This window comes from Gordonia sp. IITR100 (genome assembly GCF_002009645.1).
In the GTDB taxonomy this organism is placed as follows: domain Bacteria; phylum Actinomycetota; class Actinomycetes; order Mycobacteriales; family Mycobacteriaceae; genus Gordonia; species Gordonia hongkongensis.
This window is the reverse complement of sequence record NZ_MVKV01000007.1, coordinates 1-57,671: the sequence shown is the minus strand read 5'-3', so window position 1 is coordinate 57,671 and position 57,671 is coordinate 1. Positions and strand designations below refer to the sequence as shown.

Here is a 57,671-nt window from a genome sequence, read left to right as displayed (position 1 = left end):
CCAAGGCGCTGGACAAGATGGTCGACGCCGCCGCCGACTCCGCGGGCGGCCGCGCGGTCACGGTCGGCATCCAGCACTGTCAGAGCCCGGACGTGGCCGAGGAACTGCGCGCGGCCGTCCACGCCAGGCTGCGGGTGGTGACCTCCGAGCTGACCGTCGATCTCGGTCCCATCCTCGGCACCCACGTCGGCCCCGGCGCGGTGGGCGTCGTGATCGCCGCGCACCTCGAACCGATCGAGGGTCTCGGCGAGTCGTAGAGGTCGGGCCCCCGGGCTCGGCGTCATCCACAGCTCGCGGTGATCGTCCACAGATCGCGGGCTCCGCGGTTCGCGTGCGGAGCAGCGGCGGCTGTGCGACCTAGCGTGTGGCGTCATGAGCGCATCAGGACGGCGGAACCCGCTGGACCGGCTGGCGCCGGTGGCCGATCTGCCGGGCCGACGGGATGGTACGGCAGGCATCGACCCCGAGTCGCCGCCGCTCGCGCCGGACATCGACGACCCGCTCGGCCCCGTCGAGGAACCCGAGCATCCCGGGTGGGGGATCGGCGGGATGCCGACGTGGCTCGACACGACGGCGCGAACCCAGCGTCGACGGTCGGACGCCGACGGCGGCGACAGCGTCGGGGGCGACGGTGCCGAGGATGACGATGACTTCGACGACGATCCCATCCCTCGGCGGCGCTTCGCGGTCGCGCCACCGGCGGCTCTCGCGCTGATCGCGGTCGGTGTCGTCGTCTGTGCCGTCGCGGCCTTCGGACTGTTCCGCGGGTCGGAGTCGGCGCCGGTCGTGGATTTCGGTGCGGTGGCCGGTACCTCGTCGATGTCGGACCCGTCGACGCCGCCGGCCGTGCCGACCGAATCGACCCCGGCGCAGATGGTGGTCAGTGTCGTCGGTTTGGTGCACGCGCCGGGTCTGGTGCAACTCACGCCCGGGGCGCGGGTCGCCGACGCGATCGACCGGGCGGGGGGCGCGCGCAAGAACGCGGATCTGCTGTCGCTGAACCTCGCGCAGGTCCTCCGGGACGGCGATCAGATCCTCGTCGGCTACGCGGGCGGGCAGGGCGAGATGTCGCTGCGCAGTGCCGTCGTCGGGGCCTCGGGCGCGCCACCCGCACCCGCGGGTGCACCCCCGGCAGATGCAAGTGCTCCCGCCGGCGGTTCGGGTGGTCCGCCGGCCACCGGCGGACTCGTGAACCTCAACACCGCCACCGAGGCCGACCTCGACGAGTTGCCCGGGGTGGGGCCGGTGACCGCGAAGGCCATCCTGTCGTGGCGGGAACGCAACGGGCGCTTCAGCTCCGTGGACCAGCTGGCCGAGGTCGACGGGATCGGTCCGGCACGCCTGGCCAGACTGCGCGATCTCGTGACGGTCTGACGGGTGGACTACCGCCTGCTGGTACCTGCGGTGGCGGTGTGGGCGGTGACGGCGTTCGGGCTGGTGATGCCGCCCGGTTACACGCTCGGGCTGGCGATCTGTTCGGGCGCGGTGGCCTCGGTCGGCACACTGGTCTGTGCCGGCGGCCGGTTGGGATGGGACGCGGTCGGTTTGATCATCGTCGTGGCCGGACTCGCCGCGGTGTGCGCGACCTCGTTGGCTATCCGGCAGGAGGTCCGCTCCGATCACCCGCTGGCCGCGTCGACCGGGAAGTCGACGGTCGTGCTGACCGTGCGTGGTGATCCGGTGGTCGTCGGGCCGTCGTCGGCCGGACGCGTCCGTCTGCGCGTCGACGTGGAACAGGTTGGTTCGCATCGTGTTCCGACGGCTGCCGCCGACGTGATGGGCGATCTCCGGGAGTGGTCGGGACTGTTGCCTGGGCAGCGGGTGGTCACGGTCGCGCGGGTGCGGCCTCCGCCCGAGCGCTCGCTTCTGCTGGCGACCCTGACTGCGCAGCAGCCCCGGGTCGTCGGCTCGCCGCCCGCCCACCAGCAGGTGGCCGGTGCGATCCGGGAACGGTTGCAGGTGTTGGCCGCGCGGGCGCTCGACGAGGATGCGGCCGGACTCCTGCCCGGCCTCGTGCTCGGCGACGAGAGCTCCCTCGACGACGGCCTGCGGGACGATTTCCGCGACGCCGGCCTGAGCCATCTGACCGCGGTGAGCGGCAGCAATTTCGCGATCGTCTGCGGGGCAGCGCTTCTCGTGGTTCGTAGTGTGGGTGTGCCACCGCGGGCGGCCGCGGTCGTCGGGCTGGTGGTGATCCTGGCATTCGTGGTGCTCGTCCGGCCGTCGCCGAGTGTGGTGCGTGCCGCGTTGATGGGAGCGGTGGGTGTGTTGGCGCTCTTCGCCTCTCGTCGGGCGCAGGCGTTCCCGGCGCTCGGTGCGGCGGTCGTCGGCGGACTCCTGTGGTGGCCCGAGCTGGCGCTGCAACCGGGGTTCGCCTTGTCGGTGGCAGCCACCGCCGCCATCGTGCTGTGGGCTCCACGACTCCGTGACCGGTTGCGCGAGTGGCGTTGTCCGCCGGGTGTCGCCGAGGTGTTCGCGATGGCGGTCACCGCGCAGGTGGTGACGGCGCCGATCGTGGTCGTGGTGACCGGCACGTTCTCGGTGGTAGGGATCGTCGCGAATCTCCTGGTCGCCCCGGTGGTCGCGGTGATCAGCGTGGTCGGCACCCTCGCCGCACTCATCGGCGCGATCGGTCCGCCCGACGGTGTCGGCGCGCTCGTGGGTGAACTACTGGTGCGCGCCCTCGCCCCCGAACTGTGGTGGATGGTCGCGTGCGCGCGCACCCTCGGCGGTGTGGGCTGGGCGAGTGTGGAGGTGCCCTCGCCGTTCGGATGAGGCTGCCCGCGGTCAGACCTCGCGATCGGCCAGTGCGCCTGCGGTGCGGTTCCACACCATGTAGCCGACGCCGACAGCGGCGAACCAGACCGCCCCGACGACGAGCGCGATCCGACCGTCGCGATCGAAGAACAGCAGGACGAAGACGAGAGCGAGGAAGGCGAGTGCGAGCCAGGTGGTGACCGGGGCGCCGGGGACCCGGTAGTCCGAGCGCGGCAGTTCACCGCGCGCGACCTTGCGGCGGTAGGCCATCTGGCACAGCAGGATCGTCGACCAGATGACGATGATCCCGACCGTCGACACCGCGGTGATGTAGGCGAAGGCGTGTGCGGGATCGATGACGTTCACCACCACGCCGATCGCCATGACGGCGGCACTCAGCGTGATGCCGACGGCCGGGACCTTGCGGTTCGAGAGTCGGGTCAGCTGCCGCGGGGCGTCGCCGGTGTGGGCGAGGGAGCGCAGCATGCGCCCGGTCGAGTAGATGCCCGAGTTGCACGACGAGAGGGCAGCGGTGAGCAAGATGAAGTTGACGATGCCCGCGGCGCCGGGGACGCCGATGTAGGAGAAGACCGAGACGAAGGGGCTCTCGCCGGCCTGGAAGTCCGTCCAGCTGCGGACCGAGAGGATCACCAGCAGCGAGCCGACATAGAAGATCCCGATGCGGAACGGAACGGTGTTGATCGCCTTGCGCAGCGTGACACGCGGGTTCTGCGCCTCGCCCGCGGTCACGCCGACGAGCTCGACGCCGACATAGGCGAACATGACGATCTGCAGGCTCAGCATCGCGTTGCTGAAGCCGGTCGCGAAGAAGCCGCCGTCGTTCCAGAGATTCGTCACCGACGGACCGGTCTCGGGCCCCAGCCCGGCGATCGGGAGCAGCACACCGATGCCGACGACGATCATTCCGAGGATGGCGGTGACCTTGATGGCGGAGAACCAGAACTCCGCGCGTCCGAACACCCCGACGGAGATCAGGTTCGCGCCGAACAGCACGATGAGCGCGATGAGGGCGGTGACCCACACCGGCACCGAGGGCCACCAGTAGTTGATGTACTTGCCCGCCACGGTGATCTCGGCCATGCACGTCGTCGTCCACACGGCCCAATAGGTCCACCCCTGGCTGAAACCGGCGAACCGTCCGAGGAACTCGTCGGCGTACTCGCTGATGCCGCCGGAGATCGGCCGGTAGATGAGGAGTTCGCCGAGAGCGCGCATGACGATGAAGATCGCGAGGCCGGCGAGCGCGTACGCCAGGATGAGTGCCGGCCCCGCCTTCTCGATCGCGCCACCCGCGCCGTAGAAGAGGCCGGTGCCGATCGCGCCGCCGATGGCGATCATCTGCACGGTGCGGGCGGTGAGCCCGCGTTGGTATCCCTCGTCGGTGTCGGCACCCGTGTCGGTGCCGGGATGCTCGACAGTCAGCGGGCAACTCCTGGAATGTCGGTGGGCCGATGGCAGAAGCTCACCGTAACGGCCCGCGATCGACCGGATTCACTCGCCCACAGGACCCGTCCACTTTGTCGTATTCGGTTGGCCGGGCGGCGGTCCGGTGATCGTGTCGGCGCCGTCTGGCACCATTGTCGCCGTGACCGATCGCCTGCACCTGCTGCTCGGAGACGACGACTTCCTCACCGGCCGGGTGATCTCGGCCGTGGTCGACGCCGCGTCGAAAGCGGCGGGCACCCCGGTGCCGGTGACCCGGGTACGTGCCGGCGACGTGAGCGAACACGAACTCGCGGAGCTGCTCAGTCCGTCGCTTTTCGCCGAAGAGCGGATCGTTGTCGTCGAGGCCGCCGCCGACGCGGGCAAGGAGCCGGCCGCGCTCATCGCCGCGACCGCGTCGTCGCTGCCCGAGGGCATCACGCTGATGGTGATCCATCACGGCGGGGGCCGGGCGAAGTCGATGGTCCCCGCGTTGAAGAAGGCCGGGGCCGTTGAACACGAGACGACCGCCCCGAAGTGGCCGTCGGAGCGGATGACGTTCGTGCGCAACGAGTTCCGATCGTTGGGCGTGAAGGTAGGCGCCGATGTCGTCGAGCAGGTGGTCGAAGGCGTCGGATCGGAACTGCGCGAGCTGGCCGCCGCGTGTGCGCAACTCGTGGCCGACACCGGCGGCAAGGTCGATCGCGACACCGTGCGCCTGTACTACCAGGGCCGTCCCGAGGTGACCGGATTCGAGGTGGCCGACCGGGCGGTGACGGGCGACCGTGCCGGCGCGCTGGAATCCCTGGCCTGGGCGCTGCACCACGGCGTGCCGCGGGTGCTGCTGGCCGACGCCCTCGCCGAGGCCGTCCACGCCATCGCTCGCATCCGGCCCATGGGGTCGATCAACCACTTCGATGCGGCCCGCGAACTCGGCATGCCACCTAACCGGGTCAAGAACGTGCAGGCGAAGGCCAAGGCGTGGGATGCGGAGTCGATCGCGCGGGCGGTCGGCGTGGTCGCCGCGCTCAACGCGGATGTGAAGGGGCAGGCCGCCGACCCCGACTACAGCCTCACCCACGCCGTCGCCACGGTCGCCGACCTCCGGCCGGACGGGCGTCGGCGGAGCTGATCGTCGGGGCCGGACTTCAGTTGGGGCGCGAGAGTGGCTTCGACTCGGCGCCTCGCTCCGCTCGGGGCCGGCTCAACCAGCGGGGGAAGCGTACCGGCTCTACCAGCGGTAGGGCGCCAGACAGAAACGTCGATCACCCCGGCAACCGCGTGGATGCTGCCGGGGTGATCGAGGTTTGAAGATGTGGTGACGGATCAACCGTCGGGCCGACCGGGGGCGGCGTCAGATCAGAGCTTGTTGACCGCGAGGGCGATGGCCGACTTCTTGTTGGCGGCCTGGTTGGCGTGGATGACGCCCTTGCTGGCAGCCTTGTCGAGCTTGCGGCTGGCGGTCTGGCCGAGCTCGGCGGCCTTCGCCTTGTCGCCGGACTCGACAGCCTCACGGAAGCTGCGGATCGCGGTACGAAGGGCCGACTTCACCGACTGGTTGCGCTGGCGGTTCGCTTCATTGGTGCGATTGCGCTTGATCTGAGACTTGATGTTTGCCACGCGGGTTACCTCTGTCGTTGCTGGTGGATATGTCTGTCTGTTCGGGTCGGGCGGTCGGCCCTGGGGGCTGAACTCGCACCGGGCGGTGTCGGCGCGTGAAGCATCTCCACGGCGTCACCGCAACAGCGCACAACACTACCAGCCGGGGTCAGCCCGCCAAAATCCATGCGTCGGGAACGGCGGGCCGCCGCGTCGGCCAATAAGAATCATCGTGAACTTATGTCTACGGTGGACCCATCATGTCCGTCGTTTACGTACACATCGGCCTTCCCAAGACCGGGACCACACACCTCCAGGATCGCCTCTGGCGAAACCGCGACCTGGCCTTGCAGTCCTCCGGGCTGCTGTACCCGGGCAACGTGATCTCCGATCACTTCCATGCCGCGGTGCATCTGCAGCCGGAGCGATACCTCGACTGGGTCGATCCCGCCTTCGCCGGCACCTGGCCGACGCTCCTCGGACAGATCCGGGCCTGGCCGCAGATCTCGTTGCTGTCGCACGAGCTGTACAGCACCGCGACCGTCGACCAGATCGAACGGCTGATGGCCGACCTGTCCTTCGCCGACGAGGTCCACGTGATCGCGACCGTCCGCGACCTCGGCCGCCAGCTCCCGTCCGTGTGGCAGGAGAACGTGAAGAACCAGCGCCGGGCGTCGTTCGACGAGTTCGTGGATTCGGTGGCCTTCGCTTCCGAGGGGCGCCGGACCGGCGGTCCCGTCGTCGTCAGCACCCCCGCTGACGATGCCCCGGCCGACGAGGTCGACGAGGAGCCGTTCTGGGAGTTCCAGGACTACGTCGGCATCCTGGAACGCTGGTCGCGTGCCGTTGGACCCGAGCGTGTCCACATCGTCACGGTGCCGCCCCGCGGGGCAGCGTCGGGCGACACGCTCTGGGATCGGTTCCTGCGCGTGATGAACATCGATCCGGTCCCGCTGCGGATCCCGGTCCCCAGCCTGAACAGTTCGCTGTCCGCGCCGCAGGCCGAGTTCCTGCGCGGCCTCAACCGCCGCCTGCAGCCGGACGTCATCGAGTGGCGCCGATACGAGCGGATCATCAAGGGGCAGGTGATCGGGGAGATCCTGTTCGAGGCCCCGTCCGGCCCGCCCCAGGGACTCTCGGACAAGAGCCGGGAGTGGGCGGCGGGGGAGTCCCGGCGGATGGTCGCGGCGGTCCGCGACGCCGGCTACAACGTCGTCGGTGACCTCGACGATCTGGTGGTGTCGCCCGAACATGACGCCGGCGACGTACCGCCGCCGTCGGACGGCGAGGTGCTCGACGTCGCGCTCGACACGATCGCGGCGATGGTGCTCGCGGCGCCCTTGCCCAAGGTCGGACCCCGTGCGCGGACGCGGGCGGCGAATGTGGTGCGCAGGGTCAAGCGGCGGGTGATCGCCGCGCGCCGATCATCCTGATCGGTGGCCCCGGAACGGCGGTGCGGCTTCGTCGATGACACGGCCGGTCGACGTCCTGCCGATTTCGGCATTCTGTAGCACCATGGCAGTTTATGACCCCCGCATCGACAAGTGCGCCAGCCAAGAAGGCGGCGCGTAAGTCCGCAGCCGCGAAAGCGGCGTCGTCCACCTCGTCGGGACGGACGGCCTCCGCCAAGTCCGGTTCGACCAAGGGTTCCGGTTCCGGCAGCCGGTCGGCGAAGGGCGCCGGCGACGCAACCACCGGGGAGAATTTCACCGGCAACTTCGGCGGGTACGCAAAAGGCCCGTACGGCAAGGCATATGACGAAATGTTCGATGCCGCCGGCGAGGTGCGGACACCGTACCGCGGTATCTACAAGGCGATGGCCGACGAGGATCAGTCCGACCTCGTGGAGGCGCGTGTGGAGGCCCTCGGGCGTGCCTATCTCGACCAGGGTGTGACGTTCTCGCTGTCCGGCAAGGAACGCCCCTTCCCGTTGGATGTTGTGCCACGGGTGATCTCGGCGGCGGAGTGGAACAAGCTCGAGGCGGGTATCACCCAGCGCGTACAGGCGCTGGAACTCTTCCTCGACGACATCTACGGCGAGCAGGAGATCCTGCGCGACGGGGTGTTGCCCAAGCGACTCGTCCACTCCTGTGAGCACTTCCATCGACAGGCGGCGAACATCCGGCCGCCCAACGGCGTTCGCATCCACGTCGCGGGTATCGATCTGATCCGCGACGAGAACGGTGATTTCCGGGTCCTCGAGGACAATCTGCGGTCGCCGTCGGGCGTCTCCTATGTGCTCGAGAACCGGCGCGCGATGGCCCGCGTCTTCCCGGATCTGTTCTCCAAACACAAGGTGCGTGCGGTCGCCGACTACCCGAGCCACCTCCTGCGCGCCCTGCGCGCGTCGGCGGCGTTCAACGAGGCCGACCCGAACATCGTCGTGCTCACCCCGGGCGTGGCCAACTCGGCCTACTTCGAGCACTCGCTCCTCGCGCGTCTGATGGGCGTCGAGCTGGTCGAGGGCCGTGACCTGTTCTGCCGCGACAACGTCGTGTACATGCGCACGACCGAGGGGGAGCAGCGAGTCGACGTCATCTACCGCCGCATCGACGACGACTTCCTGGATCCCATGCAGTTCCGGCCGGATTCGATGCTCGGCGTGGCGGGGCTGCTGAACGCCGCACGCGCGGGCAACGTGGTGATCTCCAGTGCGGTCGGCAACGGCGTCGGCGACGACAAGCTGATCTACACCTACGTGCCGGAGATCATCCAGTACTACCTCGGCGAGAAGCCGAGTCTCCAGAACGTGGACACCCTGCGCTGCTGGCTGCCCGACGAATGCGAGGAGGTGCTCGACCGCATCGACGAACTCGTCGTCAAACCCGTTGAGGGATCGGGCGGTTACGGCATCGTCTTCGGCCCCGACGCGACCGGCGCCGAATTGGACGCACTGGCACGCAAGGTCCGCAACGATCCGCGCGGGTGGATCGCGCAGCCGGTCGTGCAGCTGTCGACGGTACCGACGAAGATCGGTGACGACATCCGACCGCGCCACGTCGACCTGCGTCCGTTCGCGGTCAACGACGGTGAATCCGTGTGGGTCCTACCCGGCGGACTGACAAGGGTGGCGCTGCCGGAGGGATCGCTCGTCGTCAACTCGAGCCAGGGCGGCGGTTCCAAGGACACCTGGGTGCTGGCCTCGCGCACCTCCGAGGGGGACCGGGAGTTGTCGGGCGCGAAGGTCGTGACGACGAGCGGTGTCGCCGCCGCCCGGCCGGCGGAGAGCGCCCCCGACCCGGTGCACACGCAGACTCAACAGCAACAGCAGGGTTCGATGATGCAGCAGATGGGCTCCATGATGCAGCAGTTGGGTGGGACGCAGCAGATGGGTGGCATGACGCCGCAACCGAATCCGACGGCCGCGTCCGGCGGCATGACCCAGCAACAGGGTGGTGATGTCCGATGATGCTGGCGCGGAACGCCGAATCGCTCTACTGGATCGGCAGATACGTCGAGCGCGCCGACGACATGGCGCGCATCCTCGATGTCGCGATCCACCAGATCCTCGAGGACACCACGGTCGACGTCGACCGGCAGGCACGCCTGATCATCCAGGTGCTCGGGCTCACCGCGCCGGAGGACGACGACGAGCTCGACGTCTGGTCCCTGACCGAACGCGTCGCCTACGACGCCGACGCGGTGGGGTCGATCGTCGACCTGATCCGGGCGGCGCGGGAAAACGCCCGGGGCGCACGCGAAGTCACGTCCAGCGAGTTGTGGGAATGCCTCAACACCACCTACAACGGACTCGACGGCGCCGAACGGCGCTCGCGTCGCCTCGGTCCCCACGAGTTCTTGTCGTACGTGAAGAACCGGGCGGCGATGTTCGCGGGCCTCGCCGACGCCACCCTCAGCCACGACGACGGCTACCGGTATCTGCTGCTGGGTCGGTCGGTGGAGCGGGTCGACATGACCATCCGGATGTTGCTGTCCCGCGCCGGAGATCGGACGACGTCGCCGGCCTGGGTGAACGTCCTCGTGTCCGCCGGCGGGCACGACACCTTCCTGCGGACCTACCGCGGTGTGTTGGACGCCGAGAACATCGTCGAGTTCATGCTTCTCGACCGGCTGTTCCCACGGTCCATCTTCCACGCCCTCAGCGTCGCCGAGCGCAATCTGGGCCAGCTCGAGAGTGGGCCGAGCCGGGTCGGGGCCCAGGCCGAGGCGCAGTTGCTGCTGGGCCGCGCGCGCAGTTCGCTCGAGTTCCTCGAGCCCGGGAAGTTGCTCGACGATCTGCAGGACCGGCTCGTCGACCTGCAGGACACCTGCCGCGCGGTCAACGAGGCGGTCACGAAGCAGTATTTCCATGTGTCGCCCTATGTCTCGTGGGCCGACGCCCGCGTCAGCGACGGGCATGTCATCGAGGAGAGTGAGCTGTGAGCTGGCGTCTGCGTGTTGTCCATTCCACGGGTTTCGCCTACCACAGTCCGGTCACCTCGTCGTACAACGAAGCCCGGCTCACCCCGCGCAGCGACGCCCGCCAGAACGTGATCGTCAACCGGGTCGAGACGGTCCCGGCGACGAGGTCCTACCGGTACACCGACTACTGGGGTACCGCGGTCACCGCCTTCGATCTGCACGCGCCGCACAACGAACTCGAGGTCTCGGGGCTGTCGGTCGTCGAAACCGAGGCCGGACAACGTCCCGACGAGGAGGATCAGGTCTCGTGGGACGACGTGAACAGCGATCACGTCATCGACCGGTATGACGAGATGCTTTCTTACACACCGTATGTCGCCCGCAACCGGTCACTGCTGTCGACCGCGAAGAAGGTGACCAAGGGGCTCACCCCCGAGGAGGCGGTCGAGGCGGTGTGTCGCTTCATCCACACCGAGATGGAGTACGTCCCCGGCACGACGGGCGTGCACACCACCGCGGTCGACGCGTGGACCGACCGCAAGGGCGTGTGTCAGGACTACGCGCACCTCACCCTGCTGATGCTCCGCGGGCTGGGCATCCCCGCCCGGTACGTGTCGGGGTATCTCCATCCCGAACCCGACGCCGAGATCGACAAGACGGTGCAGGGTCAGAGTCACGCCTGGATCGAGGCGTGGACGGGCGGCTGGTGGGGCTACGACCCGACCAACGACACCCCGATCACCGAGCAGCATGTGTCGGTGGGCGTGGGTCGTGACTACGCCGATGTGTCGCCGCTGAAGGGTATCTACACCGGCGGCGGCGCGACCGACCTCGACGTCATCGTCGAGATCACCCGGCTCGCCTAGGGTTTCGTCCTCCGGGTCACCGCCAGCCGTAGTGCCCGCGGAGTTCCTGGGCGACGGCGTCGAACGTCGTGCGGTCGAGGATCGCGCCTTCCCGGCGGATGCCGTCGTCGTCGACGACGAGTACACGGTCGAGGCGCACGAAGCTCGGCCGGCCCTGGGAATCCCATGCGCCCGACCCGACGGGAAGCCAGTTGCCGTCGTCCCGGTGGTCCTTGCTCGACAGCATGAGCCCGAGCACGGTGTCGGACCGGTCGGCCCGGGCGTCCCGGCCGACGACCAGGACCGGCCGGTCCTTTCCCTGGTTCGGGTCGTCCTCGTAGGCGACCCAGGTCCACACGATCTCGCCGGGGTCGGCGTCGCCGTCGAGGTCGGGGGAATAGCTGATGGTGCGGGCGAGATCGGTTGTCGGCCGAAGTGCGGGCCGGGCGTCGCGACTGGTCATCGTCAGGAGTCCTCTCCGGAGATGTGGGGTAGCAGGAAGTCCTCGATCGCGTCCGCGGTGAGGGCTGCGGTGGGTTTCCTCTTCGGGTTGAGGTCGTGTCCGACCTTCTCGAGTTCGACGATGTGTGTCGGCGCGTCGATGAGGCCGATCGCGCGGGTCATCTCGTCGGTGGTGCCGAACGGGTCGGTGCTCCCGTGGACCACGAGGGTGGGGACGGTGATCGACGGCAGGTGTTCGGTGCGCAGTCGGTCGGGCTTGCCCGGCGGATGCAGCGGATACGACGTCAGCAGCAGGCCGTCGGCCAGAGTTGTTCCGTCCTCGGCGACGGCCATCGAGGACTGTCGCCCGCCATAGGAGTGGCCACCCACGATCAACGGCCCGTCGGACTCGGCGCGCAGCGTTGCGCACGCGGCACGGATGCCGTCCCGGTCGGCGGCGGCGGTGGACGGGCTGGGCGGGCCCTTGGGCCGGCGCCGTCGATACGGCAGGTCGATCCGGGCGACGACGAACCCGCGGTCGCACAGTTCCTCGGCCAGGGCACGCAGGATCACGGCCTCGCGGTTGCCGCCTGCGCCGTGGGCGAGGACGAGCGTGGCACGTGCCGGGATCCCCGGGCGGTGTACCTCGGCGGCGACGTCGTCGGACTCGATGGTGGTGACGGTGGACGCGGACACGGCTGCCACCGTAGCGCCTTCGGAGGTGCTCGCGGACTTCTCCGATCCCTGAGGAGGCCCGGAGCCTGCGGAGGGCCGTCTCCCCGATCCCTGAGGAGGCCCGGAGCCTGCGGAGGGCCGTCTCCCCGATCCCTGAGGAGGCCCGGAGCCTGCGGAGGGCCGTCTCCCCGATCCCTGAGGAGGCCCGGAGCCTGCGGAGGGCCGTCTCCCCGATCCCTGAGGAGGCCCGGAGCCTGCGGAGGGCCGTCTCCCCGATCCCTGAGGAGGCCCGGAGCCTGCGGAGGGCCGTCTCGAAGGGTGCGACGTGGCCGGACGCGCCACGCGGGGTGCTCATGAGAAACTGGAGGACAACCCGTATCCGTACCCGTTCTCTACCGAAGTTCTCGTTCGAGGAGTAGTTCCATTCCCACCTTCGCCGACACCACCTTCACCGATCCGGCACGTATCCGGAACTTCTGCATCATCGCCCACATCGACCACGGCAAGTCGACGCTGGCAGACCGGATGCTGCAGCTCACCGGCGTCGTCGAAGAGCGGCAGATGCGGGCGCAGTACCTCGATCGAATGGACATCGAGCGCGAGCGCGGCATCACCATCAAGGCGCAGAACGTCCGTCTGCCCTGGACGGTGAAGTCGGCGGAGGGCGACGAGGACTACGTCCTGCACCTCATCGACACCCCCGGGCACGTCGACTTCACCTACGAGGTGTCCCGCGCTCTGGAGGCGTGCGAGGGAGCTGTCCTGCTCGTCGACGCCGCGCAGGGCATCGAGGCCCAGACCCTCGCCAACCTGTATCTGGCGATGGAGAACGACCTCACCATCATCCCGGTGCTGAACAAGATCGACCTGCCCGCGGCCGACCCCGAGCGCTACGCTGCCGAACTCGCGCACATCGTGGGTTGCGAGCCGGAAGACGTGCTACGTGTGTCGGGCAAGACCGGCGTCGGGGTCACCGAGCTGCTCGACGAGGTCATCCGGAAGGTGCCGGCCCCGGTGGGCGACTCCGACGCCCCGGCGCGCGCGATGATCTTCGACTCGGTGTACGACACCTATCGCGGCGTGGTCACCTACGTCCGCGTCGTCGACGGCAAGATCGTGCCGCGGGAGAAGATCCTGATGATGTCGACCGGCACGACGCACGAGCTGCTCGAGGTGGGCATCGTGTCCCCGGAACCGAAGCCGACCACGGGGCTGGGTGTCGGCGAGGTCGGCTACCTCATCACCGGCGTGAAGGACGTCCGCCAGTCGAAGGTCGGCGACACCGTCACCACCGCCCGCCGGGGTGCCGAGCAGGCGCTGACGGGGTACCGCGAGCCGCGCCCGATGGTCTACTCGGGGCTGTACCCGCTCGACGGCTCCGACTACCCGGTCCTGCGTGAGGCGCTCGAGAAGCTGCAACTCAATGACGCCGCCCTGACCTTCGAGCCGGAGACCTCGGTCGCGCTCGGCTTCGGGTTCCGCTGCGGCTTCCTCGGCCTGCTGCACATGGAGATCACCCGCGAGCGTCTCGAGCGCGAATTCAACCTCGATCTGATCTCGACCGCCCCCAACGTCGTGTACCGGGTGGTGATGGAAGACGGTTCGGAACATGTGGTGACCAACCCGTCGGACTGGCCGGAAGGCAAGACCCGGCACATCTACGAACCCATCGTGAAGACCACGGTCATCGCGCCGAGCGAGTTCATCGGCGCCATCATGGAGCTGTGCCAGTCGCGTCGAGGCGAGCTCGGCGGGATGGACTACCTGTCGGAGACGCGCGTGGAACTGCGGTACACGCTGCCCATGGCCGAGATCATCTTCGACTTCTTCGACGCCTTGAAGTCGCGGACGCGCGGCTACGCCAGCCTCGACTACGAGGAGGCGGGCGAGCAGGAAGCCGACCTGGTGAAGGTCGACATCCTGCTCCAGGGCGAAGCCGTCGACGCGTTCAGTGCAATCGTCCACAAGGACGCCGCGTATGCCTACGGCAACCGGATGGCGATCAAGCTCAAGGAGCTCATCCCGCGTCAGCAGTTCGAGGTCCCGGTGCAGGCCGCCGTCGGCTCGAAGATCATTGCGCGCGAGAACATCCGAGCCATCCGTAAGGACGTGCTCGCGAAGTGCTACGGCGGCGACATCAGCCGTAAGCGCAAACTGCTCGAGAAGCAGAAAGAGGGCAAGAAGCGGATGAAGACCATCGGCCGCGTCGAGGTCCCGCAAGAGGCCTTCGTGGCCGCGCTCTCCACCGACGCGGTGGGTGACAAGCCGAAGGGGAAGTGATGGGCGACGGGCAGACCGGGAGTGGGGAGACGATGACCGCAGCACAGGGCACCAATCCGGTACTGGCGCAAAGCGGCCTGCCCTACGATCTCCCCGACTTCGCATCGATCTCCGACGATGACTTCCTGCCGGCGTTCACCGAGGCCATGGCGTCGCATGTGGCCGAGGTGGAGGCGATTGCGGCCGATCCCGCGGCGCCCACCTTCGCCAACACGATCGAAGCCCTGGAGCTGTCGGGGCGCGACCTGGCCCGGGCGTCGGGGATCTTCTTCAACCTCGTCGGGCCCGACACGAACCCCAGACGCAACGAGATCTCCCAGGAGCTGTCGACGCTCCTGACCGATCACGCGAACACGATCGCAATGAATCCGGTTCTCTTCGAACGGATCTCCGACCTCCACTCGCGCGCCGACGAACTCCATCTCACCGAAGCTCAGCGCCGGCTGCTCGACAAGCGGTACCGGGAATCGGTCCGCGCCGGAGCCGGACTCGACCCCGACGCACAGGGTGAGATGCGAAAGATCGCTTCCCGCCTGGCCTATCTCACGACGACGTTCTCCCAGAAGATCCTCGACGACACCAACGACTCAGCGGTGCTCGTCGACGATGCCGCCGAACTGGACGGTCTGTCGGCCGGACAGATCGCCGCCGCCCGCCGTGCCGCCGGCGAGGCCGGGCACGACAGCGGATACCTCCTCACGCTCGAACTGCCGACTAGTCAGTCGGTGCTCACCGAATTGACGAATGCCGATGTGCGCCGGCGGGTGTTCGACGCGTCGGTGGGGCGGTGCGCCCGAGGCAACGAACACGACACCCGGGAACTGGTCCTCGAGATCGTCCGCCTGCGGGCACGCCGAGCAGAGATGCTCGGCTACCGGGACCACGCCGAATACGTGATCGCCGAGCAGACGGCGCCGCACCCGGGGGCCGTCGACGACATGCTGCGCGAGCTCAACTCCTCGGCCATGCGTGCCGGTGGCCGCGAACTCACCCGGCTCACCGAGTTCGCAGGTGACGCGCCGCTCGGCCCCGCCGATCTCACCTTCTGGCTCGATCGGGAGAAGCGGTCGCGCTCGGCGGTGCCGCTCGACGACTTCGCGGACTACTGCGAACTGGACGCGGTGCTGACCCGGGGTGTCTTCTTCGCCGCGAACAAGCTGTACGGCCTGACCTTTCGGGAGATCACCGATCTCCCGCTGTACCACCCGGATGTGCGCGCCTGGGAGGTACGCGACGACGCGGGCGTCGGTATCGGGCTCTTCCTCGGCGACTTCTTCGCCCGGCCGTCGAAACGCGGCGGGGCGTGGATGAACAACATCGTCGACCAGTCGTCGGTCCTGCACACCCAGCCGATCATCGTGAACGTGCTGAACCTGACCAAACCCGATGCCGGACAACCGTGTCTGCTCACGATGGATCAGCTCACCACGCTCTTCCACGAGTTCGGGCACGCCCTGCACGGATTGCTGTCGTCGGTCGACTACCCGTCGCAATCCGGGACGTCGGTACCGCGGGACTTCGTCGAGTTCCCGTCGCAGGTGAACGAGATGTGGGCGCTGCACCCGGACGTGCTGGCGAACTACGCCCGGCATCACGAGACCGGAGAGCCGATCCCGGCCGAGCTCGCCGATGCGGCGCGGGAGTCGGCGGGAGCCGAGTCCGCGCACGGCACCATCGAATACCTCGCCGCATCCTCGCTGGACCTGGCCTGGCACCGGTTGTCGGTGGCGGAGGCCGAGGCGGTGGCCGACGTCGAGGCCTTCGAGGCGCAGGCGCTCACCGACGCGGGATTGCACACCGAGCTGATCCCGCCGCGCTACCGGAGCTCGTACTTCAACCACATCTTCGGTGGCGGCTACTCCGCCGGCTACTACAGCTACATCTGGTCGGAGGTGCTCGACGCAGAGACCGAGCAGTGGTTCCTCGCCGAGGGCGGGTTGCGTCGTGAGAACGGCCGCCGGTTCGCCGACGCCACTCTCTCCCGCGGAGACAGCGTGGATCCGCTTGTCGCACACCAGGGCCTGATCGGTCGCCGGCCGCGTATCGAACCGCTGCTGCGGCGCCGGGGGCTCGCGGCCTGATCGGGTCCCGGTCATGACGACGACGCGCACCCCGCGCCGGGACCTGTCGGCGTTCGCGGTGCTGAGCATCGTGACCGCGATCGTCGTGATCGGTCTCAAGCTGATCGCGTGGCGGGTCACCGGCTCGGTCGGTCTGCTTTCCGACGCGCTGGAGTCCACCGTCAACCTCGTTGCGGCGATCGGTGCGTTCGTCGCGCTGCGGGTGGCGGCGAAGCCGCCGGACCGTAGCCACAACTTCGGGCACACCAAGGCGGAGTACCTCTCGGCGGTGTTCGAGGGGGTGATGATCGTCGTCGCGGCGGTCGTCATCGTCGCGACGGCCGTCGACCGCCTGCTCCACCCGGAGGAACTGGACGAAGTCGGCATGGGACTGGCGATCTCGGTGGGCGCGACGGTGGTCAACGCGGTCGTCGGCTGGGTGCTCGTCCGCGCCGGTCGACGTCATCGGTCGCTGACCCTCGAGGCCGACGGCAAACATCTCATGACCGACGTGTGGACGACGGCCGGCGTGGTGGTCGGTGTGTTCCTGGTCGCCGTGACCGGCTGGCTGCCGCTCGACCCGCTGATCGCCATCGCGGTGGCTGCCAACATCCTCGTCGTGGGCGGACGGCTGGTCTGGCGATCCGGTGCGGGACTGATGGACTCGGCGCTGCCCGACGACCTGCGCGCCGCGATCGACGCCGTCCTCGCGCGTCACCGCGCCGACCGGATCGACTTCCACGACGTCCGCACGCGGGAGGCCGGCCATGAACGGTTCGTCCAGTTGCACATGCTCGTCCCCGGTGACTGGTCGGTGCAGCGCGCGCACGACCTGGCCGAGACGATCGAGGACGAACTCCGCGCCGCGGTCGACGATCTCACCGTGACCCTGCACGTCGAACCGATCAACGACCCACGCGCCTACGAGGACTGGCGGCTGGACTGAGCGCGTTTCGGCTCGTCGCGCTCAGTGATTCGCCGGCTGGAAGGTGGCCTGGTGGGCGGCTTCCTCGGCGCGGATCACATGCATCACCGCGTTGATGAGGGCGAGGTGGGTGAACGCCTGCGGGAAGTTGCCGAGGTGCTGTCCGGTCTTGGCGTCGATCTCCTCGGCGTACAGCTTGAGCGGGCTCGAGTAGGACAGCAGTCGTTCACACAGCGTCTTCGCCCGCGGCAGTTCGCCGATCTCGACGAGGGCCGACACCAGCCAGAACGAGCAGATGGTGAACGTACCCTCTTCGCCGCTGAGACCGTCGTCGGTCTCCTCGACCCGGTAGCGGAGCACCAGTTCGTTCTCGGTGAGTTCGTCGGCGATCGCGAGAACCGTTGCGCGCACCCGGGGGTCGTCCGGCGGCAGGAACCGCAGCAGCGGGACGAGCAGCAACGAGGCATCGAGCGCGTCGTCGCCGTAACGCTGGGTGAACACCCCGCGCTCGTTGACCCCGTGCGCCAGGACGTCGGCCCTGATCTCCTCCGCGATCGCCGCCCATTCGCGCGCGTGCGCCTGCTCGCCGTGCATCGTCGCGAGGCGTGACCCGCGGTCGAGCGCGACCCAGCACATCACCTTCGACGACGTGAAATGCTGCGGCTCCCCACGCACCTCCCAGATGCCGCGGTCGGGGTCCTTCCAGTGCTTGATCGCTTCTTCGACCTGGGCCTTCAACACGGGCCACAGCGTCTCCGGCACCGCCTCGTGCGACTTGATGTTGAGGTACACCGAGTCGAGCATCGTGCCCCAGATGTCGTGCTGTGCCTGGTTGTACGCGCCGTTGCCGATACGGACCGGCCGGGCGCCGTCGTAGCCGGAGAGATGGGTCAGCTCTTCCTCTTCCAAGGTGCGCTCGCCGCCGACGCCGTACATCACCTGCAGCGGATGACGTTCCCCGTTGGTGATGCCCGAGACATCGGCGATGAAGGAGAAGAAGTCGTCGGCCTCGCGGTCGAGACCGAGCGTGTACAGACCCCACAGGGCGAAGGTCGAGTCACGCACCCACGCATAGCGGTAGTCCCAGTTGCGTTCGCCCTGAGGTGTTTCCGGCAGCGACGTGGTCGCGGCGGCGAGCAGTGCACCGGTCGGGGAGTAGGTGAGTCCCTTCAGCGTGAGGGCCGAACGCTGCAGATGCGAGCGCCACGGATGATCGGGGAAGCTGCCGATGTTGATCCACTGCCGCCACGACTCGCTTGTCGCCCACATCTTCTGGGCGGCTTCCTCGAAGTTCTGCGGCGCCGGCTGCCGGGACCAGCTGAGTGCGACGAAGCGGTTGTCGCCTTCGACGAGCCGGGTACGCGCCCGCGCTTCGCGACCCTCCAGACCCAGCCGGAGGTCCGTGGTGAGTTTCAGGGTGGGCGTGTCGGCATCGGTGTCCTTGGCGGTCGCGATCGCCTCGCCGTAGGCCGGTCCCGAGTACTCCCACTTCGTCGTCCCGCGGTGGTAGTCGAAGGCGGGTTCGCAACTCATGTGCAGTTCGACGGTGCCGGACACGCAGCGCACGGTGCGCAGCAGGATGTGCTCGGCGTCCCAGTCGGTGGGCGTCCGGCGGTGCGTCTTCGAGCGACGTTCGTTGTCGTGCCACGGACCCATGACCAGTGCGTCACGGACGATGATCCAACCGGTGTCGGTCTGCCAGGTGGTCTCGACCATCAGGCTGCCGGGCAGGTAGCGCCGATCCACCGGGACGTTCACGCCGTAGGGCGCCAGTCGGAAGTGGCCGGCACTACGGTCGAGGATGGCGCCGAAGACGCTCGGGGAATCGGGCCGGGGTATGCACATCCACTCGACGGAGCCGTTGCGCGCGATGAGACAGTTGGTCTCGGTGTCAGACAGGAACGCGTAGTCGCCGATCGGCGGGAAGGCGCTCGTGTGCGACGGTGCCGGGGGAGCCGCCGGGGAGACGTCGGCGTCGGCCGCGGTCCCGGATGCCCGCGGCGGCACGGTCGGCAGGGACGTTACGGTGGAGTCATCTGCGACAGACATGAGTTCCATCATTGCGACGGGTTCTCGCCGACGCCACTCGGCTCCCGTGAGCGAGACAGTGGCGGTGATCACGGACTCGGAGCGACGCAGATGCCGCGGACGGGTGTACGGCTCCCCGCGGGAACGGATGCACGGATGACGGGGTGATGAGGTGTCGGCGTTCTTCGACTGGTGGGACAGCGTGGAGGAGTGGCTCACGGGCCTGTCCTTCGTGCCCCAGTTGCTGGTGACCGTCGCCGTCGTGATCCCGGTGGCGATCCTCATCGCCTACGTGCTCAGTCTGCTGGTCGACGCCGCCGCCACGCTGGTCGACCGACGCCGCTTCGCCGACGACGACGGGACCGGATTATGAAGAAGATACTGCGTTCGCCGGTCACCTTCGCGCTGCTCGCGCTGCTGGTCCTGGTCATCATTGCCTGGCTTGTCACGGGCTGAGCGTCCCGAGCTGGTCGTCGCCGGTTGATCGGTGGGTTCGGCGACCCTTCGTGACGGCCCTCCGCAGGCTCCGGGCCTCCTCAGGGAGCGGGTGGTGTTCCGGCCCTCCGCAGGCTCCGGGCCTCCTCAGGGAGCGGGTGGTGTTCCGGCCCTCCGCAAGCTCTGGGCGCTCCTCAGGGAGCAATGGCTATGTCGTTCTTTCGGATCAGGGAGCGGGAGGAGCGGACGGCTCAGTGTCCGGCGGGCACCACTCGTTGATCCGCCGCCGTGCGGTAGAGCGACCCGATCGCCTCGATGACGTCCGGATGGGTGCCGAGGGGACCGGCGACGAGGGTGTCGTCGACCAGGGCGTCGAGCGCCGACTCGACTCGCTCGGTGAGCAGTCCGGCCGACAGGAAGTACGGACTCACCGCGATACGTCGGGCACCGCCGGCGCGGAGTCGGCGCACCGCCGAGACGACGGCGCGGTTGTGCGGCCCCAGCTTGGTCGCGAAGACCACCTCGACCGGACGGTGGAGCCGTGTCGAGAGTTCGATCGCCCGTAGGCGCACCGAACGATCGGCAGCCGGGTCGGAGGAACCGACCGCGGACAGGATCACACCGTCGTGGGGGCCGAGGCCGGCCTCGATCAGACGGTCCGCCAGTGCCCCGGCCAACGACCGGGTCCCCATGACGTCGGTCTGCCGGGCGGTCGGACGTCGCGACGCGATGATCGACGGTAGGTCGATCTTGTGGTGGTACCCCGCCGACAGCAGCATCGGTACGACGACGGGACCGTGGTGCGGCGAATCCGACCCGCCCAGCTGTCCGAGGACGTCGCCCACGAGTGGCTCGTCGAGGTCGAGATAGGAAAGCACCACCTCGACACCGGGCAGGCTCGACGCGACGGCGTTCCGCACACGGCGCGCGGTCGCGCCGAAGCGCGGATCGCGACTGCCGTGTGCGGCGAGGACGAGAGTCGGTGTCACACCAACTCTTTGAGATGGAGCGGCGCCAAAGCGTCGCCCACGAGGCCCGCGGCCAGCGTGTTCCCGCCCTGCGGGTCGATGACCAGGAAGCTGCCCGACTCCCGGTTGACCTGGTAGTCGTCGGCCGGGATCGGCTCGGCGGTCTGCACCGAGATCCGCACGATCTGGTTGAGCTCCACCGATTCCGGAGCCTCCACCAGGGCGAGGTTCTGCTCGTCGAACAGCGCGTCGAGGGCGCCGACGATCGCCTGGGTGGTCTTGGTGCCGTGCTTGAGGAGCAGGCGAGCGCCCGGGCGCAGCGGCTTCTCGGCGAGCCAACAGACCGTTGCGCTGAACTGCTGCAACGGTTCCGGGGCGTCAGCGGCGGCGGCGATGAGGTCGCCGCGCGAGATGTCGACGTCGTCTGCCAGCAGAATCGTGACACTGCGTCCGGTGTGCGCGGTGGGCAATTCGCCGTCGGCGGTGTCGATCTGGCTGACGGTGGTCCGCTGCCCCGACGGCAGGACGACCACCTCGTCGCCGACGGAGACCCGGCCGGCGGCGATCTGACCCGCGTAACCGCGGTAGTCGGGGTGTTCCGGCGTGCGGGGACGGATGACGTACTGGACCGGGAACCGCAGGCCGACGTCGTTGCGCTCCACCAGATTGGGCACGGTCTCGAGATGCTCGATGAGTGTCGGCCCGTCGTAGAAGGCGGTGGTCTCCGAGCGGTGGGCCACGTTGTCGCCGTGCAGCGCCGACACCGGGATCGCGGTGACCTGCTCGTCGGACCAGCCCAGCGACCGGGTGAGTTCGGCGAACTCAGCGGAGATCTCGGCGAACACCGACGCCTGATCGGTCACGAGGTCGATCTTGTTGACCGCGAGCACCAGCTGGGGCACGCCGAGCAGGGCCATCACCGCGGCGTGGCGGCGGGTCTGGGCGACGACGCCGGTGCGGGCGTCGACGAGCAGGATCACCAGCTGCGCAGTCGACGCACCCGACACCGTGTTGCGGGTGTACTGGACGTGCCCGGGGGTGTCGGCGAGCACGAACGAGCGCGCGGGAGTGGCGAAGTAGCGGTAGGCGACATCGATGGTGATGCCCTGTTCGCGCTCGGCCCGCAGCCCGTCGACGAGCAGCGACAGGTCCGGGGTGTCGAGACCGCGGTCCACCGACGCCTTCGTGACCGCGTCGATCTGGTCGGCCAGAACGGATTTCGTGTCGTACAGCAGGCGGCCCACCAGCGTCGACTTACCGTCGTCGACGCTGCCCGCGGTCGCGATGCGGAGGAGATCAGGAGCGTGCTTCATCAGAAATATCCTTCGCGCTTACGGTCTTCCATGGCGGCCTCGGAGACCCGGTCGTCGCCACGGGTGGCGCCACGCTCGGTCAGCCGCGACGCGGCGACCTCGGCGAGCACGGCCTCGTTGTCCGTGGCGTCGGACAAGACCGCGCCGGTCGAGGAGCCGTCGCCGACGGTGCGGTAGCGCACCGAGAGTCGCTGCACCTCTTCGCCTTCGCGGGGACCGCCCCAGACTCCCGAGGTCATCCACATGCCGTCGCGCTGGTAGACCTCGCGCTCGTGGGCGTAGTAGATCGACGGGAGGAGCACCTGTTCGCGAGCGATGTAGCGCCAGATGTCGAGCTCGGTCCAGTTCGACAGCGGGAACACCCGCACGTGCTCGCCCGGGGCGTGGCGGCCGTTGTAGAGGTTCCACAGCTCGGGGCGCTGTCGCTTCGGGTCCCACTGGCCGAAGGCGTTGCGCAGCGAGAAGATCCGCTCCTTGGCGCGCGACCGCTCCTCGTCGCGGCGACCGCCGCCGAACACCGCGTCGAAACGGTTCTCGGTGATCGCGTCGAGCAGGGGGATGGTCTGCAGCGGGTTGCGGACCCCGTCGGGGCGCTCGGTGAGCCGGCCGTCGGCGAGGTAGTCCTCCACCTTGGCCACGTGCAGCCGCAGGTTGTGCCGTTCCACGACCTGGTCACGGAACTCGAGGACCTCGGGCAGGTTGTGCCCGGTGTCGACGTGCAGCAGCGAGAAGGGCAGGGGCGCAGGCCAGAACGCCTTGAGCGCGACGTGCAGGAGCACGGTGGAGTCCTTGCCGCCGGAGAACAGGATCACCGGCCGCTCGAACTCTCCCGCGACCTCGCGGAAGATGTGGATCGCCTCGGACTCCAGGGCGTCGAGTGTGGTGAACTCGTCGGCCTCCGCGGCGGCGCCGCTCGTCTGGGCAGCGGCCACGCCGGGCGTCGCCGGAACGGACGGTGTTTCGGTCACGGTCATGCGTGCAGCCCACATTCTGTCTTGGCGCGACCGGCCCAGCGGCCGCTGCGCGGATCGGATCCGGGTTCGGGTTTGGCGGTGCACGGTGCGCACCCGATCGAGGGATATCCCTCGTCGACGAGCGGATTCACCAGCACGCCGTTGGTGTCGATGTAGTCCTGCATCGTCTCGTCGGACCAGGCCGCGATCGGATTGATCTTGACCAGTCCGAAGCCCTCGTCGAAGGAGATGAGCGGCGCGTTGGCCCGAGTCGGTGCCTCCACACGACGGATGCCCGTGATCCACGCGTCGTACCCGGCGAGCCCGGCCTTGAGCGGCACGACCTTCCGCAGTCGGCAGCATTCGCCCGGGTCGCGGGCGAAGAGGTTGCGGCCCAACAGTTCGTCCTGCTCGGCGACGCTGTGCTCGGGGGTCAGGTTCACCATCTCCACGCCCGGTCGAGCGAAGCGAGGGGCAGAATGGTTATAGACCTGCTCGACGGCGTCGCGGGTGCCGATGGTCTCGGCGAAGTGGTACCCGGTGTCGAGGAAGAGCACCTTGACCGGGTCGCCGTCGAGCAACTCACGGTCGATGTTCTTCACGGCGAGGTCGACCAGGGCCGCGTCCTGCATGTTCGACGCGACGACGAAGTTGGTGCCGAAGGTCTGCGCGGTCCAGCGGATCAATTCCTCCGGGGTGGCGTCGGAACCGAGGTCCGCAGCACCCTTCTCGGCGATGTCCCGCAGCTGGTCCTCGCTGAAGCGCCGGCCCGTACGGGTGGTGGTCTCGATGGTCATCGCAGCGCCTCCTCATCGGCACGAACGGCCCACTGCGCGAACCGTTCACCCTCTTCGCGTTGGTCGACGAAGTTGCGGACCACGCGCTCGATGTAGTCGCCCAGTTCGGTACCCAGCACCTTGTGCTGGCGCAACTTGCGACCGAAACCCGAGTCCAGGCCCAGGCTGCCGCCGAGGTGGACCTGGAAGCCGTCGGTCTGATTGCCGTCGGCGTCCTCGACGAGCTGTCCCTTGAAGCCGATGTCGGCGATCTGCGACCGTCCGCAGGAGTTGGGGCAGCCGTTGATGTTCACCGTGATCGGCACGTCGAGCTTCGAGTTGATGTCCGCGAGCCGCTCGTCCAGTTCCGGGGCGAGGACCTGTGAACGCTTGCGGGTCTCGGTGAACGACAGCTTGCAGAACTCGATGCCGCTGCACGCCAGCAGGTTCCGACGCCACCGGGTCGGCCGGCCGTGCAGGCCGAGCGGCTTGAGCTCGTCGATCAGCCACTCGACCTTGTCGTCGGGGACGTCGAGAACGATCAGCTTCTGGTACGGGGTGAAGCGCACACGGTCGGAACCGGCCGCGGCGACCGCGTCGGCCGCTTTGGTCAGGATCGTGCCAGAGACGCGACCGGCGATGGGGGAGAAGCCGACCGCGTTGAGGCCGTTGCGCAGCTTCTGCACACCGATGTGGTCGATCGGGCGCTCGGGCTTCTCCGGCGCCGGGCCGTCGATCAGCTTGCGCCCCAGGTATTCGTCCTCGAGCACCTGGCGGAACTTCTCGATGCCCCAGTCCTTGATGAGGAACTTCAGCCGCGCCTTGGCGCGCAGACGCCGGTACCCGTAGTCGCGGAAGATCGAGACCACGGCCTCCCAGACGTCGGGCACCTCGTCGAGCGGCACCCAGGCGCCGACGCGCTGGGCGAGCATCGGGTTGGTGGACAGTCCGCCGCCGACCCAGAGGTCGAGTCCGGGGCCGTGCTCGGGATGCACGACGCCGACGAACGCGACGTCGTTGATCTCGTGGACCACGTCCTGCTGGCCCGAGATCGCGGTCTTGAACTTGCGCGGCAGGTTCGAGTACTTCGGGTCGCCGATGTAGCGGCGGACGATTTCGTCGATGGCCGGGGTGGGGTCGAGGACCTCGTCGAGGGACTCGCCGGCGAGCGGCGAACCCAGCACGACGCGGGGGCAGTCGCCGCAGGCCTCGGTGGTCTGCAGCCCCACGCCCTCGAGGCGCTCCCAGATGGTCGGGACGTCCTCGATGCGGATCCAGTGGTACTGGACGTTCTCCCGGTCGGAGAGGTCGGCGGTGTCGCGGGCGAACTCGGTGGAGATCTCACCGAGGGTGCGCAGCTGAGCGACGTTGAGCGCACCGCCGTCGCAGCGCACCCGCATCATGAAGTGGCTGTCCTCGAGGATGTCGATGTTCTCGTCGCCGGTCCAGGTGCCGTCGTAACCCTCGGCGCGCTGGGTGTAGAGACCCCACCAGCGCATCCGGCCGCGCAGGTCCTGTTTGTCGATCGAGTCGAAACCCTGCTTGGAATAGATGTTCTCGATGCGCGCACGCACGTTGAGCGGGTTGTCGTCCTTCTTGACCTGCTCGTTGGGGTTCAGCGGCTCGCGATAACCGAGCTTCCACTGACCCTCGGCGCGGCGCTTGGTCGGACGGGCCTTGCGGGCCGGGCGCGCGGGCTTCGCGGCGACCGGCTCTGCAGCGGCAGCGTCGTTCGGTGCACCCGGACCGGAAGCGGCGGGGGCGTCGGTGGTGGACGTCATGAACTCTCCTGTGCCGGCGCACAGGGCCGGCGTTCGTTGCACGAGTTACGGGCTGAAACGTGCCGGCATCCCCAGGGAATCGGGGACAAATCGGGGCCGAGACGTCGCTAGATGCGACAGAAAGCGCTGTTGACGCGCTTGAGATCAATGTGGCGGCGAGCTGCGAGCCACACCCCGGGGAAAATCACGCGGTCCATAGTGCCACGCTCCCTATCGGCTCGTCTACTTGGGGTTATTTTCCATCATGATGATGGAAACCGGGCCGGCCTCCACACCTGCCTGCGCCGCACAACGCCGTCGAGGACCGTGCTGTTCCCGATCGGGGCGACGATTTCCTCCCACGCCGCCGCGATCGGCATCATGGAACGGTGAACGTCGACACCACCACCATCGCAGCCGACCTGGTCGCCGCTGCGTGCCGCGACGTCGACGCGGACGTGCCTCTCGCGCTGTACCTGCACGTCCCGTTCTGCGCGACCCGGTGTGGGTACTGCGATTTCAACACCTATACGGCGGGCGAACTCGGTTCGTCGTCGTCACCGGAATCGTGGCAGCACGCGGTCGCCCGCGAGCTCGAGGCGGCATCGCGGATGCTGGCCCCCACCCGGCCGGTCTCGACGATCTTCGTCGGCGGGGGCACGCCGTCGCTGCTCGGCGGCGACGGCCTCACACGACTCCTCGACGCCGTCCGGGTCCACTTCGACCTGTCCGACGACGTCGAGATCACCACCGAGTCGAATCCGGAGTCGACTTCGCCGGAGTTCTTCGACGACCTCCGGTCCGCCGGTTTCACCCGCATCTCGCTCGGCATGCAGTCGGCCGCCGCACACGTGCTCAGGCTGCTCGATCGCACGCACACCCCGGGTCGGGCGGTTGCGGCCGCCAGGGAGGCACGAGCGGCCGGGTTCGACCACGTCAACCTCGACCTGATCTACGGCACGCCCGGCGAGACCGACGCCGACCTGCACGCCACCGTCGACGCGGTGCTCGACGCCGGGGTCGACCACGTGTCGGCCTACGCGCTGATCGTCGAGGACGGCACCGCGCTCGCCCGCCGCATCCGGCGCGGGGAGATGCCCGCACCCGACGACGACGTCCTCGCCGACCGCTACCAGATCCTCGACCGCCGTCTGCGTGCGGACGGACTCGACTGGTACGAGGTGTCGAACTGGGCCCGCGGCGAGAAGTCGGTGTGTCGTCACAACATCGCCTACTGGCACAGCCACGACTGGTGGGGCATCGGTCCGGGGGCGCATTGCCACGTCGCGGGCGTGCGCTGGCTGAACGCCAAACATCCTGCGCGCTACGCGAAGTCGCTGGCGGACGGGGTCTTGCCCATCGCATCGGCAGAACAGCTGACCCCCGAGGACCGGCACCTCGAGGCCGTCATGCTGACCACCCGGTGCCGCACCGGACTGCCGCGCGATCTCCTCGACGACGCCGAGACCGCGCATGCCGAACAACTCCGTGCCGACGGACTGCTCACCGCGGCCGACGACGCCTACGTGCTCACCGACGCGGGTCGGTTGCTGGCCGACGGCGTGATCCGCCGCGTGCTCTGGGGCTGACGCGGGGCCGGTTGTCGGCCTACCAGCTCTGATCGGGGCGAGGCGGACTCGTCCAGCCCGTCGATCGCGCCCCGCGCCGATGCGCACCGGGGCCGTCGGGCGTGGTCGGGGGCCGGCGCGCCGGGATCTCGGCGGTGTCCTCGAGTTGCTCGTCGAGGGGTTTGGCCGCATCGGACAGGTCCAGGGCGTCGAGGTCGAGGGTGCGCGCGTGGATGATGTGCCGGTTGCGCAGCGCCGACCGCACCGCGCGATGCAGTCCGTCCTCGAGGTAGAGCTCGCCCTCCCACCGCACGACGTGGGCGAACAGGTCGCCGTAGAAGGTGGAGTCCTCGCTGAGGAGCTTGTCCAGGGCGAGGACCTTCGTGATCGGCGTCAGCTGGTCGAGCCGGAGTTGCCGCGGCGGGATCTTGGCCCAGCCACGCGTCGACAGCCCGTGGTCGGGATAGGGCTTGCCCTCCCGCACCCCCTTGAAGATCATGCGAACTCCTCCGACGCCCGTGCCTCGACGATTGCTGATCTGCGACGACGCGTCGACGGTCAGTGCGCGACACCGCGCCGTGGCACGGTGATCGCGATCCCATTTCGTACTATGGAACGCACCCAACTGTATGGCAGGGACCCGAGTCAGGAGGTGTGCCGCGTGTCTACCACCGATGATCGTCGCTTCGAGATCTTGCGTGCGATCGTGACCGACTACGTCGACACGCAGGAACCGATCGGTTCGAAAGCGCTCGTGGAGCGACACCAGCTGGGGGTGTCGAGTGCCACCGTCCGCAACGACATGGCGGTCCTGGAGGCAGAGGGATACATCACCCAGCCGCACACCAGCTCCGGCCGGGTGCCCACCGACAAGGGCTACCGGATGTTCGTCGACCGGATCAGCGAGATCAAGCCGCTGTCGGCCGCCGAGCGCCGGGCGATCCTCTCGGTGCTCGACTCCGGCGTCGACCTCGACGACGTGCTCCGGCGCTCGGTGCGGCTCCTCGCCCAGCTGACGAGACAGGTCGCGGTCATCCAGTACCCGGTCTTGTCGGCGGCGACCGTGCGTCACCTCGAGGTCGTCACCCTGTCTCCGTCGCGCCTGCTGCTGGTCGTCATCGTCGACAACGGCCGGGTCGAACAGCGCATGGTGGCGCTGAGCGAAGACCACGATGAGGACGAGATCGCCCGGTTGCGCGATCTGTTCTCGGCCGCACTGCACGGCAAACGGCTCGAAGCCGCGTCGGCCGCGGTCGCCGAGCTCGCCAACTCCGCGCCCGAGGATCTGCGCGGTGCGGTGCTCAACATCGCCACCGTGCTGGTGGAGACCCTCGTCGAACGCGGTGACGACCGGCTGGTGCTGGGCGGCACGTCGAACCTCGCGCGGTCGGCGGCCGACTTCACCCCCGTCGTCGGCGGGATGGACACCGTTCTCGAAGCCCTCGAGGAGCAGGTGGTGGTGCTCAAGATCTTGGCGACGACCCAGGACATGGGCCAGGTCACGGTGCAGATCGGCGAGGAGACCCGGACCGAGAACCTGCGTGGGACCTCGGTCGTGTCGACAGGGTACGGTGCTTCGGGAACCGTGTTCGGCGGCGTCGGTGTGCTCGGCCCCACACGGATGGACTATCCGGGAACCATCGCCTCGGTGGCGGCCGTTGCCAAGTACATCGGCGAGGTGCTCGCCGAACGATGATCGCTGTTTCTCCATGATCGCTGTCGGGCACACCGCAGCGTCGACGGCGGCCGCTCGCGACACCGAGCCGGGACGACGACGGGGACGGCCGGTCCACCCGCGCGTCGCGCGATCGTGAGAGCACCCGCCGCCAGGCACCAACTGAGACCGAAGGATCACTACAACCGTGGCACGTGACTACTACGCAATCCTGGGAGTGGCGAAGACCGCCAGTGATCAGGAGCTCAAGCGCGCCTACCGCAAGAAGGCGCGGGAGCTGCACCCCGACGTCAACCCGGGTAAGGAAGACGAGTTCAAAGAGGTCAGCACCGCCTACGAGGTGCTGACCGATCCGGAGAAGCGTCGCATCGTCGACGCCGGCGGTGATCCGCTGGCCGGCGCCGGTGCGGGCGGCTTCGGCGGTTTCGGTGGCGGCGGCGGGGGATTCGGCGACGTCTTCGAGGCGTTCTTCGGCAACGGCGGTGCCTTCGGCGGCGCTGGCGGGGGCTTCGGCTCGGGCCGCGGACCCAAGTCCCGTGTCCAGCCGGGTGAGCCGGCACTGGTGAACGTGACCCTGGATCTCGCCGAGTGCGCCAAGGGGGTCGCCAAGGAGATCACCGTCGACACCGCGATCCTCTGCGACGTGTGTACCGGCTCGGGAACCAACGGCGACAGCAAGCCGGTCACCTGCGACATCTGCAAGGGCGCCGGGGAGATCCAGTCGGTGCAGCGCTCCTTCCTCGGGCAGGTCATGACCGTGCGCGAGTGCCCGACCTGCCACGGCGTCGGCGAGGTCATCCCCGACCCCTGCCACAAGTGCGGCGGCGACGGACGCTACCGCTCGCGACGCACGATGACCGTGCGCATCCCGGCCGGAATCGAGAACGGCATGCGGGTTCGCCTCACCGGTCAGGGTGAGGTGGGTCTCGGCGGCGGCCCCGCCGGCGATCTCTACGTCGAGGTCTCCGAACGGCCGCACGAGGTGTTCCTGCGTGACAAGGACGACCTGCACTGCACCGTCAAGGTCCCGATGGCCGACGCCGCGCTCGGTGCCGAGTTCGAGGTGGAGACGATTCTCGGCGATCCGGTCACCGTGACGGTCGCACCCGGCACGCAGCCGGGGCAGATCGTGAAGCTGCGCGGGCAGGGCATGCCGCATGTCAGCTCCGGTGTGCGCGGCACCATGCACGTCCACCTCGACGTCGTCGTACCGACCAGACTGGATGCGGCGCAGACCGAAGCACTGAAGAAGTACCGCAAGATCGCCGCCGACGAGATCGAGGTCGTCAACACCTCGGCGGCCGCGGCGCCCGGCGGTCTCTTCTCGCGGCTGCGCAACGCGTTCGCCGGGAAGTAGGCACCTGGTGTCCGCGGCGGCGATCTCCCGGCGGATGTGCGCGTTCGGGACGGCGGGTGCGCGGTGAGTCCACCGCTGTTCTGGGCGGACTCCGTGCCCGTGCCCGCGCCCGGCGCTGACCTGATCCTGAGCGGCGCCGAGGGTCGTCACGCGGTCACCGTCGCCCGGCTGGGCGTCGGCGAACGGATCCTCGTCGGCGACGGCGCCGGCTCGGTCGGCGGTTGCGAGATCCGGGAGATCACCGCCAAGGACACACTGGTGGCGACCGTCCACGACCTCGCGTTCGAGGCTCGCCCGACCCCGCAGGTGACCGTGGTGCAGGCGCTCCCGAAGTCGGAGCGGTCCGAGCTCGCGGTCGACCTCGCCACCGAGGCCGGCGCCGACGTCATCGTGCCGTGGCAGGCGCTGCGGTGCGTGTCGCGGTGGACGGGCAAGGCGGACAAGGGCGTTGCCAAGTGGCGGGCCGCGGCCTCGGCAGCTGCCAAACAGAGCCGTCGACCATGGATTCCGGAGATCACCGACCTCGCGACCACCATCGACGTCCGGGCCCGCTGCGCGGACGTCGTGGCGCGGGGAGGGGTCGTCGCCGTCCTGCACGAGGAAGCCGCGCAACCCCTGGCCCGGCTACCCCTCGCCGACGCCACCGAGATCCTGCTCGTGGTCGGGCCCGAGGGCGGACTCGACGCCGGCGAGGTCGCCGACCTGACCGCGCTCGGTGCGCACTCGGTCGTGCTCGGCCCCGAGGTGTTGCGTACGTCGACGGCCGCCGCAGTGGCCCTCGGCGCGATCGGGGTGCTCACCCGCCGGTGGGCCCGATGAGTGTCGTCGGACGCCGATCGGTGCGTCGGACCAAGATCGAATATGGCTCTGCGCCTTCCCAATTCGGGCACCTGTACGTGCCTTCCGAGGGGCTCGACGCCGCGACGCCGGCGCGGCTCGTGGTGCTCGTCCACGGCGGGTCCTGGTCCGTCGAGTTCGGGTCGACGACCCAGACCGCGATCGCTCGGATGCTCGCCGAACGCGGGGCGGCGGTGTGGAACATCGAGTACCGCCGGGTGGGCGAAGAGGGCGGCGGGTGGCCGAACACCGGCCGGGATGTCATCGACGCGCTCGGTGCCCTGGACGGTCCCATTCGTGACCTGCTCCCGCCCGACGCGGTCGACTTCGCCTCGACCGCGGTCGTCGGGCATTCCGCGGGTGGTCAGCTCGCGGTCTGGGCCGTCGGTCAGCTCGGAGCCCGGACCGCCACGGCCACCATTACCACCGTGATCGCCCAGGCGGCCGTGCTCGACACCGTCGGCGCAGCGGACCGGGAGTCGGTGCGGGCGTTCATGGGCCGGCCGTTCAGCGAGTCGCCGCGCCGCTACTCCGACGCCTCACCACTGTTGGCACCGGTGGTCGACGCCCACGTCGTCGCGATCCACGGCGACGCCGATGATCTGATCCCGGTCGAGTCCAGCCGCCGGTACGTCGACGCCGCGATCGCACGCGGACAGTCCGCCGAACTCATCGTCGTCCCCGGTGAGGGGCACGACGCCTTCGTCGACCCGCGCAGCGTCGGCACGCGACAGACGATCCGCGTGCTCGGGATCTGACGGAAATATTGCCTGCTGATCGGCTGTTGCACCGCGATACACTGACCACACCCCTGCCGCCGCGACCGCGTCGTCCGGGGGCGCCGCATCCAGAACCGAACATCCATCCGGACCAGAACACCAGGAGTGATTTCATACGTGAGTGACGACAACCCCGACCAGAGCGGGCAATCCAGCCGTACGCAGCCGCGCCGGTCTGGGGTCACATCCACTGTCGAAGTCTCTCCCGGAGTCGTGTTCGGGCTGCTCGGCGCGAGTGACGTCAACCTGCGTACCCTCGAGCAGCTCCTGCCCGCCGACATCCACGTCCGTGGCAACCAGGTGACATTGACCGGTGAACCCGCCGAGGTAGCCGCGTCCGAGCGCGTCATCGCCGAACTCGTCGACCTCGTCGGGCGCGGAACCCCGCTGACACCAGATCTCGTCCGGCACAGCGTCTCGATGCTGTCCGACGGCACCGAGGAATCGCCCGCCGATGTGCTGTCACTGGACATCCTGTCGCGGCGCGGCAAGACGATCCGGCCCAAGACGCTCAACCAGAAGCACTATGTCGACGCGATCGACGAGCACACCATCGTGTTCGGACTGGGCCCGGCCGGCACCGGCAAGACCTATCTGGCGATGGCCAAGGCCGTGCAGGCGCTGCAGTCGAAGTCGGTCAACCGCATCATCCTGACGCGGCCGGCGGTCGAGGCCGGCGAACGTCTCGGCTTCCTGCCGGGCACGCTGAGCGAGAAGATCGACCCGTACCTGCGCCCGCTGTACGACGCGTTGCACGACATGATGGACCCCGACGCGATCCCGAAGCTGATGGCGGCCGGGGTCATCGAGGTCGCGCCGCTGGCCTACATGCGCGGGCGCACCCTGAACGACGCGTTCATCATCCTCGACGAGGCGCAGAACACCACGAGCGAGCAGATGAAGATGTTCCTCACGCGCCTCGGTTTCGGTTCCAAGGTCGTCGTCACCGGCGACGTCACCCAGGTGGACCTGCCCGGCGGCGCCCGCAGCGGACTCCTCGCCGCGTCGGAGATCCTCGAGGGCATCGACGACATCCACTTCGCCCGCCTCACCAGCCAGGACGTGGTCCGGCACCGCCTGGTCGCCGACATCGTCGACGCCTACGGGCGAGCCGAGGAGGCGCAGCGGGGTCTGCCCAACACGGCCATCGGCGGCAATCGCGCCGCACGCCGGGCAGCGGCGCAGGGTCGTCGCTCATGAGCATCGAACTGGCCAACGAATCCGGGGTCGAGGTCCCGGCCGAGTTGATCATCGACGCCGCGCGTTTCGCGGTCACCGCGATGGACGTGAACCCGGCCGCGTTGCTGTCGGTGCTGTGTGTCGACGAGGACACCATGGCCGACATGCACGTCCAGTGGATGGACCTGCCGGGCCCGACCGATGTCATGAGTTTCCCGATGGACGAACTGGTGCCCGGCGGCCGGCCGGATGCGACCGACCCGGGCCCGGCGATCCTCGGGGACATTGTGCTGTGCCCGGACTTCGCCCGGAAACAGGCGCGCGAGGCCAAGCGATCCTTCGAGCACGAGCTCGCCATGCTGACCATCCACGGAGTGCTCCACCTCCTCGGCTACGACCATGCCGAGCCGGAGGAGGAGCGCGAGATGTTCGGACTGCAGAACCGCATCCTCGACGGGTTCTACGTCGAACGTCACCGTCGCGCCCAGGAGCAACGACAGACCGACCGCGATTCCCGGCTGCTGTCCAACATCGGGTTCACCGGAGCCGAGGGCGATTCACCGACCCCCGGTGCCCAGTCGGTGCCCGAGCAGTCGCGGTCCGAGGAGGACCGAGGGTGACCTCCGACTACTGGTTCATCGTGGCGGCAGTCGTGTTGATCGTGGTGGGCGGCGTCTTCGCGGCCGTCGACACCGCGGTGTCGACGGTGTCGAACGCCCGGGTCGACGACATGGTCCGGGAAGGGCGCGCCGGTGCGCGCCGCCTGGCGGGCATCCTCGAGGCACGTGCGACCTATGTCGGCCTCGTGGTGCTGCTCCGAGTCGTGTGCGAGACCGCGGCGGTCGCGCTCGTCGCGGTCGCCGCGACGCAGCTGATCGGCGTCGGCGGGGGACTGGCGGTGGCCATCGCCGCCATGACGGTCGTCTCGTACGTCGCCGTCGGCGTCGGCCCCCGCACCCTCGGCCGGCAGCACGCGTACACGATCGCGCTGTCGTCGTCGTACCTGTTGTTCGCGCTCGGCGTGCTGCTCAAACCGCTGACCCGGCTGTTGATCCTGATCGGCAACGCCCTCACCCCGGGTCGCGGGTTCCGCAACGGTCCGTTCGCCACCGAGGTCGAGTTGCGCGAGGTCGTCGACCTGGCCGAGGCCTCGGGCGTCGTCGCGGCCGACGAGCGCCGGATGATCCAGTCGGTCTTCGACCTCGGCGACACCAGTGCCCGCGAGGTGATGGTCCCGCGCCCGGAGATGGTGTGGATCGAAGCCGACAAGACCGCGCTGCAGGCCACGAGTCTCGCGACGCGGTCCGGACATTCGCGGATCCCGGTGATCGGGGAGAACACCGACGACGTCCTGGGCATTGTGTACCTCAAGGATCTGGTGGCGCGCACGGTCGCCCAGCGGATCGATCCCACGACCCTCCGCGTGGTCGACGTGATGCGCGAGGCCGAGTTCATCCCCGACTCCAAGCCACTGGACCGGGTCCTCGCCGACATGCAGCGCGAGCGCAACCACATGGCGATGCTCGTCGACGAGTACGGCGGCATCGCCGGGCTGGTGACCATCGAGGACGTGCTGGAGGAGATCGTCGGCGAGATCACCGACGAGTACGACATCGACGAGCTCGCACCGGTCGAAGACCTGGGCGACGGGTCGTACCGGGTGTCGGCACGACTGCCGGTGGAGGATCTCGGCGAGCTGTTCGGCGTCGAGATCGCCGAGGAAGAGGTCGAGACGGTCGGCGGACTCGTGGGTCTGGAACTGGGGCGGGTGCCACTGCCCGGCGCCCGGGTCGAGTCGCACGGGCTGCAGCTGGTGGCCGAGGGTGGGCCCAATCGCCAAGGGCGCCAACGCATCATCACGGTGCTGGTCACCCGGGTCCCCGACGCGGACGAGGATTCCCGACGCGACGAGCACGGCGGGCAGTCGAGTCGATCGCAGGGGCGTGCCGAGCGCACTACGGGCAACGCCCACGACGACCAGGACACGGACACCGCCGGCCGGGAGCGCGCAGGCGAGTCGAGAGCAAGGATGAACCAGTGACCGAGACCCTCTCCGACGAGGATCGCAAGCTCGTGGTGCTCGCCCGAGGTGCGCTGGCGCGCGCCGAGTCGCCCTCGGGCGCGGCGGTCCGGGACGGCGACGGTCGCACCTACGCCGGGGCCGACGTGCGGACCCGCTCGCTGACCCTCACCGGACTCCAGGTCGCGGTGGCGTCGGCGATCTCGAGCGGCGCCCGCTCCTTCGAGGCGGCGGTCGTCGTCAACGGTGACGCCGGCGACCCGGGCCTGGACACCCTGCACGAGCTGAGCCCGGAGGCCTATGCGGTCCTCACCGACACCGCGGGTCGTCCTCAGCAGCGGCTGGGGCGCGCGGATGCCTGAGTTCCGTTCGGGCTTCGTCTGTTTCGTGGGCCGGCCCAACACCGGCAAATCCACGCTCACCAACGCCCTGGTCGGCGAGAAGATCGCGATCACCTCGAATCGTCCGCAGACCACCCGCCACACCATCCGCGGGATCGTCAACCGGCCCGACGCCCAGCTGATCCTCGTCGACACCCCGGGCCTGCACCGACCGCGCACCCTGCTGGGTCAGCGCCTGAACGACCTCGTCCGCGACACCTACTCCGAGGTCGACGTGATCGGAGTGTGCATACCGGCCGACGAGGCCATCGGTCCGGGTGACCGGTGGATCATCTCGCAGGTCCGCGAGATGGCGCCGCGCACGACGATCGTCGGGGTGGTCACCAAAATCGACCGGGTCGGGCCGGAGCAGGTCGCCAAACAGCTGCTCGCACTGTCGCAGGTACTCGGGCCGGACTCGGAAGTGGTTCCGGTGTCGGCGAAGTCGGGCAAGCAGCTCGACGTGCTGTCCGACGTGCTCGTGAGCCTCATGGAGGAAGGCCCCGCGTTCTACCCGGACGGCGAACTCACCGACGAACCCGAACAGGTGCTGATGGCGGAGTTCATCCGCGAGGCCGCGCTCGAGGGGGTGCACGACGAGCTGCCGCACTCGCTGGCCGTCGTCATCGAAGAGGTCATCGATCGTGAGGACCGCGACCCCGACCTACCGCCGATGGTCGATGTCCACGCCGTGCTGTTCGTCGAACGCGACAGCCAGAAGGGCATCATCATCGGCCGCAAGGGCGCGCGTCTGAAGGAGGTCGGTACAGTTGCCCGCGCACAGATCGAGCGGCTGCTGGGCACCAAGGTGTACCTGGATCTGCACGTAAAGGTCGCCAAGGACTGGCAACGCGACCCCAAGCAGTTGCGTCGATTGGGTTTCTAGCAGCGTGTTCCTGACGGCCCGGCGCCGGCAGGGGCGGCCTGCGGGGAGGTACGCCGATGGGAACGCACGAATCGCCACAACAGCCGGGAGACGATTCCGGTAGGGGAGCGCACGAGGCGCCCGACACCGACCAGCCGACCGGGCGCACGATCGCCGGCGTCCTCGGATCGCCGCGTTTCTGGCTGGCACCGTTGGCTCTCGTCGCGGTGATGTTCTCGCTGATGGCCGCGCTGTACATGGCGGCGGTCGTCGACCCGCAGCGTCACCTCCACGACTTCCCCGTCGCCCTGGTGCAGGAGGACGCGGGCGGTGAGGTGCAGAATGCCGACGGACAGTCCACGCCGCAGAACTTCGGTGACCAGGTCGCCGAGGGCATCATCTCCTCGGCGGCGCAGAATGGGATCGTCGTGACCCGCACGGATCGCTCGACCGCGCTGTCCGAATTGAACAGCGGCAAGGTGTACGGCGTCATCGTCGTCGGGTCCAATTTCACGAATCGGGCGGTCGCACTGGGCCGGTCGACGGTTCTCACCGCCGACCCGGCGAAACCGACCATCGACATCTTCATCAACCGGGGCTCCGGGGCGTTCGCGTCGTCGATCACCACCACCCTCGCCGATCAGGTCCGTGAACGGGTCAACGAGCAGGTGGGCGCGCAGCTGACCGAACAGGTCCGTACCCAGCTCGAGCGCAACGACATCACCTTCACCGGGGCGGCGCAGGTCGCGCTCGCGACCCCGGTGGCCGTCGAGGTGTCCGAGCCGACCCCGCTTCCCGAGGGTGCGGGCAACGGATTGTCGGCGTTCTACCTGACCCTGCTGCTCGTGCTCGCCGGGTTCACCGGGGCGATGATGGTCAGCATCGTGGTCGACGGCATGCTCGGCCAGACCCCCATCGAATACGGGCCGTTCTATCAGCTGCGCGAGCGGCTCGCGATCAGCCGGTGGGCGACGCTCGCGGCGAAGTGGACGATCATGTTCCTGGTCGCGGTGGTGCTCTCGACCTTGTTCATCGCCGTCGGCGCGATGGTCGGGACGTCGATCCCGAACGGCTTCGTGCTCTGGATGCTCTCGGTCCTCGGCATCTTCGCCGTCGGCGTGAGCGCGAGCGCGATGATGGCGGTGTTCGGCAACCCCGGTCTGCTGTTCAATCTGCTCTTCTTCGTGGTGTTCGGCCTGCCGTCGTCGGGCGGGACGCTACCGCTGGAGGCGAGTCCCCGCCTCTTCGAGTGGATCGCCGCGATCGAGCCGATGCACGTGATCTACCTCGGTGTGCGTGCGGTCCTGTACTTCGACGCCGACCTGTCGGCGGGGTTGGGCCGATCGATCATCCAGTGCTTCATCGGCCTGCTCGTCGGCGTGCTCCTCGGTCTGCTCGGCACCAAGTTCTACGACCGCAAGGGCTGGCACCGATACCCGGGTGGGATGACGCTGCCGCCGAAGCTGGACAAGATCGTCAACGCCGGCTGACACGGGCGGCGCCGCCTCGCCCCGACCGTTCACCTGGGTCTGACACGGTGGCCGGATGGGTAACCCCGTCGTCATGTCGATCCCCGAATTGTCCTCGGCCCTGCACGAACTGCGGGACGACCTCGATCGCGCCGAGGAGCAGGCCGCCTCGCTCATCGCTGCGGTCGCCGACCAGCACCGGGACAGCGCCCGCAACCTCGTGCACTACGTCGCGGTGCGACGCCGCGATCTGCGTCCGCTGCAGGAGTCGATGTCCGCGCACGGACTGTCGAGTCTCGGCCGGATGGAGTCGATCGTCTATTCGTGGATCGAGACGGTCATCGAGACGGTGGACGCCCTGGTCGAGGGGCGCACCCGGCATCCGATCTGGGGTGACCTCGCGGGCGGGGTGCGGACCCTGACGCGTAATCGCGACCGGCTCCTCGGGCGCGTGCATCCCGGTGGCGGCGATGACGCCATCGTCGACGGACCCGGTGACGAGCACGGCGAGCGGGCCACCCGTGTGATGGTCACGATGCCGACCCAGGCCGCCGACGACCCCGACCTCGTCCGCGCCATGGGCGCCGCCGGAATGGACGTCGCGCGGGTGAACTGCGCACACGACGGCCCGGCCGAATGGGCGCGGATGATCGAGTCGGTGCGTGCTCTACCCGGCCGGGTGCGGGTGGCCATGGATCTCGCCGGTCCGAAGTTGCGCACCGGCCCGCTCGAACCGGGACCGAAGGTGATCAAGGTCAAACCGGTCCGCGCCGACGATGGCACCGTCGAACGGCGGTCGCGGGTGCGGCTCAGTGCCGCACCGTTCGACCCCGGCGCACGCCTGCCCGACGGCATCGACGCGGTCATCCCGGTACGCGCACTCGCCGACGTCGTGCAGGGAGACCGGTTGCGCCTACGGGACGCTCGTGGTCGCCGACGGCGACTCGAGGTGGTCGCGGTGTCCGAGGCGGGGATCGACGTCGAATGTGATCGCACCGTCTACTACGAGACGGGTACGCCGATCGGGTTGTCGGGCTCTGCCGACGCCGCTCCGATCGTCGTCGACGATCTGCCCGAGAAGCGTCAGCATCTGCTCGTGCGCACCGGTGACGAGATCCGGTTGCAGCGCGACCTCACGCCGACACCGGCGACCCGGACCGGGCCGCATCGGATCGGATGCGAGCTCGGGGACGCCTTCGACGACGTCGAGGCGGGCCATCGGGTGTTGTTCGACGACGGCAAGATCGCCGGGCGAGTGCGGGATAAGCTCGACGGCGAGATCGTGGTCGACGTCGAGCGTGCCGCGCCGGACGGGACGAAACTCCGCGCCGAGAAGGGCATCAACCTCCCGGACACGACACTGCACATCCCGGCGCTCACCGCGTCGGACCGCGATGACCTCGAGTTCGTCGCGGCACATGCCGACATGGTGAACTGCTCGTTCGTCCGGTCGCCGGAGGACGTGGCCGATCTCATCGGCGAACTGAACCGTCGCGGTGCGTCCGATGTGGGCATCGTGCTGAAGATCGAGACCCGGGCGGCCTTCGAGTCGCTCCCGCAGATGCTGCTCGAGGCGATGCGCTGGGACGCGGTCGGGGTCATGATCGCTCGCGGCGACCTCGCCGTCGAGGTCGGGTTCGGCCGGCTCGCCGAAGTGCAGGAGGAGATCCTCTGGCTGTGTGAGGCCGCGCATGTGCCGGTCATCTGGGCGACACAGGTGCTCGACGGACTGGCCAAGAAGGGCGTGCCGTCCCGGGCCGAGGTCACCGACGCCGCGATGAGCCGGCGTGCGGAGGGCGTGATGCTGAACAAGGGGCCCTACATCGTCGAGGCCATCGAGGCGTTGACGTCGATCCTCGACCGGATGGGTGGTCACGTCGAGAAGAAGCGCTCGCTGCTGCGGCCGCTGACCTCGTTCGACATCGATCCGGGGTAGGCCGGCGGGCATGTCGGGGCACGTCGTGTCGGTACCCGATGGGAGAATGTCCCGGTGAGGTTCTACCGGGATGAGGCCGTCGTGCTGCGCCAGCACAAGCTGGGCGAAGCCGACCGCATCATCACGCTGCTCACCGCCGAACACGGTCTCGTGCGCGCGGTCGCCAAGGGCGTGCGGCGGACGCGGTCGAAGTTCGGCGCCCGCCTCGAACCCTTCGCCCACATCGACGTACATCTGTATCCCGGCCGCAGCCTCGACGTGGTCACCCAGGTGCACAGCCTGCACGCCTTCGCCGACGCCATCGTCGCCGACTACGGGCGCTACACCACGGCCTGCGCGGTCCTCGAGACCGCGGAACGGCTCGCGGGTGAGGAACGAGCGCCCACCCGTCAGCTGCACCGGCTGACGGTCGGGGCGCTGGCCGCGCTGGCCGACGACCGCCGGCCGCGTGAGCTGATCCTCGACGCCTACCTTCTGCGCGCGATGTACAGCGCGGGCTGGATGCCGGCGCTGGAGGAGTGCGCGCGGTGCGCGACACCCGGTCCTCACCGCGCTTTCCACGTCGCCGCCGGCGGCGCCGTCTGTCTGCCGTGCCGGCCACCCGGATCGGCGACCCCCTCGCCCGGCGTGCTCGACCTCATGGAAGCCCTGTTCCGCGGTCGGTGGGATGAGGTCGTCGACGCCACGCCGTCGCTGCGTCGACAGGCCAGCGGACTCACCGCCGCGCATCTGCAGTGGCATCTGGAACGCCAGCTCCGAACCCTGCCGCTGATCGAACGCACCGCCCCTCATAGGCTGATGGAGACGGGTGTGGACACGGGCGTGAGGAGGGTCGACGATGGCGTTGCGGCCGGGTAGTTCGGCGAAGGAACGCAAGGCCGCGAGCGTCCGGACGGATGTCCGTCCCCCCGATCCACATCCGAGCGGTGCCCGGCCCCCGGCGATCCCCGCGGAGTTCGTGCCCAAGCACGTGGCGCTGGTGATGGACGGGAACGGGCGCTGGGCCACCGATCGCGGGCTCCCGCGCACCGAGGGGCACAAGCGCGGTGAGGCCGTGTTGATGGACACCGTCTGCGGCTGTATCGAATTGGGGGTCGGCTGGCTCTCCGCCTACGCGTTCTCCACCGAGAACTGGTCGCGCAGCCCCGACGAGGTGAAGTTCCTCATGGGCTTCAACCGCGACGTCATCCGCCGCCGACGCGATGAGATGCACGAGATGGGCGTCCGGGTGCGCTGGGCCGGACGCCGACCCCGGTTGTGGCGCAGCGTGATCCGGGAACTCGAGATCGCCGAGGAGATGACCCGGGACAACACCGTGATGACGCTCACGATGTGCGTCAATTACGGCGGTCGTGCCGAGATCGCCGACGCCGCAAGGGAGATCGCGCGACGCGCGGCGCGCGGCGAGATCGACCCGGAGCGCATCTCGGAGTCGACCTTCGCGCGGTACCTCGACGAGCCGGACATGCCCGACGTCGACCTGTTCCTGCGTCCGTCGGGGGAGCAGCGGATCTCGAACTTCCTGCTGTGGCAGTCGGCGTACGCCGAGATGGTCTACCAGGAGAAACTCTTCCCGGACTTCGATCGGCGTGACCTGTGGGCGGCCTGTCTCGAATACGCCTCGCGCGACCGGCGATTCGGCGGGGTGAAGCCGTCGTGACCGACGCCGCCGCGCTCCTCGACCGGACCGCGCAGATCGTCGCCGAACTCGGTCCCGTCGACCGACCCGACGCCGACTCCCTCGTCGTGCAGGTCGGTCCGACGCGTGCCTCCATCCGCGTGCTCACGCTGGCCGACGGGCTCGACGTACTGGCCCTGACGCAGATGGTCGCGATGGACCTGCCCAACACCCCGACGCTCCGGGACGACGTCGAGGCGTGCGCCGCTCAGCTCAGCTTCGGCAGCCTCCGACGCTCCGACCGTGCGGGGGTCACCACAGATGTGCTGCAGTACTACACGTTTCCGGCGAGCCAGCTCGACGACGTGCCGCTGCTGACGGTCCTGCACATCGTCCTCGCCGCCGGTGTCGACGCCGCCGAACGGCTGGTGGGCCCGGCTTCTGCTTGAGTCTGGCGACATCGGATCCCGCTCCCTGAGGACTGAGAAGCGTTGAGCACGACCAATGCTCCCTGAGGCGTTGAGCGCGACCTATGCTCCCTGAGGACTGAAGAGCGTTGAGCACGACCAATGCTCCCTGAGGCGTTGAGCGCGACCAATGCTCCCTGAGGTGCGAGCGAAGCGAGCCACGAAGGGCCGCAACGTGTCTCGCCAGGACCCTTCGTGGCTCGTCGCTAGCGCTCCTCGCACCTCAGGGAGCAGTAGTTTGCGGTTTTTCGGATCGGGGAGCGGAGGCGGGCTCGTTCCGCCCGCTCAGTCCTTCTCGGCGGTTCGGCAGTCCCCACAGCGCCCGAAGACCTCGACGGTGTGGTTGATGTCGGTGAAGCCGTGCTGGGCGGCGATCTTCGCGGCCCAGCGTTCGACCGGTTCGGCCTGGACCTCGACGGTGGTGCCGCACTCCCGGCAGACGAGGTGGTGGTGGTGTCCCAACGAGCAGTGGCGGTAGCGGGTCTCACCGGAACCGTCCCACAGGACATCGATCTGCCCGGCCTGGCTCAGCGCCTGCAGATTGCGGTAGACCGTCGTCAGGCCGATGGATTCGCCCCGGGCCTTGAGGATCTCGTGGAGTTCCTGCGCGGAGCAGAAGTCCTCGGTGCCGGCCAGGGCGTCGGCGATCGCAGCGCGTTGGCGCGTCGACCGGATGCCGGTGACCGGCTGCGGCCCCGATGCGACGCCACTCATTCGTTCACCGCCCGGGACGCATCGGACGGCACGGCGCGGCCGTCGGTGGTCTCGTTCGCGTGGATCAGCGCATCGCCGACGATGTGCGCGACGTGGTCGTCGAGGAGTTCGTAGGTGATCTCACGACCGTTGCGCTGGCCCCGCACCACACCGGCGTCCTTGAGCACGCGCAGGTGCTGGCTGACCAGTGGCTGACTCAGGCCGAGGTGCCCGACGAGTTCGTGGACGCACTGCACCCGCTCCCGCAGGGACAGCACAATGGCGACGCGAGTGGGGGAGGCGAGGGCGCGCAGGAGGTCGGCGGCGGCTTCCCGCGCCGCGGCATCGGCCGCTTCGATCGGTCCGGGCCCGTCCAACGGTTGCGTCGACATCACGCTCCTCCTCGCCTGGCTCGCGCCACTGATCCGGCCATTCTATCGGAAATGGTTTTCAATCCGTGCCACCGGTGTCGCCGCTGGTCAGCCCTCGTCTGCACGTCGGCGCTCGGCCGGCGGCGGGACCCCGTCCGCACCTGCGGTCGACAACGCGTAGGTCGCGACCGCGGACGCGACCGCAGCCGAGTTGACGGCCAGCAGGTCGGTGTTCAGGTTGTCGAGGGTGTCGCGCGCGGTGTGATAGTCGGGGTCGAAGGGTTCGCCGGCCCGGCCGCCCCACATCTCCGCCTGCGCTTCGTCCTTCTTTGTTTCCGCGCCGGTGAACACCCCGCCGGAGGGGATGCCCACCGCGATGAACGGGCCGTAATCGGAACGGCCGTCGAAGTCGTCGGGGGCGAGGGGGATGCCGCGATCGGCGTAGAACTTCTCGAAGGTCCGCTCGATGCCCCCGGAGCCGTCCGGGCCGGGGCCGGCGCCCTGACGCTCGGAGTCGTCGCCGTCGTAGGTGAAGTACCCGCCGTTGGGTGAGGCGAGCATGTCGAAGTTCAGGTAGAGGGCCACTGCCGTACGCGCGGCCGGGTCGAGTCCCCGGACGTACTCGGTGGAACCCACGAGCCCGTCCTCCTCCGCGCCCCAGAACGCGAATCGCACGCGGTGCGGGACCCGCGGCGACGACCCGAGTCGCAGAGCCGTCTCGAGTACGGCCGCGGAGCCGCTGGCGTTGTCGTTCATGCCGGGTCCCTCGGCGACGCTGTCGAGGTGTGCCCCGGCCATGACGACGTCGTCGCCGGTGCCCGTCCGGGTCTCGGCGATCAGGTTTCGCGTGGTGATGCCGGTGGTCTTCGCCTCGACCGCAAGCGCGACCGATCGCGCCGACCGCACCCGATCGGCGTCGTCGCCCGCGATGCCGAGGACCGGGATCCCCGGACGGTCGTCCGGCCCCAGGGTGGCGCCGGTGAGCGGGCCGGGCTCGTTGTTGACCATGACGACCCCGACCGCGCCGGCCGACTCCGCGTTCCGTGCCTTGTCGGCGAAGGTGCAGGTTCCTCGGGTGATGACGGCGATCGCACCACGCGTCGTGGCCGGAAAGTCGGTGCTCGCGCATCCGAGGCCGTTGACGGCAACCGGGGCCCCGGTGACCGGGGTGTCGCCGGTTCCGGCCGAATACTCGACGACGCGGGTGGCGACCTTCAGGCCGTCGGCGGTGAGGCTGACCGGACCGGCGTCGAAGCGCTCGTACTCGACGGGCGGCGTCGTCACGTCGAAGCCCGCCGTGCGGAGGAGCCCGGCGACGTAGTCCAGCGAGGCGTCGTATCCGGGTGTGCCGGCCGCGCGGTTGCCGCCGTGGTTGGCGGCGATCTGGGCCAGCGCGCGAACGTGGGCCATCACGTTGTCGAGGGTGACGGCCTCGGCCAGCGCGGCCGGGGTGACCTCGTCGATCGGCGGTTCGGGAGAGGGCGTCGACACCGGCGCCGACGAGGGTCGCTGGGGCTCGGCGGACTGCTCGGCCGCGCACCCCACGGCCAGTGCCAGTGTCAGTGCGAGGCCGGCCGAGGCGAGGACCGGCCGACGCCCGCGGGCCGATGGGGGGACGCCGACGCGTCGGCGTATGCGAACGATCACCCTGCCACTCTCGCAGTTCCCGTCGGTGCATGTGGGTCCGACGGGTGCACCGTTGCCGGTGGTTTCGGGAATCGGCACACGTGCTCGGTAGTCTGTACGGGTTGCCGCCCGCATCTGGTGGATGCACGTCGAGCACCGAGCGTCAGTACGACCGTCCCAGCCGAACACCTCAACCCGTGGAGAGCAGTTAACCGTGGCCGCCCAGTCCAATGTGGAATCCGTCGTCAACCTCGCCAAGCGCCGGGGCCTGGTGTACCAGTGCGGTGAGATCTACGGCGGTACCAAATCGGCGTGGGACTACGGCCCGCTCGGCGTCGAACTGAAGGAGAACATCAAGCGGCAGTGGTGGCGCACGATGGTCATCAGCCGCGAGGACGTCGTCGGCCTCGACTCGTCGGTCATCCTGCCGCGTCAGGTGTGGGAGGCCTCGGGCCACGTCGAGGTGTTCACCGACCCGCTGGTCGAGTCGCTGCACACCCACAAGCGCTACCGCGCCGACCATCTCATCGAGGCCTACCAGGCCAAGCACGGGCACCCGCCGGCCAACGGTCTGGCCGACATCAACGACCCGGAGACCGGGCAGCCCGGCAACTGGACCGAACCCAAAGCGTTCAGCGGTCTGATGAAGACGTTCCTCGGGCCTGTCGACGACGAAGAGGGTCTGCACTACCTGCGTCCCGAGACCGCGCAGGGCATCTTCGTGAACTTCAAGAACGTGATGACCACCGCGCGCAAGAAGCCGCCGTTCGGCATCGCGCAGATCGGCAAGAGCTTCCGCAACGAGATCACACCGGGCAACTTCATCTTCCGCACCCGTGAGTTCGAGCAGATGGAGATGGAGTTCTTCGTCAAGCCGGGCGAGGACGAGGAATGGCACCAGTACTGGATCGACCAGCGCTTCGACTGGTACGTCAACCTGGGCATCGACCCGGAGAACCTGCGGCTCTACGACCACCCGAAGGAGAAGTTGTCGCACTACTCCAAGCGGACCGTGGACGTGGAGTACAAGTTCGGGTTCACCGGCAACCCGTGGGGTGAGCTCGAGGGTGTCGCCAACCGGACCGACTACGACCTGTCCACCCACAGCAAGCACTCGGGGGAGGACCTGTCGTTCTTCGACCAGGCGTCGGGTGAGCGCTACACCCCGTTCGTCATCGAGCCGGCGGCCGGCCTGACCCGCTCGCTGATGGCCTTCCTGTGTGACGCCTACACCGAGGAGGAGGTGCCGAACGCGAAGGGCGGCACCGACACTCGGACGGTGCTGCGGCTCGACCGCCGGCTGGCCCCGATCAAGGTCGCCGTGCTGCCGCTCTCGCGCAACGAGAAGCTCTCGCCGAAAGCCCGCGACCTCGCCGCCGAACTCCGCAAGCACTGGAACGTCGAGTTCGACGACGCACAGGGCATCGGCAAGCGGTACCGCCGGCAGGACGAGATCGGCACGCCGTTCTGCGTGACGGTCGACTTCGACACCCTCGACGACCAGGCCGTCACGGTGCGCGAACGGGACACCATGAGCCAGGAGCGGGTCGCGCTCGACAAGGTCGCCGAGTATCTCGGCGGCAAGCTGCTCGGCGCCTGATCCTGCTCCCGGCCGCGCGGGCCGGGTGTTCACGATTCCGCCTGACCTGCGGATGTCTGTCACAATCGATGACGAGTTGTCGCGTGGAGTAGGGCATGGGGTCCGTCGTGCGCGCGACGAGAGAGTGAGTGGAGTCGTGTCTGTCAGCGGGAAAGTCGTTCATTACGACGCGAATCGGGGATTCGGGTTCTTGGCGCCGGAATCGGGCGGCGCCGATGTGTTCCTCCACATCAACGACATCGACATCGACGAGAACTCGTTGAAACCGGGTGCCAAGGTGTCCTTCGACATCGAGGAGACCGACCGCGGTTCCAAGGCCGTCAACGTCGCGGTGACCGAGGCCGCGCCGGCCGACGACACCGCCGGCGCACGGGCGCACCGCCGCGACGAGCACCACGGCCGCGACCGTGATCGTGGGGACCGGGGCGACCGCGGACGTCACGACGACCGCGGCAGTCGTCGTCCGCGCGGCGGGGGCGGCTCGCTGGATGCCGCCGCGTTCACCGAAGAGCTCACCGAGCTGCTCCTCGACGCCGACGGCGCCCTCACGGCTCGTCAGATCGTGGCGATCAGGCAGCGGGTCACCGACTTCGCCGTCGCCCGGGGCTGGGTGCTTGACTAGCACCCGACAGGGTCCCGAGACGGTCGGGCATGTGCTCCCGACGGTGGCAACCTACGGCGACGAGGCCGTCGAGCGGTTCGTGCCCGAGGGCGCCAAGGTCGCGAGCCTGCCCGGCACCCGGACCGACCATCGAAGCGACTTCGCGCGGGACCGTGCGCGGGTCCTGCACTCGGCCGCCCTGCGCAGGCTGGCCGACAAGACGCAGGTCGTCGGTCCGCGCGAGGGCGACACGCCCCGTACCCGGCTCACACATTCGCTCGAGGTCGGGCAGATCGGCCGGGGGATCGCCATCGGTCTCGGCGCCGAACCCGACCTTGTCGAACTCGCCGGACTCGCCCACGACATCGGGCATCCGCCCTACGGACACAACGGCGAACGCGCGCTCGACGAGGTGGCGGCGGACCACGGTGGTTTCGAGGGCAACGCCCAGAACCTGCGCATCCTGACGCGGCTCGAACCCAAGCTGCTCGATGCCGACGGGCGCAGCGCCGGCCTCAACCTCACCCGCGCGTCGTTGGACGCGACCCTGAAGTATCCGTGGACCCGACGCACACCCGGAGGCAAGTTCGGCGCCTACGACGACGATGCCGCCATGCTGGCGTGGATTCGTCGGGAGGCGCCCGGGACCCGACAGTGCGTCGAGGCGCAGATCATGGACTGGTCCGACGACGTGGCGTACTCCGTGCACGACCTCGAGGACGGCGTCATCGGTGGCCGGATCGACCTGCGGACCCTCGGCGATCCGCAGGACCAACGCGCGCTCGCCGACATCGGCGCCAAGGAATTCCCGGGTCTCGACCCCGAGGCCCTCGTCGACGCCGCCGCCCGCCTGCACCGCATGGACATCGTGCGGTCGGTGGGTGTCTTCGACGGCACGCTCGACTCCTACGTCGCGCTCAAGAGGTTGACGAGTGAGTTCATCGGCCGATTCGCGTCGGCCGCGATCACCGGCACCCGCGAGGTGGTCGGCGACCGGCCGGTGTCGCGTTACGACGCCGACCTCGAGGTGCCGGAACTCATCGCCGCCGAGGTGTCGATGCTCAAGACCCTGGCCCTGCGCTTCATCTTCTCCAACGAGCGGCACAAGGCGACGCAGCGTCGTCAGCGGGAACGCATCCACCGGGTCGCGAACTGGTTCGCCGAGGCGGCGCCCGGGGGCCTGGACCCGATCTTCGTGCCGTGGTGGAACGCCGCGTCCGACGATGCCGCCCGCATGCGCGTCATCGTCGACCAGATCGCGTCCATGACCGAAGGCCGGCTCGAGCGCACCGACAAGCACAATTCGGGGGCCCAGGCGCATCTGGGGTAGGCCGGGCGTGGTCGACGAAGCACCCGGCCGGGCGGCCTCACCGGCGTCACTACACTGGTCGCGTGGCAGGCCGAATTCCCGATCGCGACATCACGGCGATCCGTGAGCAGACGAGGATCGAGGACATCGTCGGCGACTACGTCGCCCTCCGGCGCGCCGGTGCCGACAGCCTCAAGGGTCTGTGCCCTTTCCACGACGAGAAGTCGCCGTCGTTCCACGTCCGTCCCAATCACGGCCACTTCCACTGCTTCGGCTGCGGCGAGGGCGGCGACGTCTACAGCTTCTTGCAGAAGCAGGAGCACATCAGCTTCGTCGAGGCGGTCGAGCAGCTCGCCGATCGGATCGGCTACCAGATCAACTACGAGGGCGGCGGTACCGCCATCAAGCGGGACCGCGGCACCCGCGCGCGATTGGTGGCCGCCAACGCCGCCGCGGCCAAGTTCTACGCGGCCGCGCTGCAGTCACCCGAGGCGCAGCCGGCGCGCGACTACCTCAAGGAACGCGACTTCGACGCGGTGGCGGCCGTCCAATTCGGTTGCGGTTACGCACCTGCCGGCTGGGACACGATGACCAAGGCGCTGCTGTCGCAGGGCTTCGAGTTCAGCGAACTCGAGGCCGCCGGCCTGTCCAAACAAGGACGCAAGGGGCCGATCGACCGCTTCCATCGCCGTCTCCTGTGGCCGATCCGCAACCTCGGCGGGGACATCATCGGCTTCGGCGCCCGCAAACTGTTCGACGACGACAACCTCGGCAAGTACATGAACACGCCGGAAACCATGCTGTACAAGAAGTCTCAGGTGCTGTTCGGTCTCGATCACGCGAAGAAGAGCATCGCCAAGGGGCATCAGGTGGTGGTCGTCGAGGGCTACACCGACGTCATGGCGATGCATCTGGCCGGCGTCACCACCGCGGTCGCCTCGTGTGGGACCGCCTTCGGTGAGGACCACCTCGCCCTCATCCGGCGGCTGATGATGGACGACTCGTACTTCCGCGGCGAGGTGATCTACACGTTCGACGGGGACGATGCCGGAAAAGCAGCCGCGCTCAAGGCCTTCGAGGGCGAACAGTCCATCTCGGGGCAGACGTTCGTGGCGATCGCGCCCGACGGCATGGACCCCTGCGAACTCCGGCAGGAGAAGGGCGACGCCGCCGTCCGCGACCTGGTCGCGCGTCGGGTGCCGATGTTCGAGTTCGCGATCAAGGCCCTCCTCGCCGGCCACGACCTCGACACCGCCGAGGGCCGCGTCCACGCGTTGCGCGACACCGTCCCGGTGGTCGCCCGGATCAAGGACATCGCGCTGCGTGACGAGTACGCCCGCCAGCTGGCGGGTTGGGTCGGTTGGGAGGAGGTCTCCCAGGTTCTCGGCAGAGTCCGCGAAGAAGGCGCGAGAACCCGAAAGGCGCAGGGCGTCAGTAACTCCGGCAGTCGGGGGAGCGGTCGCGGTGCTCGTAATCGGCCGGAGGCGGAGGCCGCGCCGACGTCCGCCCGCCCCCAGCCCAACGACCCGCGCCTGTGGCCGCAGCGGGAAGCACTGAAGGCGGCGCTGCAGTATCCGGCGATCGCCGGCACGGTCTTCGACTCGCTGCCCGTCGAGTGCTTCAACGAGCCGGCCTACGCCATCATCCGGCAGGCGATGACCGGCCTCGGGGGCACGTCGGCCGGGCTGGGTGGCGCGGCCTGGGTCGACGCCGTGCGCAATGCCGTCGACGACCCCGTCATCGACCCGCTGGTGACCGAGCTGGCGGTCGAGTCGATGCCGGTCGACGAGGACAACATCGCGCGCTACATCACGAGCGTGCTCGCCCGGCTGCAAGAGGTGTGGGTCGGTTCCCAGATCGCCGACATCAAGTCGCGTCTGCGCCGGATGGCACCCAGCGACGACCCGGACGGGTACAACGCGGTCTTCGGCGATCTCGTCGCCCTCGAGGCCTACCGTCGGAGCCTGCTGGAACAGGCGGTCGACCCCATCGTCGACGCGGGCTGAGTCCTGCGGGTCGCGCCGGCCCTGTGGGTTGAGCCGAGTCGAAGCCCCCGCCGGGCCGATGAGTTCGCGTGGTGGCGCCGGTCTATCTGTCGACACCGCTACGAAGGGCACTGATCATGGCGACCACCATCTATTCGGCGACCGCATCGCTCGACGGGTACATCGCGGGCCCCGGCGGGGACATGTCGTGGCTGACCCGGTTCTTCGACGTCCCCGCGGACGGACAGAACCGGGCAGCCGACGACGCGGCCGACCGGTTGATGCGTGGTACCGGCGCGGTGTTGGTCGGCAACCGGTCGTTCCGCGGCGATGACCCCAACAAGGGCACCGACCGCGAGGGTGCGTTCGGCGGCGAATACGACGGTCCCGCCGTCGTTCTCACACACAACCCGCCGGCGGACCCCGTCGACGGCGTCACGTTCGTCTCGGATCTGCACGTGGCGGTCGACCTCGCCGCCCGGACGGCCGGCGATGGTTACGTCACCGTCATCGGCGCCGACGTCGCGCGACAGATGATCGATCACGGGCTGCTCGACGAGGTGCTCGTGTTCTTCGTCCCGGTGTTCCTGGGGGCGGGTGTCCGGCTGTTCGACCGTCCCGAGGGCGGCGAGGTCAGACTCACGCCCATTCCCGGTGAGACCGAGTACTGGTGTCGCGTCGAACGATGAGCCCGGTGGCGGCGGCCGGCGACGAACTCCAGCTGAACAGTCGACGACGGTTTGCCTCCCACACTGGGTGACGACCGGTCGCTGCCTAGCGTGGGAGCGTGGACGCGAATGACGAGCGCCGGCAGGTCACCGAGGTTCAGCACCGCCTGATCGGGATGTACGGCGACAGAAAACCCGAGGAAGTGGCCGATGCGGTCGAAGCCGCGTACCGACACTTCGACGGCACCGACGTGCGCGACTTCGTGCCGCTGCTGGTCAAGCGCCGCGCCAACGAGACACTCAGTGGCTCTGCGGTGATGGCCGACTCGACCGATGTGCCACCCACAGTGGGTGAGTGAGCGCTGCGGGCCCGGCCGGGGGATTGCTTGCTCTCGCTCTGTGCTACAACGCTTTTCGTGCGTGGGGCGGGCGGGGCTCGAACCCGCGACCTACGGATTATGAGTCCGCGGCTCTAACCGACTGAGCTACCGCCCCGTGGGCCCGAGAGCCCGCTGCTGGACATTACCGCACGGTCGACGGTCATATGAATGCGGACCGGCACGACTGCCGAAGACGAGAAAACCCGTCACCTGCCGACGCGGGTGACGGGCCTCTTGCTCCCCCAACTGGACTCGAACCAGTAACCGTTCGATTAACAGTCGAATGCTCTGCCAATTGAGCTATGGGGGACTGCCTCGGACCTGCTCGGCGCTCGTGGAGCGCGTCATCAGGACCGAGGACAGACTTTAGCGCATGGTCATGTCGGACGACAAAACGGGCGGTCAGCCGCATGCGGCGGCCAGGCCGCCCGTTGCGCTACTCCCGGGGGTAGTCCTCGGGGTCGATCTCGACCTCGGTGGCCTGTTCGGCGGCGTCGGCGTCGTCGGCCTCGAACGGCACGCTGGGGTTGACACCTTCAGCGGGATCGGGCGCTGCCGTCTGGGCCTGCTCGAGTGCATCGGCCTCGTTGGCCTCGACCGGCAGGTCGGCTTCCGGTGACGTCATCGGGACGCTCCTCTCCTCGTCGGACTCCTACGTCTCCACGTGTACCCGACGAGAGTGGTTTCAGTCGCCCCCGCGTCGCTCGTCGTAGTCGGCCTGGGCGTCGCGGACGGCCGGCATGTTGTTCTGCACGAGTTCGATCAGGCCGCTCAACTGGTCGGCGACCTGCCTGCCGAGCGGAGTGAGGTGGTACTCGACCTTCGGCGGGATGGCTTCGAGGACGGTGCGCACGATCATGCCGTCGCGTTCGAGGCTCTGCAGGGTCTGCGAGAGCATCCGTTCGCTCACGCCGTCGACGCGTCGCCGCAGCGCGCTGAATCGATAGTTGCTCTCCCCCAACGCGATCAGCACGAGGCTGCCCCAGCGTCCGGTAACGGTCTGCAGTGTGGTCCGGGACGAGCAGTCCCGGGCGAAGACGTCCGCCTCGAGGGACTCGTCGCTGATCTCGATCACGTGCTCAACGGTAGCCGAATCGACGAGACCTTGCTAACAGTTCGTATTGCACTTACGAAAAGTAAGTGCATACTGGGAGTCGTCCAACCGACAGAGATGAGGAATCAGATGACCACAGCAGTGACCGGCGCGACGGGACAGCTCGGCGGACTCGTGATCGACGAACTACTCGCCCGGGGCATCGCCGCCGCCGACGTGGTGGCGATCGTCCGCGACGAGTCGAAGGCCTCGAAGCTCGTGTCGCACGGCGTTTCGGTCCGTGTCGCCGACTATGACGATCCGGCATCACTTGTCGACGCCCTCGTCGGCGTCGACAAGTTGCTGCTGGTCTCGGGTTCGGCGGTCGGGCAACGTGTTGCCCAGCACACCAACGTGATCGAGGCGGCGGAGGCCAACTCCGTCGAACTGATCGCCTACACCAGCCTGCTGCACGCCGACACGAGCGGTCTGAGTCTGGCTCCCGAGCACGTCGCCACCGAAGCTCGACTGAACGAGTCGTCGGTGCCCGCCGTGATCCTGCGCAACGGCTGGTACTGGGAGAACTACCTGGCCGCCATCCCGCAGGCGGCGGCGACCGGAACGCTCCTGGGTGCCGCGGGTGAGGGAAAACTCGCTGCCGCCGCTCGTGCCGACTACGCGGCTGCGGCCGCAGCGGTCCTCACCGCCGACTCGGACCAGGCCGGCAAGGTCTACGAGTTGGGTGGTGACGAGCGGCTGACCTACGGCGAATTCGCCCGAGCGATCGGTGTGGCATCGGGTGCGACCGTCCAGTACCGCGACCTCTCCGAAGCCGACTACCAGGCCGCTCTCGTCAGCGCGGGTCTGCCGGAACCGGTCGCCGCGATGCTGGCCGGCGCAGATGCCGGGATCAGCCGCGGTGAGCTGGACACCGACTCCGGCGACCTCCAGTCGCTCATCGGCCGGTCGTCGACCCCCGTCGCGGAGGTCATCGCGCAGGCGCTCGCCTGACCCGGCGTCGTACGATCGGCGTCCGGCGTGCTCCGCGCCGAGTCGCATCGATGAGTTTGGCTGCGACACCGAGTCTGTCCGCATAGATTGCTCGTGCCGACCGACAAGGAAGCCGAACCATGCCACAGCAACTCAGAGTCCAGAACTTCTCGATCTCACAAGATGGGGTCGGGGCGGGGGAGAACCAGACGTTCGAGCGTCCCTTCGGTGATCGCGTCGAACCGTGGGAACTGATGTCGTGGGCGGGCGCCACCGCGAGCTGGCCCAACCGGACCGACCCGGGTGGCACCCGCGGCCTCGACGACTATTTCACCCGCGACTTCGCTCATAACATCGGTGCGGAGATCATGGGCCGCAACAAGTTCGGTTATCAGCGCGGACCGTGGACCGACCATGAGTGGCAGGGCTGGTGGGGTGATGAGCCGCCGTTCCACACTCCCGTCTTCGTACTGACGCACCATGTGCGGCCGTCGTTCACGCTGAGTGACACCACGTTTCACTTCTTGGACGCGACCCCGGCCGAGGCCGCCGAGCAGGCGAAGGCCGCGGCGGACGGCAAGGACGTACGTATCGGCGGCGGCGTGAGCACCGTCCGGGAGTTCCTCGACGCCGACCTCATCGACACCCTCCACATCGCCGTCGCACCCGTCACGATCGGCGCCGGACTCAAACTCTGGGAGTCACCCGAGGAGCTCGAGGGCCGGTATCACCACGAATCCGTCCCGAGCACCAGTGGCGTGACGCACCATTTGTTCTGGCGCAAGTAGCGCAATGGCGGTGGAATGAGACCGGGAACTCGCGTAGTTGTAGGGACCATGACGGAACTCGCCGGCAAGGCCACGACTCTGCTCGAACTCCACCAACCGGGAAACCCGGTCATCCTGCCCACGGTGTGGGACGCCTGGTCGGCGAACCTCGCGATCTCCGCCGGGTTCACCGCGCTCACCGTCGGCAGTCACCCGGTGTCGGACTCGATCGGCAAGCCCGACAACGAAGGAATCACGTTCGAGGAACTGACTACCCGCATCCGGCAGATCACCACGGCGGTCGACGTCCCGATCTCCGTTGACATCGAGTCCGGCTACGGGGAGGACCCGAAGACGCTCATCGACGGCCTGATCGCCGCGGGCGCCGTCGGTCTGAACATCGAGGACACCGTGCACAGCGAGGGCGGACGCCTTCGCGAGCCACAGGAGCACGCCGATTTCGTGGGTGCGCTGCGGGCGGCGTCCGACGCCACCGATGTCCACGTGGTGATCAACGCGCGCACCGACCTGTTCGTCAAGCAGGTCGGCGACGAATCCGACCGCCTCGACCGGGCGATCGAGCGAATGAAGCTGGCTGCCGATGCCGGCGCAGACGTGCTGTACCCGGTCGGTTTCCACGACGACGCCGCGCAGAAGCGGCTCACCAGCGAACTGCCGTTGCCGGTCAACGCGATCGGCCATCCGACCAAGAACACCAAAGCGGCACTGGCCGAACTCGGTGTCGCCCGGGTCAGTTTCGGCCCGATCTTCCAGATGGTGCTCGCCGAACGCGCCGCCGAGGTTCTCGAACCCTGGAAGTAGTCACACCGCTCTCCTCCGGGTCGTCGAACCCGGAGGGGAATGTCGGTGGTCCGAACTACCGTCGGATCATGGCACTCACGAAATCCGAACGAGAAGCGTTCCTGTCCGAACCCCATGTCGCGGCGCTGTCGGTCGAAGCCGAGCCCGGCCGGGCGCCGCTCACGGTCCCGGTGTGGTACCAGTACGAGCCGGGCGGTCGCCCCTGGCTGCTCACCGGAACTGAATCGCGCAAGTTGCAGCTCATCCGTACCGCCGGGCGGTTCACGCTCATGGTCGACGAGGTGTCGCCGCGGCTGATGTACGTGGCCGTGTCGGGGGATGCGGTCGACATGGTTCCGGGCACCCGCGGCGACCTGCAGGAGATGGCGGCGCGCTACCTCCCGCCCCAGGCCGTCGACCCCTACGTGGAGATGGCCGAGAAGGATCACGGTCCCCAGACCAAGCTGTTCCTCGAACCGAAACAGTGGGTGTCCCTGGACCTCGGTGCGCTGTGACCGACGGGCCGTGATCCGGCAGCGAGACGAACCCGTCGGGAACGTCTCGCTACATTGAACGCATGCCGAAGTCGCGTTCCACGTCCGACCAGCCCGAACAGTCCGTCGACGCGGAGTCTCACCAGGCGACATCGCCGACGGGCGAGCAGGTCACCCCGCTCGACGGCAACGAGTTCCTGCAGGCCAATCGCAGCAACCGCGACAAGTACCGCGCCGAGGCCGAGGCGAAGGCGGCGGAAGCAGCCCGCAAGGCCGAGCGCCGACGCCCGGCTGACGAGCCCACGGGTGCCGACGAGCCGGCCGATACGGACGACGCCGACGGGTCCGACGACGCCACGACCGAGGTCGCGGACCCACGCCCTGGCTCGGACCGCACCCCCCGCAAGCTCGATCCCGCCACGGCGCGTAGGAGTGGTTCCCGCCGGTGGACCGGTTGGACTTCGACGGTCGGCAGCCGACCGTGGGCGGTGATCGCGCTGATCGTGGCGGTCGTCGTCCTCGCGGCGTCGACGGCGGTGCTCGCCGTGGCGTACGTGGATGCCGATGAACGCGCCGAGTCGAGCGCGTCGGCCGGTACGACGACGTCCCTCCTCGAGACCGCCCGGCGATACGCGGCCGAGATCTCGACCTACAACTCTGCCGACTACGCTGACCTCGACCGACGCATCCGGGAGATCTCCACGCCCGCGTTCACCCAGACCTACATCGAGTCCTCGCAGGACGCCCGCCGCGGATCCGCCGAGGCCGAATCGGTGTCCACGGCGACGGCCGACAATGCGGGCCTCATGTCCGTCGACGACGGCAAGGCCGTTGTGCTGGTCACCCTGGACCAGACCCTGAAATCGCCGCAGACCGCCCAGGAGTTCCCCGAGGGATTCCCGTACCAGTCGCGGGTCAAGGTCACCCTCGTGGAGCAGGACGGTCGCTGGCTGATGGACGACTTCGCGGTGCTGTGAGGCCTCGGCTCCCTGATCCGAAAGAAGCGAGTCCTATCGCTCCCTGAGGAGCGGCCGGAGCTTGCGGAGGGCGCGGCCAACCATCGCCTTCCGAATCCGAAGAACGACATAACCATTGCCCCCTGAGGTGCGAGGAGCGTTAGCGACGAGATGGTCCTATAGATTGTCAAGCGCTCCGAGGTCAGTGGTGAAGGCTTTGTAGAGTTCGCGGGCGACGTAGCGTTTGAGGCATCGGATGATTTCTTTCTTCGTTTTCTCGTTCTCGCGGCGGGCGAGATAGGCGCGAGTGGGGGCGTGGGATTTGATCCGTCCGACGACGATCATGTGCAACGCGCTGTTGGCGCCACGGTCACCGCCACGGTTGAGGCGGTGACGCACGGTCTTACCTGAGGAGGCCGGCAACGGCGCGACGCCGACGAGTTTGGCGAACGTCGCTTCGGTACGCATCCGCTGGGCGTTCTGCCCGATCGTGATCAGCAACCGCGCGGCAGTGATCGGACCGACCTGAGGGAGCGCCAGCACCGTCGGCACCAACGCCTTCAACAACGTCTTCAACTCGCGGGTCAGCGTGGTGACCTCCCGGTGGGTCTGCCGATACCGCCCGGCAATGGACTTCGCCGCGAACACGAACGCTGCACGCGGGTCGGTCAACGACGCCGGGGCCGTCCACGATTCGACCAGTGCGAGTCGCTGCGGGGTGGTGGTGCGGGTTTTGAGTTGGTCAGCGAATTCATCGGGTGCGGTGGTGCACAGATCACGTAGCTGGTCACCGAGTTGGGTGCGGTGATCGACCGCCATTCTCCTTGCCACATACAGCATTCGGATCGATTCGGTGACACCTGAGGTGTCTTTGGCGTGGCCGCTGGCCCGACCGGTGAGCACCGCCATCGCCGCGGCGTAGGCATCGAGTTGATCGGACTTGCCGTGGGCTCGTCGCGCCCGCACATCCGGGGCGTTGATCTCGATCACCTCGACACCGTTCGCGGTCAATTCCCGGGCTAGTCCGGCACCGTAGGAGGCACTGGATTCGACCCCGGCCTGCTCGAGGCGGCCGTGGGTGCGGGCCCACTCCAGCAGCTGCCGGTAGCCGGCGGCGGTGGCCGAGAATTCCTGATCGGCCAACGGCTGGCCGAGGGTGTCGATGATCGCTGCGTGATGGGATTGTTGGTGGGTGTCGACTCCGAGTACGACCACTTGCATATCCACTGCGGTCTCGGTCATTCTGGCGATGTCTCCTTCACTGCGGTGTTGGATGACCTCGCCGGGGCGGGTGGACACGACAGTGAGGAGTCACGGGCTCACGCCCGAACACGGCCCTTATTAGGTCACACCCGCCCCGGCCTCTCCAAGGTCGTTTGCGGCGGCGATCACCGGCGGAATGAGGTCGACAGATCTCGTCCATGACACAAGGTCAGCCACGAAGCAGGTCAAACCTCACCCCCGACGATCACCACACCCATTCTCACTGCCACGAAGGGCCTGGTGAGACACGTTGCGAAGCCCTTCGTGGCTCGCTTCGCTCGCACCTCAGCCTGGATCCGTGGATGGGTTCGGGGTGTCGGTAACGTGAAAATGCCCTCTGAGCTGGAATGATTGGTGGTGTTGA

55 protein-coding genes and 2 tRNA genes (1 of these 57 running past the window's edge) are annotated in these 57,671 nt (G+C 68.5%); 38 read left to right on the top strand and 19 right to left on the bottom strand.

Annotated elements, in window-relative coordinates:
* From B1818_RS12275 to B1818_RS12265, 3 genes are all read left to right on the top strand, one after another.
* Positions 1–257, top strand: the 3' end of a protein-coding gene (locus tag B1818_RS12275; protein WP_058252102.1) for a DegV family protein. The gene continues 604 nt to the left of window position 1, outside the view; only the last 257 of its 861 coding nucleotides appear in the window; the start codon falls outside the window, past its left edge; the stop codon is at positions 255–257.
* Between the two features lie 115 nt (positions 258–372).
* Entirely contained in the window at positions 373–1,374 is a 1,002-nt protein-coding gene (locus B1818_RS12270) for a ComEA family DNA-binding protein (RefSeq protein ID WP_058252101.1), read from the top strand.
* 3 nt (positions 1,375–1,377) lie between these two features.
* Positions 1,378–2,775, top strand: a complete 1,398-nt coding sequence (locus tag B1818_RS12265; protein WP_078112909.1) for a ComEC/Rec2 family competence protein — start codon at positions 1,378–1,380, stop codon at positions 2,773–2,775.
* Between the two features lie 12 nt (positions 2,776–2,787).
* On the opposite strand, the gene B1818_RS12260 is transcribed toward B1818_RS12265, so the two are convergent.
* Complete coding sequence (locus B1818_RS12260) at positions 2,788–4,200, bottom strand: amino acid permease (RefSeq protein WP_078112908.1); 1,413 nt, start codon at positions 4,198–4,200, stop codon at positions 2,788–2,790.
* Between the two features lie 163 nt (positions 4,201–4,363).
* Between B1818_RS12260 and holA the strand changes: the two genes are divergently transcribed.
* On the top strand, positions 4,364–5,332 hold the full coding sequence (holA, locus tag B1818_RS12255; RefSeq protein WP_068970238.1) for a DNA polymerase III subunit delta: 969 nt from the start codon (positions 4,364–4,366) through the stop codon (positions 5,330–5,332).
* Positions 5,333–5,559: 227 nt separating this feature from the next.
* On the opposite strand, the gene rpsT is transcribed toward holA, so the two are convergent.
* Positions 5,560–5,820 (bottom strand): 30S ribosomal protein S20, encoded by a 261-nt coding sequence (rpsT, locus tag B1818_RS12250; RefSeq protein WP_004023072.1) that lies wholly within the window; start codon positions 5,818–5,820, stop codon positions 5,560–5,562.
* A 239-nt stretch (positions 5,821–6,059) separates the two neighbouring features.
* Between rpsT and B1818_RS12245 the strand changes: the two genes are divergently transcribed.
* From B1818_RS12245 to B1818_RS12230, 4 genes are all read left to right on the top strand, one after another.
* Positions 6,060–7,232 (top strand): sulfotransferase family protein, encoded by a 1,173-nt coding sequence (locus tag B1818_RS12245; protein WP_078112907.1) that lies wholly within the window; start codon positions 6,060–6,062, stop codon positions 7,230–7,232.
* 92 nt (positions 7,233–7,324) lie between these two features.
* Positions 7,325–9,208, top strand: a complete 1,884-nt coding sequence (locus B1818_RS12240; protein ID WP_078112906.1) for a circularly permuted type 2 ATP-grasp protein — start codon at positions 7,325–7,327, stop codon at positions 9,206–9,208.
* Positions 9,205–10,182: an alpha-E domain-containing protein gene (locus B1818_RS12235; RefSeq protein ID WP_058252096.1), complete on the top strand. Its 978-nt coding sequence runs from the start codon at positions 9,205–9,207 to the stop codon at positions 10,180–10,182. Before B1818_RS12240 ends, B1818_RS12235 begins: the two co-directional genes overlap by 4 nt.
* On the top strand, positions 10,179–11,027 hold the full coding sequence (locus B1818_RS12230) for a transglutaminase family protein (protein ID WP_058252095.1): 849 nt from the start codon (positions 10,179–10,181) through the stop codon (positions 11,025–11,027). The genes B1818_RS12235 and B1818_RS12230 overlap by 4 nt, the downstream gene beginning before the upstream one ends.
* A 16-nt stretch (positions 11,028–11,043) precedes the next feature.
* Here B1818_RS12230 and B1818_RS12225 read toward each other — a convergent pair whose 3' ends face one another.
* Both B1818_RS12225 and B1818_RS12220 read right to left on the bottom strand, forming a co-directional pair.
* A complete protein-coding gene (locus tag B1818_RS12225) occupies positions 11,044–11,469 on the bottom strand; it encodes a type II toxin-antitoxin system PemK/MazF family toxin (protein ID WP_065631478.1) in 426 nt (141 codons plus the stop codon).
* Between the two features lie 2 nt (positions 11,470–11,471).
* The gene (locus B1818_RS12220) at positions 11,472–12,152 is read right to left on the bottom strand and encodes an alpha/beta fold hydrolase (protein ID WP_078112905.1); all 681 of its coding nucleotides are present in this window, start codon (positions 12,150–12,152) and stop codon (positions 11,472–11,474) included.
* Between the two features lie 393 nt (positions 12,153–12,545).
* Between B1818_RS12220 and lepA the strand changes: the two genes are divergently transcribed.
* Genes lepA through B1818_RS12205 form a run of 3 tightly spaced genes read left to right on the top strand, consistent with a single transcriptional unit; the run spans position 12,546 to position 17,408 of the window.
* The gene (gene lepA, locus B1818_RS12215) at positions 12,546–14,402 is read left to right on the top strand and encodes a translation elongation factor 4 (protein WP_078112904.1); all 1,857 of its coding nucleotides are present in this window, start codon (positions 12,546–12,548) and stop codon (positions 14,400–14,402) included.
* Between the two features lie 32 nt (positions 14,403–14,434).
* Entirely contained in the window at positions 14,435–16,483 is a 2,049-nt protein-coding gene (locus B1818_RS12210; RefSeq protein WP_078112967.1) for a M3 family metallopeptidase, read from the top strand.
* A gap of 13 nt (positions 16,484–16,496) precedes the next feature.
* Positions 16,497–17,408, top strand: coding sequence for a cation diffusion facilitator family transporter (locus B1818_RS12205; RefSeq protein WP_078112903.1), 912 nt, complete (start codon positions 16,497–16,499; stop codon positions 17,406–17,408).
* 21 nt (positions 17,409–17,429) lie between these two features.
* Here B1818_RS12205 and B1818_RS12200 read toward each other — a convergent pair whose 3' ends face one another.
* Entirely contained in the window at positions 17,430–19,436 is a 2,007-nt protein-coding gene (locus B1818_RS12200) for a glycoside hydrolase family 15 protein (protein ID WP_078112966.1), read from the bottom strand.
* A 151-nt stretch (positions 19,437–19,587) separates the two neighbouring features.
* On the opposite strand from B1818_RS12200, the gene B1818_RS12195 reads away from it, so the two are divergent.
* The gene (locus B1818_RS12195; RefSeq protein WP_055475487.1) at positions 19,588–19,788 is read left to right on the top strand and encodes a hypothetical protein; all 201 of its coding nucleotides are present in this window, start codon (positions 19,588–19,590) and stop codon (positions 19,786–19,788) included.
* A 313-nt stretch (positions 19,789–20,101) separates the two neighbouring features.
* Here the strand turns inward: B1818_RS12195 and B1818_RS12190 are convergent, their stop codons facing one another.
* The 5 genes from B1818_RS12190 to B1818_RS12170 are packed head-to-tail and all read right to left on the bottom strand — an operon-like array spanning position 20,102 to position 25,641.
* Positions 20,102–20,839, bottom strand: coding sequence for a sirohydrochlorin chelatase (locus B1818_RS12190; RefSeq protein WP_078112902.1), 738 nt, complete (start codon positions 20,837–20,839; stop codon positions 20,102–20,104).
* Positions 20,836–22,131, bottom strand: coding sequence for a sulfate adenylyltransferase subunit 1 (locus B1818_RS12185; protein WP_078112901.1), 1,296 nt, complete (start codon positions 22,129–22,131; stop codon positions 20,836–20,838). Before B1818_RS12185 ends, B1818_RS12190 begins: the two co-directional genes overlap by 4 nt.
* A complete protein-coding gene (gene cysD / locus B1818_RS12180; protein ID WP_176455919.1) occupies positions 22,131–23,120 on the bottom strand; it encodes a sulfate adenylyltransferase subunit CysD in 990 nt (329 codons plus the stop codon). Before cysD ends, B1818_RS12185 begins: the two co-directional genes overlap by 1 nt.
* Complete coding sequence (locus B1818_RS12175; protein ID WP_055475483.1) at positions 23,102–23,881, bottom strand: phosphoadenylyl-sulfate reductase; 780 nt, start codon at positions 23,879–23,881, stop codon at positions 23,102–23,104. Before B1818_RS12175 ends, cysD begins: the two co-directional genes overlap by 19 nt.
* Positions 23,878–25,641, bottom strand: a complete 1,764-nt coding sequence (locus tag B1818_RS12170) for a nitrite/sulfite reductase (RefSeq protein ID WP_078112900.1) — start codon at positions 25,639–25,641, stop codon at positions 23,878–23,880. The genes B1818_RS12175 and B1818_RS12170 overlap by 4 nt, the downstream gene beginning before the upstream one ends.
* 368 nt (positions 25,642–26,009) lie before the next feature.
* Between B1818_RS12170 and hemW the strand changes: the two genes are divergently transcribed.
* Positions 26,010–27,209, top strand: coding sequence for a radical SAM family heme chaperone HemW (gene hemW, locus B1818_RS12165; protein ID WP_078112899.1), 1,200 nt, complete (start codon positions 26,010–26,012; stop codon positions 27,207–27,209).
* Positions 27,210–27,228: 19 nt separating this feature from the next.
* Here the strand turns inward: hemW and B1818_RS12160 are convergent, their stop codons facing one another.
* A complete protein-coding gene (locus B1818_RS12160) occupies positions 27,229–27,687 on the bottom strand; it encodes a type II toxin-antitoxin system VapB family antitoxin (RefSeq protein WP_058252083.1) in 459 nt (152 codons plus the stop codon).
* A gap of 162 nt (positions 27,688–27,849) precedes the next feature.
* On the opposite strand from B1818_RS12160, the gene hrcA reads away from it, so the two are divergent.
* The 14 genes from hrcA (at position 27,850) to B1818_RS12090 (ending at position 41,752) form a co-directional block, all read left to right on the top strand.
* Entirely contained in the window at positions 27,850–28,884 is a 1,035-nt protein-coding gene (gene hrcA, locus B1818_RS12155; protein WP_055475525.1) for a heat-inducible transcriptional repressor HrcA, read from the top strand.
* Positions 28,885–29,050: 166 nt separating this feature from the next.
* Positions 29,051–30,220: a molecular chaperone DnaJ gene (gene dnaJ / locus B1818_RS12150; protein ID WP_078112898.1), complete on the top strand. Its 1,170-nt coding sequence runs from the start codon at positions 29,051–29,053 to the stop codon at positions 30,218–30,220.
* 63 nt (positions 30,221–30,283) lie between these two features.
* The gene (locus B1818_RS12145) at positions 30,284–31,039 is read left to right on the top strand and encodes a 16S rRNA (uracil(1498)-N(3))-methyltransferase (protein ID WP_078112897.1); all 756 of its coding nucleotides are present in this window, start codon (positions 30,284–30,286) and stop codon (positions 31,037–31,039) included.
* Positions 31,036–31,815, top strand: a complete 780-nt coding sequence (locus B1818_RS12140; protein WP_078112964.1) for a S9 family peptidase — start codon at positions 31,036–31,038, stop codon at positions 31,813–31,815. The genes B1818_RS12145 and B1818_RS12140 overlap by 4 nt, the downstream gene beginning before the upstream one ends.
* Before the next feature lie 138 nt (positions 31,816–31,953).
* Positions 31,954–33,036, top strand: a complete 1,083-nt coding sequence (locus B1818_RS12135) for a PhoH family protein (RefSeq protein WP_055475523.1) — start codon at positions 31,954–31,956, stop codon at positions 33,034–33,036.
* Entirely contained in the window at positions 33,033–33,635 is a 603-nt protein-coding gene (gene ybeY / locus B1818_RS12130; RefSeq protein WP_078112896.1) for an rRNA maturation RNase YbeY, read from the top strand. The genes B1818_RS12135 and ybeY overlap by 4 nt, the downstream gene beginning before the upstream one ends.
* Positions 33,632–35,056, top strand: coding sequence for a hemolysin family protein (locus B1818_RS12125; RefSeq protein ID WP_078112895.1), 1,425 nt, complete (start codon positions 33,632–33,634; stop codon positions 35,054–35,056). The genes ybeY and B1818_RS12125 overlap by 4 nt, the downstream gene beginning before the upstream one ends.
* Positions 35,053–35,397 (top strand): hypothetical protein, encoded by a 345-nt coding sequence (locus tag B1818_RS12120; RefSeq protein WP_078112894.1) that lies wholly within the window; start codon positions 35,053–35,055, stop codon positions 35,395–35,397. The genes B1818_RS12125 and B1818_RS12120 overlap by 4 nt, the downstream gene beginning before the upstream one ends.
* Positions 35,390–36,301: a GTPase Era gene (era, locus tag B1818_RS12115; protein ID WP_055475474.1), complete on the top strand. Its 912-nt coding sequence runs from the start codon at positions 35,390–35,392 to the stop codon at positions 36,299–36,301. The genes B1818_RS12120 and era overlap by 8 nt, the downstream gene beginning before the upstream one ends.
* Before the next feature lie 56 nt (positions 36,302–36,357).
* Positions 36,358–37,770 (top strand): YhgE/Pip domain-containing protein, encoded by a 1,413-nt coding sequence (locus B1818_RS12110; protein ID WP_078112893.1) that lies wholly within the window; start codon positions 36,358–36,360, stop codon positions 37,768–37,770.
* 55 nt (positions 37,771–37,825) lie between these two features.
* Complete coding sequence (locus tag B1818_RS12105; protein ID WP_176455918.1) at positions 37,826–39,685, top strand: pyruvate kinase; 1,860 nt, start codon at positions 37,826–37,828, stop codon at positions 39,683–39,685.
* A 54-nt stretch (positions 39,686–39,739) separates the two neighbouring features.
* On the top strand, positions 39,740–40,543 hold the full coding sequence (recO, locus tag B1818_RS12100; protein ID WP_055475472.1) for a DNA repair protein RecO: 804 nt from the start codon (positions 39,740–39,742) through the stop codon (positions 40,541–40,543).
* Complete coding sequence (locus B1818_RS12095) at positions 40,524–41,345, top strand: isoprenyl transferase (RefSeq protein ID WP_078112892.1); 822 nt, start codon at positions 40,524–40,526, stop codon at positions 41,343–41,345. The genes recO and B1818_RS12095 overlap by 20 nt, the downstream gene beginning before the upstream one ends.
* Entirely contained in the window at positions 41,342–41,752 is a 411-nt protein-coding gene (locus B1818_RS12090) for a hypothetical protein (RefSeq protein ID WP_068970366.1), read from the top strand. The genes B1818_RS12095 and B1818_RS12090 overlap by 4 nt, the downstream gene beginning before the upstream one ends.
* Before the next feature lie 303 nt (positions 41,753–42,055).
* On the opposite strand, the gene B1818_RS12085 is transcribed toward B1818_RS12090, so the two are convergent.
* The 3 genes from B1818_RS12085 to B1818_RS12075 form a co-directional block, all read right to left on the bottom strand.
* On the bottom strand, positions 42,056–42,484 hold the full coding sequence (locus tag B1818_RS12085) for a Fur family transcriptional regulator (RefSeq protein ID WP_078112891.1): 429 nt from the start codon (positions 42,482–42,484) through the stop codon (positions 42,056–42,058).
* Positions 42,481–42,855, bottom strand: coding sequence for a helix-turn-helix transcriptional regulator (locus B1818_RS12080; RefSeq protein WP_065631461.1), 375 nt, complete (start codon positions 42,853–42,855; stop codon positions 42,481–42,483). Before B1818_RS12080 ends, B1818_RS12085 begins: the two co-directional genes overlap by 4 nt.
* A gap of 87 nt (positions 42,856–42,942) precedes the next feature.
* On the bottom strand, positions 42,943–44,481 hold the full coding sequence (locus tag B1818_RS12075) for a M28 family peptidase (protein ID WP_078112962.1): 1,539 nt from the start codon (positions 44,479–44,481) through the stop codon (positions 42,943–42,945).
* 193 nt (positions 44,482–44,674) lie between these two features.
* Here B1818_RS12075 and B1818_RS12070 point away from each other — a divergent pair, with 193 nt between their 5' ends.
* The 6 genes from B1818_RS12070 (at position 44,675) to B1818_RS12045 (ending at position 50,982) form a co-directional block, all read left to right on the top strand.
* Positions 44,675–46,060: a glycine--tRNA ligase gene (locus B1818_RS12070; protein ID WP_078112890.1), complete on the top strand. Its 1,386-nt coding sequence runs from the start codon at positions 44,675–44,677 to the stop codon at positions 46,058–46,060.
* A gap of 136 nt (positions 46,061–46,196) precedes the next feature.
* Positions 46,197–46,682, top strand: coding sequence for a cold-shock protein (locus B1818_RS12065; RefSeq protein ID WP_058252071.1), 486 nt, complete (start codon positions 46,197–46,199; stop codon positions 46,680–46,682).
* A complete protein-coding gene (locus tag B1818_RS12060; RefSeq protein WP_078112889.1) occupies positions 46,675–47,991 on the top strand; it encodes a deoxyguanosinetriphosphate triphosphohydrolase in 1,317 nt (438 codons plus the stop codon). The genes B1818_RS12065 and B1818_RS12060 overlap by 8 nt, the downstream gene beginning before the upstream one ends.
* Before the next feature lie 62 nt (positions 47,992–48,053).
* Positions 48,054–49,976: a DNA primase gene (gene dnaG / locus B1818_RS12055; RefSeq protein WP_078112888.1), complete on the top strand. Its 1,923-nt coding sequence runs from the start codon at positions 48,054–48,056 to the stop codon at positions 49,974–49,976.
* Between the two features lie 116 nt (positions 49,977–50,092).
* Complete coding sequence (locus B1818_RS12050) at positions 50,093–50,644, top strand: dihydrofolate reductase family protein (RefSeq protein ID WP_078112961.1); 552 nt, start codon at positions 50,093–50,095, stop codon at positions 50,642–50,644.
* A 98-nt stretch (positions 50,645–50,742) separates the two neighbouring features.
* The gene (locus B1818_RS12045; RefSeq protein ID WP_078112887.1) at positions 50,743–50,982 is read left to right on the top strand and encodes a three-helix bundle dimerization domain-containing protein; all 240 of its coding nucleotides are present in this window, start codon (positions 50,743–50,745) and stop codon (positions 50,980–50,982) included.
* Between the two features lie 62 nt (positions 50,983–51,044).
* Here B1818_RS12045 and B1818_RS12040 read toward each other — a convergent pair.
* The 4 genes from B1818_RS12040 to B1818_RS12025 all read right to left on the bottom strand — a co-directional run bounded on the left by B1818_RS12040 (position 51,045) and on the right by B1818_RS12025 (position 52,078).
* Positions 51,045–51,118, bottom strand: a tRNA-Ile gene (locus tag B1818_RS12040).
* 122 nt (positions 51,119–51,240) lie between these two features.
* A tRNA-Asn gene (locus B1818_RS12035) sits at positions 51,241–51,313 on the bottom strand.
* Positions 51,314–51,439: 126 nt separating this feature from the next.
* On the bottom strand, positions 51,440–51,628 hold the full coding sequence (locus tag B1818_RS12030; RefSeq protein WP_058252067.1) for a hypothetical protein: 189 nt from the start codon (positions 51,626–51,628) through the stop codon (positions 51,440–51,442).
* 60 nt (positions 51,629–51,688) lie between these two features.
* Positions 51,689–52,078 (bottom strand): helix-turn-helix domain-containing protein, encoded by a 390-nt coding sequence (locus B1818_RS12025; RefSeq protein WP_078112886.1) that lies wholly within the window; start codon positions 52,076–52,078, stop codon positions 51,689–51,691.
* 108 nt (positions 52,079–52,186) lie between these two features.
* On the opposite strand from B1818_RS12025, the gene B1818_RS12020 reads away from it, so the two are divergent.
* From B1818_RS12020 to B1818_RS12000, 5 genes are all read left to right on the top strand, one after another.
* Positions 52,187–53,047 carry an SDR family oxidoreductase gene (locus B1818_RS12020; protein ID WP_058252065.1) on the top strand — a complete coding sequence of 287 codons (861 nt, stop codon included), beginning with the start codon at positions 52,187–52,189 and terminating at the stop codon, positions 53,045–53,047.
* Between the two features lie 119 nt (positions 53,048–53,166).
* Entirely contained in the window at positions 53,167–53,814 is a 648-nt protein-coding gene (locus B1818_RS12015) for a dihydrofolate reductase family protein (RefSeq protein ID WP_078112885.1), read from the top strand.
* A gap of 48 nt (positions 53,815–53,862) precedes the next feature.
* Positions 53,863–54,615 (top strand): isocitrate lyase/phosphoenolpyruvate mutase family protein, encoded by a 753-nt coding sequence (locus tag B1818_RS12010; protein ID WP_058252063.1) that lies wholly within the window; start codon positions 53,863–53,865, stop codon positions 54,613–54,615.
* Positions 54,616–54,683: 68 nt separating this feature from the next.
* Positions 54,684–55,109, top strand: a complete 426-nt coding sequence (locus B1818_RS12005; protein ID WP_065631454.1) for a pyridoxamine 5'-phosphate oxidase family protein — start codon at positions 54,684–54,686, stop codon at positions 55,107–55,109.
* 62 nt (positions 55,110–55,171) lie between these two features.
* The gene (locus B1818_RS12000; RefSeq protein WP_078112884.1) at positions 55,172–56,065 is read left to right on the top strand and encodes a hypothetical protein; all 894 of its coding nucleotides are present in this window, start codon (positions 55,172–55,174) and stop codon (positions 56,063–56,065) included.
* A gap of 156 nt (positions 56,066–56,221) precedes the next feature.
* On the opposite strand, the gene B1818_RS11995 is transcribed toward B1818_RS12000, so the two are convergent.
* Complete coding sequence (locus B1818_RS11995; protein WP_217700285.1) at positions 56,222–57,286, bottom strand: IS110 family transposase; 1,065 nt, start codon at positions 57,284–57,286, stop codon at positions 56,222–56,224.
* Between the last annotated feature and the right edge of the window lie 385 nt (positions 57,287–57,671).

Bases quoted from the DNA above. Each gene is read 5' to 3' on its own strand.
- B1818_RS12205 (WP_078112903.1), top strand. From the start codon at position 16,497: ATGACGACGACGCGCACCCCGCGCCGGGACCTGTCGGCGTTCGCGGTG.
- B1818_RS12185 (WP_078112901.1), bottom strand. From the start codon at position 22,131: ATGAAGCACGCTCCTGATCTCCTCCGCATCGCGACCGCGGGCAGCGTC.
- B1818_RS12170 (WP_078112900.1), bottom strand. From the start codon at position 25,641: ATGACGTCCACCACCGACGCCCCCGCCGCTTCCGGTCCGGGTGCACCG.
- B1818_RS12140 (WP_078112964.1), top strand. From the start codon at position 31,036: ATGAGTGTCGTCGGACGCCGATCGGTGCGTCGGACCAAGATCGAATAT.
- B1818_RS12200 (WP_078112966.1), bottom strand. From the start codon at position 19,436: ATGTCTGTCGCAGATGACTCCACCGTAACGTCCCTGCCGACCGTGCCG.
- B1818_RS12175 (WP_055475483.1), bottom strand. From the start codon at position 23,881: ATGACCATCGAGACCACCACCCGTACGGGCCGGCGCTTCAGCGAGGAC.
- B1818_RS12240 (WP_078112906.1), top strand. From the start codon at position 7,325: ATGACCCCCGCATCGACAAGTGCGCCAGCCAAGAAGGCGGCGCGTAAG.
- B1818_RS12000 (WP_078112884.1), top strand. From the start codon at position 55,172: ATGCCGAAGTCGCGTTCCACGTCCGACCAGCCCGAACAGTCCGTCGAC.
- cysD (WP_176455919.1), bottom strand. From the start codon at position 23,120: ATGTGGGCTGCACGCATGACCGTGACCGAAACACCGTCCGTTCCGGCG.
- ybeY (WP_078112896.1), top strand. From the start codon at position 33,033: ATGAGCATCGAACTGGCCAACGAATCCGGGGTCGAGGTCCCGGCCGAG.
- B1818_RS12015 (WP_078112885.1), top strand. From the start codon at position 53,167: ATGCCACAGCAACTCAGAGTCCAGAACTTCTCGATCTCACAAGATGGG.
- B1818_RS12210 (WP_078112967.1), top strand. From the start codon at position 14,435: ATGACCGCAGCACAGGGCACCAATCCGGTACTGGCGCAAAGCGGCCTG.
- era (WP_055475474.1), top strand. From the start codon at position 35,390: ATGCCTGAGTTCCGTTCGGGCTTCGTCTGTTTCGTGGGCCGGCCCAAC.
- B1818_RS12160 (WP_058252083.1), bottom strand. From the start codon at position 27,687: ATGATCTTCAAGGGGGTGCGGGAGGGCAAGCCCTATCCCGACCACGGG.
- B1818_RS12085 (WP_078112891.1), bottom strand. From the start codon at position 42,484: ATGAGTGGCGTCGCATCGGGGCCGCAGCCGGTCACCGGCATCCGGTCG.
- B1818_RS12105 (WP_176455918.1), top strand. From the start codon at position 37,826: ATGGGTAACCCCGTCGTCATGTCGATCCCCGAATTGTCCTCGGCCCTG.
- B1818_RS12110 (WP_078112893.1), top strand. From the start codon at position 36,358: ATGGGAACGCACGAATCGCCACAACAGCCGGGAGACGATTCCGGTAGG.
- B1818_RS12095 (WP_078112892.1), top strand. From the start codon at position 40,524: ATGGCGTTGCGGCCGGGTAGTTCGGCGAAGGAACGCAAGGCCGCGAGC.
- B1818_RS12020 (WP_058252065.1), top strand. From the start codon at position 52,187: ATGACCACAGCAGTGACCGGCGCGACGGGACAGCTCGGCGGACTCGTG.
- B1818_RS12050 (WP_078112961.1), top strand. From the start codon at position 50,093: ATGGCGACCACCATCTATTCGGCGACCGCATCGCTCGACGGGTACATC.
- B1818_RS12080 (WP_065631461.1), bottom strand. From the start codon at position 42,855: ATGTCGACGCAACCGTTGGACGGGCCCGGACCGATCGAAGCGGCCGAT.
- B1818_RS12235 (WP_058252096.1), top strand. From the start codon at position 9,205: ATGATGCTGGCGCGGAACGCCGAATCGCTCTACTGGATCGGCAGATAC.
- B1818_RS12225 (WP_065631478.1), bottom strand. From the start codon at position 11,469: ATGACCAGTCGCGACGCCCGGCCCGCACTTCGGCCGACAACCGATCTC.
- B1818_RS11995 (WP_217700285.1), bottom strand. From the start codon at position 57,286: ATGACCGAGACCGCAGTGGATATGCAAGTGGTCGTACTCGGAGTCGAC.
- B1818_RS12005 (WP_065631454.1), top strand. From the start codon at position 54,684: ATGGCACTCACGAAATCCGAACGAGAAGCGTTCCTGTCCGAACCCCAT.
- B1818_RS12245 (WP_078112907.1), top strand. From the start codon at position 6,060: ATGTCCGTCGTTTACGTACACATCGGCCTTCCCAAGACCGGGACCACA.
- B1818_RS12010 (WP_058252063.1), top strand. From the start codon at position 53,863: ATGACGGAACTCGCCGGCAAGGCCACGACTCTGCTCGAACTCCACCAA.
- B1818_RS12030 (WP_058252067.1), bottom strand. From the start codon at position 51,628: ATGACGTCACCGGAAGCCGACCTGCCGGTCGAGGCCAACGAGGCCGAT.
- B1818_RS12270 (WP_058252101.1), top strand. From the start codon at position 373: ATGAGCGCATCAGGACGGCGGAACCCGCTGGACCGGCTGGCGCCGGTG.